Raw genomic sequence first — 57,671 nt, forward strand, 5'->3', positions numbered from 1 at the left:
ATACCGAAAAGCGGAAGGCGCCCGATTATCGGCGAAAAGCATAAGACAAGCCGGCTGGAAGGTTGCTCTTTAACCTTCTGGACGGAATGGCTTATGCCTCGAGCCGTATAAACTGGATCATCCACAAAAAAAGGAATGAACTTATTATCGAAGATCTGACCTTTAAAAAAGGGTGTTTTTGGTTGCATACAGCAACATCTTTAATCAATATAAAAATCCGGTTTCCTCAAGAGGAAACCGGATTAAAGGTTAAAAATAAAGTGCCGCGATTGCCGCATCATAAGATTATAGAGTTTTAAACCACCACTCCTACAAGTGGGTGTTTGCAAAAGGTTTCATATCTTCCTCTACGCAATGAAGGCTTGATATTCCATCTTCAATGTAAAACTCCCTATTTCAGCTTAAAGGTTAAAACTTTATAAAGGATGCGTACAGCGCAGCTTGTATTGTTATAATACTAAATTTACTAACTGAATGCAATAGAATTATTATCCAAAGTGACACTTTTTATAACTAGGTTAAAACGACAACATTTTTCGGTGTCCATTTTTCACACTGAGTATAAGGTTTTCACATGCGTTAGATAAATAATTCACTTATAGTTAATTGTTCTTTAACACTTTAATTAAGCTTATATTTTAGTATCTTCATTATTGATTCCGTTTGTTCTGTAATCCAATTTGCCGAGTGTTTAAATGCCTCATCTAACGAACAAGGTCCTGGAACAATCGAAAATGCGGATAATAATCCTAATCTATCCAAATCCGAATGTTCAAGGTCAATTCTTCCACAAAGAGCAATAACAGGAATACCTTTCTCCTTAGCCATTTGAGAAACCCCCTTAATAACTTTGCCCGATTTAGTCTGCTCATCTAGTTTTCCCTCACCGGTAATTATGAGATCAGCGTCTTCTATCTCTATATTAAATTTGATTTTTTCTAATATAACGTTAATACCTTTCTTTAGTTCAGAATTAAAAAAGGCCAATAAAGCAGCTCCCATTCCACCTGCCGCTCCTTCATCGGCTAATGGTAAAAGATGAATGTCTGCGTCTGGTAAAACACGAAGTATCCTTCCTTAACAGAATTACATACACCACTAGCAGAGATTGAACCTTTGAAAGAATCTGGAGCAACGATAATTTTCATATAGAACTCCTTCCTTCCAATGAATAGAAAACTTTATCCTTATGGCAAAATTCTATTTGTACATCTTCATCTAGTCCATAAAGCTTGCAATAATTACAAATTAATAAGCTGGCCAACCTTGCGAATCCCAATATAAATCATTTATTAATAATGTAGGCATTCCATTATTTTCAGCATCATATGCATGACGTACAATGACATTATTATTATAGACATCTTGATGTCCTGGTCCCCGCCAACGACTATTACCAGCATCCATAATTGTTCCTCCACCGTTCATCATACTGACTCCATTCTTATCTAGGTAGGGTCCGGTTATATTTTCCGATCGACCATAAGCCATTTTGTAAGTGCTATTAACACCTTGACAGCAGCTATCGAATGAGACAAATAAATAATAGTATCCATCTTTATAAGTAATACTAGGGGCTTCAATCGGATTGTTTGGTATATTAGGTCTTGAAGCAATTGAATAACTACTTCCTGTAGGTTTCATTGTGTTTTTGTCTAAACGAGTCAATTTAATTCCGCTCCAAAATGAACCATATGATAACCATGGATTTCCATCCTTATCAATAACCAAATCTCCATCTATTGCATTATAGTTATTTGAATTAGTAGATCGAACAACCAAACCATCATCTCTCCATTGTCCTGATGTAATACTTGGTGTAGATAATAATCCAATTATCGAGTTGTTTGACCCAAAACTAGATACCGAATAGTAAAGCCAATATCTACCGTTATAATATTGAATGTCTGGTGCCCATTGATTTGTTTCGTGATTAGGTACATACGATTTCCACCATGTTGGTGCAATAGGAAAAATAACAGGAGTTGTATACCAATTCGAACCATTATCTGATCGTAGTACACGTATTCCGTTTTTACCAGCTTCTCCAGTTCCAAATACATACCATGAGTTTCCTTCTTTAATTATTGAAGGATCATGTATCATTTTTTCTCCTGATACATTCCAAAAAGCAGCACTTGCTGATATTGGACTGCAAAAAATAACTGCTACCACCAAAACCATAATCATTTTTTTAATCTGTTTCATAAATTTTCTCCTCCTATAAATTATTATTTACTTATTAAAACTAGCTTAGTTCACCTCCTAACAGCCATGAAAGCGCTTAAAAATCCTTTAGAAAAAATAAGACATACGAATATAAACAAGCTAAATAGCAAGTAAATAAACGTATATCTTATGTATTAACTGAGGTGTATGAATGTGTTCATTTTTGTAAGTGCATAATTACCACCTTGCCCCACTTGGATTGGGGCAAGATTTACTAGTGAATTTCGTTCTGTATTCCACAAGACAGCCACTATGAGAGCATGTCGTTCCATACATTAGTGATGGACATGATTTGCAAGTGTCCATTCTTTCCATGTACAATTCATTTGAAACGGTCTTACTAACGTGAACCTTATTTTTTGAGAGGATATGATCTATTTCTTCCTTCTTTATGATGACGTTTCTCGTACATCCTTTACATATATTTGTAGCCATCAAAATACCGCATCCCTTAAAATTTACTCAATCGTTAACAAAACAACAGACATAGGTGGTAATGTAACATTTAATTGATGGTCTTCAATTGAAGCTTTAGTAAACTCAGTTGGTTTTACTTCTTCTGGTTGCTCAAATGTGTTATGGGCATCAATTGTATCTGCAGAAAGAATTGTACCTGTTAAGTTTTTGATTTGCTCTTTAATACCACGAAGTTGAATTGACAAAGAAGCAGATTCCTTATGGTCAATATTACATAAAGAGATATTGACTTTTCCCTCTTTGTCTTTAGATGCAGACACAGTTACTTGTTCAACTTCTTGTTCATCATATTTATAGCAATCAACCGTTGCATCAACAGCTAATAATGTAGCATCCTGATGAACCTTATACATATCAAACACATGGTATGTCGGTGTAAGAATCATCTTATCTCCTTCGGTTAATACCATTGCTTGCAGTACATTTACAGTTTGTGCAATATTTGTCATCTGTACACGATCACAATGGTTTTGGAAGATATGAAAATGAACTGCAGCTACTAATGCATCACGGATCGTATTTTGTTGATAAAGGAACCCAGGGTTTGTTCCAGGTTCTACATCAAACCAGGTACCCCACTCATCAATGATCATTCCAACACGTTTTTCTGGATCATATTTATCCATTATCGTACCGTGCTTTGTAATTAACTCGTCCATATGAAGCGCTTTCTGCATGGTAATAAACCATTCAGCTTCAGGGAAATCTGTAGCAGAGCCCTTCCCTGTCCAGAAGTCGCCTGGAATTGTATAATAATGAAGACTTAAACCATCCATCATGCGACCTGCTTCACGCATTAAAACTTCTGTCCAATTGTAATCATCTACATTTGCTCCACCAGCTATTTTGTAGAGTTTATTGTCCCCATAATTTCTTACATAAGTTTGGTAGCGTCGATACAGATCCGCGTAATATTCAGGACGCATATTTCCACCGCAACCCCAGTTTTCATTACCTACTCCAAAATACTTTACATTCCACGGTTCTTGTCTCCCATTTTCCCCGCGCCAATTTGCCATTGGTGATTCCCCATCAAATGTCATGTATTCAACCCATTCTGACATTTCTTGAACCGTTCCACTACCAACATTTCCACAAATATAAGGCTCACAATCTAGTAATTCACAAAGTAACATGAACTCATGAGTTCCAAAGTGGTTATTTTCAACAACACCGCCCCAGTGAGTGTTTACCATACGTTTACGCTCACTTCTAGGTCCAATTCCATCTTTCCAATGATATTCATCTGCAAAACAGCCACCTGGCCAACGAAGAACTGGAATGTTGATTTGTTTTAACGCAGCTAATACGTCATTACGAATTCCTTTTGTATTTGGAATAGGTGAATCTTCTCCGACCCAAATACCTTCATAAATACAACGTCCTAAATGTTCAGCAAAATGACCGTAAATATTTTTATTAATTGTTCCTTTTTCAACATCAGTATTGATTACGACGGTATTCTTCATATGATAATCCCTACCTTTTCGTGGTTTAGACACTAATAGATAGAGGTAGAGTAATTGTATAAAAACCACCAACTAATCTACCTCTATATTATTCAAAATCTATTAATACTTTACTTATAAATAACGTCATTCCAACGTAATTCATTGATAAATGCATGTTTATTTGTATCGTTATTAATTAGTACACATTCAATTCCTACTAATTCAGCCCAGTCTCTTAATTGTTCTGTGGTTACTTTATAAGAGAATACTGTATGATGCGCACCACCAGCAATAATCCAATCTTCTGCACCCTCACTTAATGAAGGTTGTGGAGACCACAATACACGTGCAACTGGTAAGTTAGGCATGTCAATCTCTGGTTGAACAGCATCTACTTGGTTAACAATTAAACGGAAACGGTGTCCAATATCAATGATTGAAGCGTTAAGCGCTGCTCCACTTTTCCCGTCGAAAATTAGACGTGCAGGATCTTCTTTGTCACCAATTGATAAAGGGTGAACATCGATTTTAGGCTTTGTAGCTGATATTGTTGGACAAACCTCTAGCATATGAGATCCCAATACTAGTTCATTACCTGGTTCAAAGTGGTATGTGTAGTCTTCCATAAATGATGTATCCTCACCATTTGCAATGATTTTTAGGATACGTAAAAGAGCAGCTGTTTTCCAGTCACCTTCACCAGCAAAACCATATCCTTGTGCCATTAATCGTTGAACAGCAAGTCCTGGTAATTGCTTCAAGCCGTGTAAGTCTTCGAAAGTAGTAGTAAATGCAGTGTAGTTACCTTCTTCTAAGAATGATTTCATTCCCAATTCAAGTCGAGCTTGATAACGGATGGATTCACGTATTGGACCATTCGCTTGCCCTTCAGGTGCAATGTCATACTCCTGTGCGTATACATCCATTAGCTGATCTACTTCTTGTTCTGAAACGTCATTTACTCTTTGAACAAGGTCACCAACACCGTATCCATTTACTGTCCAACCAAGCTTAATCTGAGCTTCAACTTTGTCTCCCTCAGTAACTGCTACTCTACGCATATTATCTCCGAAACGAGCTACTTTAAGGTTTTTCCCTTCAGAAAATGCTGCAGCAGTTTGCATCCAGCTTCCAATCTTGCTTCTAACGTCACTATTTTCCCAATGTCCAACAACAACTTTTCTCTTCACATTTAATCTGCTTCCAATAAAACCAAATTCACGGTCACCATGTGCAGATTGATTTGTATTCATGAAATCCATATCAATGCTATCCCAAGGGATATCACGGTTAAATTGTGTGTGTAAGTGAAGCATTGGTTTTTGTAAAGCTGACAAACCAGCAATCCACATTTTTGCAGGTGAGAATGTGTGCATCCATGTGATAATACCAGCACAGTTTTCATCCGCGTTAGCTTCAAGGCATAATCGACGAATTGAATCAGCATCTTTCAATAGAGATTTAAATACTAATTTATAGGTAACAGATGGGTCACGATCTAAAGCTTCTGTTATCACCTTAGAATTAGCTTCAACCTCAATAAGAGTTTCATCTCCGTATAAATCTTGACTACCTGTTACAAACCAGAACTCATATGGCTTATTTGTTAACATTTTTAGTTCCCCCTCGATTATCTTCATTCATTTGTAAGTAAGCTAACTTTGTCGCTTACTCTCTATTAATTTTATAAAAGATCTATCTCTGTACTATGAAACGATGTTACCCTAACGTTTTTGTTTCCTGCTTTTTTTGACCATAATACGCATTTGCACCATGCTTACGAAGATAGTGTTTATCTAGTAAGAATTGGTCAATTGGATTGATTGTAGGATTTAATTGATACGTATGCAGGGCCATTTTAGCTACTTCTTCTAAAACAACTGCATTGTGTACGGCTTGGATTGGATCTTTCCCCCAACAAAATGGAGCATGATTTGCTACAAGTACACCAGGCATAGCAATTGGATCAATTCCACCAGTTTCAAAGGTTTCAATAATCACATTACCTGTTTCAAGTTCATATCCACTTGTTATTTCATCTTGAGTTAATGTTCGAGTACAAGGTATTTCTCCATAATAATAATCAGCATGTGTCGTACCTAGTGCTGGAATTGAACGACCAGCCTGTGCCCAGCTTGTAGCCCAAGGTGAATGTGTATGCACAACTCCTCCGATTGTAGGAAAAGCTTTATAAAGGACTAAATGTGTTGCTGTATCAGAAGATGGACGCATACCACCTTCTATTATTTCGCCATCAAGATTGACAACAACTAAATCTTCTACTTTAAGGTCCTCGTAAGGAACACCACTTGGTTTAATCACGACAAGACCCTTGTCACGATCTATCCCACTCACATTTCCCCACGTAAACGTTACCATTTCGTATTTTGGTAATTGTAGGTTCGCCTCAAGTACTTGTTGCTTTAATTTTTCAAGCATTTTATTTCTCCTCTCTTCAAGAAGTGTGGAGCAAAACATATGCTATCATAATCTTTAGCTCCACCACATTTATTTAGGATAGTTCATCGATTTTAATAGATGATCATTAGCGTGTTACAGCTTGACCTTTTGCAACACTTGCCTTTTTAATTCTCTTTAGTGTTTTCATTACATTATTTTCTCCACGACCAAAGTAGTCATATAGACGAGAGTACTCAGAAAATAGTTGATCATAAACTTCTGAACTAGTTTGTTTCGGTTGATAGATTGAATCTTTTAATCTAGCCATTTCTTTTGCTGCATCTTTAATATCATCGTATCCGCCTCGTTCTTTACCAGCTGCTACAGCTCCAAACATTGCAGAACCTAATGCTGGAGTTTGAGAAGATGCTGAAATACGGATGTCCATATTTAACACATCTGAGTATATTTGCATCATTAGTTCGTTTTTCTCTGCAATTCCACCACATGCATAGACTTCATGTATCGGTACTCCATTATTTCTGAACGCTTCTACGATTGTCCGTGTACCATATGCAGTTGCTTCAATAAGTGCTCTGTACATTTCCTCTGGCTTAGTTAACAATGTTGCACCTAATATCACACCAGTTAAATCTGCATCAACAAGTGTTGAGCGGTTACCATTCCACCAGTCAAGAGCGATTAAACCGCTTTCACCTACTTGTAACTTGGCTGCCTTTTCAGTTAGAAGTTGATGGATGTCCACACCCTTTTCGGCTGCTTCTTCGTAATAACTTCCAGGAACGCAATTTTCCGTAAACCATTCAAAATGATCTCCTACACAAGATTGGCCTGCTTCATATCCCATTAATCCTGGAATAACACCATCTTCAACAACCCCACACATACCAGGTACAACCTTTTCTTCATCACCTAATAAAATATGACATGTAGACGTTCCCATGATCATTAACAGCTTTCCTGGTTCAGTAATTCCAACAGCAGGTACTGCAACATGTGCATCAACGTTTGCGATTGCAACAGCTGTTCCAGGATTTAAACCAATTAATTTAGCAGCTTGATCCGTTAATTCTCCAGCTTTAGCACCTATTGGGAAAATATCATTTGATAATTTTTCTTCAACAACATTCTCTAAACGTTCATCTAGTGCTTTGAAAAATTCCTTTGCTGGGTATCCATCTTGTTTATGCCAGATTGCTTTGTATCCAGCTGTACAACTATTTCTTTTTAGGTCACCAGTTAATTGGTATGTAACCCAATCTGTGGCTTCAACAAATTGATCGGTTGCATCGTAAATCTCAGGTGCTTCATTTAAAATTTGCCAAAGCTTAGGAACTAACCACTCAGAAGAAATTTTCCCACCATATCTTTGTAAGAACTTCTCACCTCTAGCTTCTGCAATCTCGTTTAAACGATTTGCCTCATCCTGTGCTGCATGATGCTTCCAAAGCTTTACGAAACTATGTGGATGGTTCTTAAATTCCTCTGTCAAGCATAATGGAGTTCCAAATTCATTTATCGGTAATACTGTACATGCTGTAAAATCAATTCCAATACCAATTACATCATCAGCAGATATCTTTGCTTGTTCTAATACATTTGGAATCGTTGTTTCTAATACTTCCATATAATCAGTAGGATGTTGTAGAGCCCAATCATTTTCAAGTTTTGTTACACCATTTGGCAATACCTCATCCATTACTCCGTGAGAGTAAGGTTTAACTGCAGTAGCAATTTCTTTTCCAGTTCCTATTTCTACCAGAACAGCTCTACCTGATTGTGTCCCATAATCTACACCAATTGAATATTTAGTCACTTATATCACCCCAACCTTTCTCTGGTAACCCTCTGTTAATCAATTAATATTTTTATAAGAATAACAAGTTCATTTTTCGTCATACGTACAAGTTTCGACAAATAGATCCAGTTATTGCATTTTTTATCTAAAATTAGACATGTCTTACTTGTTTTTATAACTCATACGGATAACCTTAAGTAAATTTTAGCACTTATCGAATATTTTTCAATACAATTTTACGAATTTTTTTAGATTTTCTTTAAAATTTGTTGTTTTTTTATTTCTAACATCAATAACTTATACTTACAAGTTATCAATTTTTGTGAAAAACAACTCTTTTTATCTCTTTTTCACCTGTTTACCGATTATAACCTGTCCTTTTTTATTTTTACCAGTTAATACAAGCGTCGGATTCCAGCGACTCCAATCCCATGCAGTCAATACAATAATATTCCAAGTTATCTCTTCACCGTGCAAACATAGTTCAAATAAGTTATTTTTTTCATGCTTCCAGTAACCATCTTTTTCATTCGTTATGATTCCATTTGAAGCTAATTCAAAAGATTGTGATGGAATTTGATTATTTATATGTTTATCAAGAACAATCATTTCCCACGTACCCATTAACGCATGAGGATCAATAGCTTGTTCAATCTCACCAGCAAATCTTTCTGGAGAAACAAGAGGCCAACCATCCTCTGTCCAGACAAGTTTACGAATATGCAACGCATGATGTTTTTTGGTTCTCTCCCCTCTAGCGTGATGGCAAATGAAATAATGATCTCCATCGCGAAGAACTGAGTTATGACCAGGTCCAATCCAGCCTTCAGTTTGACCAAATTTATAACCACCAAGTATTTTCATCCCTGTTTCATTTGGATCAATCTCAATATCTGTCATATCATTTCCATTTATGTCTAAGTATGGACCTTCAATATGATCGGCTCGTGCAACTCGGATATGATAATTTGTAAACAGTGAATCATATGAAACGAACAAATAATACTTTTTAAGTTCGGGATGATAAACAATATATGGGCCTTCAACTGCAGCTTCGACGCTTTTTGGACGTCTCGCAATTAATTTCCCTTTATTTTGTTTGACTAACTTACCTGTTGTTGGATCTACTTCACAAAGATATATTCCTCCGAAAAAAGAGCCATAGACCATCCAAGGAGTTCCATCTTCATCAAAGGTAATATTCGGATCAATTGCATTTGGTGTTTCTACCCCATGCTCAGTCTTAAAGACCTCTCCTTGATCTATCCATGGACCCTCGATATGTTTGCTTGTTGCGACACCAATAAATGATTGTGTCTTTCCGAACTGTGATGCAGCATAATACAAATAATAGGTGTCACCATATTTAGCTACATCTGGTGCCCATAACCCTTTTGCACCTGTCCATTCATAAGCTTCTTCAGGTATACGATCAAACGCATGCCCAACCCATTCCCACTTAATTAAATCCTTAGACTTTCGTATTTGAATACCTCCAGTTGGATGACCTCCAACTTTTGCATCAGTCGAGAAAACATAGTATGTGTCACCATCTTTTACAAGTGCTGGATCATGTACGTTATGGATCGTCCACAGCTTCTCATTATTAGCAACATCTACATCATATAAGTCATACTTTATAGGTTCTTTCGGAAAAATCATTTTTATTTATCCTCCTCATTTTGTCGCTTTTTCCCCCATACTGCAGTACCATCGTGATTTAATCCTGTTACGACTAGTGTTGATTGCCAATTTTCCCAATCCCACTGTGTTAGTACTGTTAAGGTTTCCTTTAAATACTCATCATTATCTGATTCATACCAGTATAGCGTTAATGTACTACCTTTTAGTTCCCAGTAATCCTCTGATTTTGCGTTATCTATTTTTCCACTTTCTAATAGACGTAAATTCGTTGATGTTGCTATTCCATCATCAAATCTACTCAAAACAATTTTTTCCCAATCACCAATCAAATCTTTCGCCTTAATATCTACTGACTTTTCTGGTTTTCCTGCATAACGCTCTGGAGAAACAACAGGCCAGCCATCTTCTGTCCAAATGATTTCGCGAACATGTAGATGAGACCAATAGAAATCGTCACCCACTCTAGCATTATGAGTTAAATAGAAATCATCCCCATCTTTCAACAATCCATTATGACCTGTCCCAAGCCAGCCAGTATCATTATCAAATGCATAGGAACTAACAATTTTAGTACCTGTGTCAAAGGATTCTTCTGAGAGATCAATCATATTGTTGCCATTGTAGTCTGTATATGGGCCTTGAATATTTTTTGATCTTGCAACCCTAACATTATAGGTATCTTCTAACCAACCATATGAAACAGTTAAATAATACATATCAGTGTCCGAATTATACATAATGGCAGGTCCCTCAATGCCATAGTCCATATTTTTTCGGCCAGCAATTAATTTTCCTTCTTTATCTGGATGTATGAGCAAACCAGTTTGTTCATTTAGCTCTGCGATAAAAACCCCACCGAAATAAGACCCATACGCCATCCATGGTTTTCCTTCCTTATCAAAAATAATACCTGGATCTATTGCATTTACTGTGAATTGGTCACCTTCTTCCGTCTTAACTACAGCACCTTGATCCTCCCAAGGACCTTCGATTGATGCACTAGTCGCTAAGCCGACATACGAATTGCGTGTTCCTATTTCAGAAACAGAGTAATATAGATAAAATATGCCATTCATTTCTACTACATCAGGTGCCCAAAATAATCCGCTTCCATTTGTCCATTCACTCGCTTCGGCAGACACCTGATCAAAAACACGACCCACATATGACCAATTAACCATATCTTTAGATTTCCTAATTTGTATGCCTGGAATAGCGGTACCGGCCACCATGTAGTCTGTTGAAAATGTATAATACCATTCATTCACTTTTATGATTTCTGCATCATGTGTATTATTTGTCGTCCATTTTGATTCATCGTTAATAATGTCAGCATTTGTTTTTTCAAACGGTGTTTCTGCTGGCGGAGAAGGAAAATGGATTTCTTCCAGCCCTGTTATATTTTTGTTGTGATGATTAATAAGGATAATTCCTACTAGCACGATACCGAGCATACTTAAATTTGTGACCAATCTGGTCTTTGATTTCCCCATTATTTTCTGACCTCTTTCTACTACTTTAAAGAAAATATAAGAGACAACTTTAGCAAAAGAGACTGATTATGTAATCAGCCTCTTTATTGGTAATTATTTATTTTGCAGCAATTTACACTTTAAGCAAGATGCCCTTACTTATTAGTTACATTGAATCCGGAACCGGTACACCAAAGTTAGGAGTTCCATCTTCATTCCACTGAATTAGTTGGACTCGTGTGTGTCGATTTGGATCGTACAACGGATCACCTACTATTTCTTTATAGTTTCTACCATGATAGACAAGGACATCATGTAAACCATCTTCTGTTACAGTAAAGCTATTGTGGCCTGGTCCAAATTGACCTGTCTCTTCTGATGTTGTGAAGACTGGTTCTGAACTTTTCAACCAAGAGGTAGGATCTAATAAATCACTGTTCTCATCTGCAGTTAATAAACCCATACAATAATTAAAATCTGTTGCACTTGCAGAAAACGATATAAAAATACGGCCATTTCGTTTAAGTACAGCTGCACCTTCATTAACTAGGAAACCAATTTTTTCCCAATCATATTCAGGAGTTGAAATACAAACTTGCTCACCTTTAAGTGTCCATGCATTTTCCATTTCAGAAATATAGAGGTTTGAGTTTCCAGGTATGTTGGGATCTTTTTGCGCCCAAACATAATACCTTATTCCCTTATGCTCAAAACTTGTAGCATCTAAGGCAAATGACTCCCATTTTGTTTTCACTTGGCCCTTTTCAACCCATTCACCTTCTAATGGATTTTCCGAAGTATTTTCAAGTGCGAACATTCGATGATCAAATAGTCCATCTTTTGTTTCAGATGTTCTTGCTGCTGCAAAGTAGATATACCATTTCTCATCAATAAAATGAATCTCAGGTGCCCAAATATTTGCACTCATCTTTCCTGTTTCATACTTAACCCAAATTGTTTTGGTCTCAGCTTCTGTTAATCCTTGAATCGTCTTCGCTCGACGAAGTTCAATCCTGTCATATTCAGGTACAGATGCTGTGAAATAATAATAGCCATCAGTGTGCTTATACATCCATGGATCGGCACGTTGTTCAATTAGTGGGTTATTAATTTTAAATTCAGTCATGATAACAACTCCTGTTAAAAAATTTTCCTATACGACTACTATCAATATAGATATCTAATAATCTTTACTGTGTCATGCCATACGTATGTTAGTAAACATTGTCGTACCTACTTTAAGCTTCACATTGAAGTCGAATCATGTTCCATGACATTCTAGGTAAAGTAATTTCTAAACTCTCTGCTATTTTAGTTGTACTATCAATGGTTCTAGGTTTAATATTTTCTGGATTCTCAAAACTATTTACTGCATCGAGATTAGGACCATCCATGACAACATGTTCAATAACTTGGACTGACCCGAAAGAACGGAATCGTGCATCTAATAATAGATCTTCATCCTCTGAACAATTCAAAGCAAAGATACTTAGTGTATTGTCACTAGCATTATATGTAGTTGATGATTGAACCATTGGAATTGAACCATGCTTGTTTGTTTCGAGCTTAGGAGCATCCACTAAAGTATTTAAGACTTCTCCTCGACCAAAGTTAGATACTTGATAAAATGGATAGAAGATTGCTTGTTTGATTGCTGGTCCACCTTTTTGGGTAAAGATTGGTGCGATAACATTAACTAATTGAGCTAATGAAGCCATTTTTACTCTGTCAACATGTTGCAGTAGAGTACACATAAGTCCACCAAACACTAATGCATCTAGTAAAGAATAAATATCCTCTAGAATTGGTGGTGCCACTTCCCAATCTTTTAATTCAACTTTCTTTTGGTACCAGACATTCCATTCATCAAAGGAAATATACATTTTCTTTTTACTTCTATGTTTTGCCTGCACATAATCAGCCGTACTAGCTATTGTTTTTATGAAATTATCCATATCTGCAAAAGATCCTAAAAAATCATTGGCATCTCCTAAATTTTCGTAATAGCGATGACATGATATATAATCAACATGTTCATATAAGTGTTCTAATACCACACGATCCCACTCTGGAAATGTTGGCATTTCCGCAGATGAACTACCACAAGCGACTAATTTAATGGAGGGATCTACCCACTTCATGATTTTAGCAGTCTCTTTTGCTTTCTTACCATAATCTTCTGCACTTAGCTGTCCGATTTGCCATGGTCCATCCATTTCATTTCCTAAACACCATACTTTGACATTGTATGGGTCTTTATATCCATTCTTTATTCGTAAGTCACTCCAGTATGTTTTCCCTGGATGATTACAATATTCAACAAAGTAGCCTGCTTCTTTCGGAGTACCTGTTCCTAGATTAACAGCTAGCATTGGCTCAATATTCGACTTGTTTGCCCATTTCATAAACTCATCGATGCCAACTTCATTTGGTTCAGTTGTTCGCCAAGCAAGATCAAGTCGAACTGGCCGATCTTCTATGGGACCGATTCCATCTGTCCAATCATAACCAGATAAGAAGTTCCCACCAGGATAACGGACAATTGGTACATTCAACTCTTTTACTAAATCCATGACATCTGTACGAAATCCATCCTTATCAGCAAGTGGATGACCTGGTTCATAAATACCTGTATAAACAGCACGTCCTAAATGCTCGATAAAAGAACCAAACAAGTTGGGATCTACCTTACCTATTTTATAATTCTTGTCCGCAAAATAGCTTACTCGTTTCATGGTTAGTTCTCCTCCTAGTTTAAGAGTAATGCCTCTGTTTCTATATAAAACTTTTACTACCGGATTATTAAAAAGGAGCGGCGAAATTAGGTAAACTAGCAAGCCCAATCTAGTTTTGCGTATAAATGTAACGAGGTCATTTTCTTTGAACAGCTTATTCATTTACAGAACTATTTATTATAGAAAGACTGTTTTCGCAAAGAATGTTGTTTTTCAGCACTTCTTTACGTACTTAGCTAGTTTGGTAGCAACTAACTTTAGAAAAGAGCCTATAGAAAAGACAAGGGTAGAACTAGAATTTTTTCTTTGTCCCCCCTTATTCTAAATAGGGCTTGTAGTCTCACAGAGTGTTTCTTTACTATTTGAAAGTGGCATTTGAATACACAGTGTTTTTAAGTAGATTAGACTTGCTAATTTACCTTTTACCGCCACCTGATTTGTTATCCTTTTACACCAGAGATTGCTACAGATTCGATAATTTGTTTTTGGAAGAATATAAACACAATTAACATTGGAAGCAATGATACAACAGAAGCCGCCATAATTAACGGATAATCACTTTGTATTGCATAAGTCGAGTTAAAGTTAGCAATAACAAGTTGTAACGTCTGTTTCTCGGGTGAGTTCAAGTATAAGATTGGTCCTAAATAATCGTTCCAGATTGTCATAAACCATAAAATTAATTGTGCTGCAACAGCCGGTCTAACTAGCGGAAAGATAATTTTATAGAATATTTTAAAGTACGAACAACCATCTATTTTTGCTGCTTCTATAATAGAGTTTGGTATGCTTGTCAAATACTGTCTTAGGAAGAATATCATAATGATATTTCCAAACAGTCCTGGAACAATAAGTGGTAATAAGGTATCCACCCATCCAATTTGTGTAAAAATCATAAATTGTGGAATCATGACAACTGGATAAGGAACCATCATTGCTGTCAGTAACAATAAAAACAATTGATTTTTGTAAGGAAAATTCATTTTACCAAAAGCAAAAGCCGCTAAACTTGATGTAAATGTTCCGATTACAGTCACAGATACTGCAACAATTAAACTATTGGTAATACCACTTAACAATGGCCCTTTTTGCCAAATTTCAATATATTTTATCGGATTAAATGACTCAGGTATCCAAACTGGTGGTAGTGCATAAACTTCTTCAATTTCCTTGAATGATGTTGCAACCATCCATAAAAGCGGTGCGACCATAAAAATTGCACCTATTGTCAACATTATGAAAACAATGACATTCGTTAGTTTTTGAGTCGTTTTATCAGATCTATATTTTGTCTCAGGCTGTGGCTTTTTTTCTAATACTGTGTCCATTACTTCCACTCCTTTCTACTGCAAAAGCAATAACTATTCAAGCTCATAAGATGATTTTTCGTTCATTTTAAATTGAATCAATGTAACGATGAAAATAAACAAACCAAGCACAATGGCCATTGCTGATCCATAACCCATTTCAAAGTTTCCAAAGGCTTTCTGCCAAATATAAAACACTACAGTTGCAGATGAAAACTCAGGTCCACCAGTTGGTGTCATCACGTTAATCTCTGTGAATACCTGTGCACCACCGATAATGTTTGTAACAACGATAAAGAATGTTACCGGCTTAACCATTGGTAATGTAATATTTTTAAATACTTGGAAAGCGTTGGCTCCATCTAGCTTAGCTGCTTCATAATATGTTTTTGGTACACTTTGGAGCGCAGCTAAGTATAATAGCATGCTATAACCTAATCCCTTCCAAACGGTCATAAGAATTAAGGCAGGTTTTACTGTGTTTTTATCCATTAACCAGTTAGGACCTTCTATTCCAAAAAAGGCTAAGAACTGATTAACTAATCCAAAATCTCCATTATAAGCCCATTGCCAAAGGATAGAGATCGCAGCAATTGATGAGATAACCGGAACATAATAAATGACTCGAAAAACTTGTGTTCCAATTATTGCTCGATTCAACCCTACTGCTAGCAATAGAGCTAAAACTAATCCAATTGGAATACCTAGCATCATAAACAGTGTATTGTATAGTGTCTTATGGAATGACTCATCACTTAAGAGGTCAATATAGTTAGACAAACCAATAAAATTCATTTGACCTAGCCCATCCCAGTTTGTAAATGAACCATATAGAGAGTATAGAGTCGGAGCTAATACAAATATTAAAAATCCAATAACAGGAGCTGCAACAAATGCATATGCATTTCTTCGCTCGCTTTGATAAAGCTTTGAAGTAGTTTTCATTTTTTCTCCCCATTTCTCTTTGAAAGATTACATGATAAACCTTAATCTACCATTAGAGAGTTTAATAAGTTAATATGGTGCTAGCCGATAACTCTAGCACCATATCTTGACTCTTATTTTTTCGCTTGTTCTTCTTGTTTAATTGATTTGTCTAATAATTTTTGCATTTTCGGTTGTGCTTCTTTTACATACTCTTCTGCAGTCTTTTTACCATCAATAACCGGTTGAATATTCTTAAAGAATTCATCATACCATTCGCCTGTGTAAGTAAAGTTGGTTGGTAGATCACGACCGTATTCTTTGATGATTTCTAAATATTCTACTTTGTTAGCTGGTTTGATTGAAGTATCAGCAGCCCATTTATCAGCTACATCTGTATTATTTGGTAATTGCACTTGTTGATCAACTAAAGCTTGTTGACCTTCTTCATCAGCTGATAAATACAACGCTAGTTCAGCTGCTAGTTCTGCATGTTTTGTTTTTTCAGAAACACCAATTCCAAGTGAACCGATCCAAGCCTTTGTTTCTCCAGTTGAACCTGCTGGCCATGGAATGACATCATAATCAAATTTCAAATCTTTAAATGCTGCTAAATCCCAAGGTGCAATTGGGAAGAAAGCAATTTGACTTTGCATAAATCTTTGATACGTATCAAGAGTTTGACCTTCAGCAACTGAAGGAGTTACCTTGTGTACATTTTGTAAATCTGCAAAGTATTGAAACGCTTCAATGAATGCAGGATCATCAACTGTTACTTTTGTATTCGTTTCATCTAACCAATCCGCTCCATTACTCCATACAAATGGTTGTAATGACCAGTTTACATTAAGACCTGTTCCCCATTGGTCAAGTTTCCCATCGCCATCTTTATCTTTTGTTAGTTTCTTACTTACATCAACGAATTCTTCAAATGTATATGGTTTGTCTGGATCTGGTAAAGGAATCCCAGCTTCTTCAAACATTGTTTTGTTATAACCAAATCCGAAAGGACCTAAATCTTTTGGTACTCCGTAGATAGCACCTTGTCCAGCATTTTCTCCATCATAACGATATTTGTTAATACCAGATTCCCAAATTTTCGTTAAATCAACACCTTCAGCATTTTCAACTAAATCTGTAATATCCTTTAATACTCCAGCATTTACATATGCTTTTAAGTTACCAGGATTGTAGAAGAATACATCCGGAACACTTTTTCCGGCAATCGCAGCTTGTAATTTCGTATCATACTGGTCACCAGCTGTTACTGTAACCTTAACTTTTACATTAGGATTTGCTTCTTCAAACTTTTTCACTACATTTTTGTAAGCTGTTTGCTCAGCAGGTTGTCCACTAAACATAAATGATAGATTCACAGTACCATCTTTACTGTCGCCACCTGTGCTATCTCCACCACTACAAGCTCCAAGAACTCCAGTTACAACTACAACCATCATAGCCATTAATAACATCTTACCAAGCTTCTGTTTTGATTTCTTAAACAAATGAATCCCCCCAAAATTATTTGTATGATAAGGAGACTTACGTATCAAATCTACGATAGTCCTATTTAACTAAAATAGATTTAAGTTTTATGTAAGCGCTTCTTAAAAACAATATTATTACACCTGTTCGTACATGTCAACGATTATTTTAAAAAAATAAGTACATGTAAAATAAACGGAGATTATATGTACGTACATCTGGTCTCGCAATTGTATATATATTCCTGAATTTCTAATAGGTACCTGGAAGACTTTTTCTTTAAGGCCCTTTTTCTAAAAGTTTGTTGCTCTAGTACTAATAAAAATCGGCTTTTGGATTTTTATTGTGTATATTGAAGCGATCTCCAAAGGAATATCAGAGTAATTTAACGAAAAGAGCACGAAGATAGGCTGAATTCGTAAAGATTTCCATATTACGAAAAACAACAATCCTTACAAAACAGTCTTCTTTAACAAATAAAAAGAGCCAGAATATAACTGGCTCTCTCTACTTTATAAAAGTCTGCTTGCCTTCTAGGTTAAATTAATTTATGAATCCTGTACTTTTTTCACTTTTATATACTTTCCGTAATAACTAGTAAAAACAAGAAAAGCTATTGCTGATACCATAAGAAAAGGAATTAAAAAAGTAAACTTTATTATACACATATATAGAATAATAACATTTATCAAACCTATAATTACACTGTTGATTGGATTTATTATCATAAATAAAATAGCTTGTTTTAATCCTTTTAAAAGTTTTATGTCATGATGGACGATAACAGCAAAAAAATAAGTTGTTACTATAAATAAAAACCAGAGAATCATCATCAACACTAGACTTAGAACAAAACTTTTTTTTATGAGAAAAAAAGTATCTACGATTCCAATCACCCAAAGCGGAACTAAAATTAATCCACCAGCTAAACTTTTAAGATAGTTTTCTTTGTAATTCCTCCAGTAGGTAGGAATTATTGATATGTCGCTTTCGTTTAGAACCCATTGTCTAACAACACTATAAAGGGCTGTTGTTGCTGGAAAAAAAACAAATGGAGCTAAGATAGCAACCAGAATCCAAGTGGACAGTATAAAACCTTTGTCATCCGTTATAGCAATGGTCAACAGTAGAAAACTAATTGGTAAATTGAACAGTACCCAAAGTAGATTTGCTAGAGAAAACCGTGTGAACCAATCTAAAACCTTAAATATTCCTCCAAAAACTGAAGTTGTATGCATAGTAACACCTTCTTACCCATAAATTTTTTGAGATCATTTATCAAATCTATTTTAGGATAAAATTGTCGTAGGTTTTAATCGTCTCATTAGGGATATGATTTGATTCAGGTTCTCGGTTCCGATGATTGAACCAAATGCATCTCCACCCTGCTTCAATCGACGGTACAATATCATTTTCCCAAGTATCACCAATATAACAGCATTTATCTGAATCGATATTTATACGTTTTTGAACATACTCAAACACCCTCTTATCAGGCTTGGTAATCCCGATTCCATCAGAGATAAATATGTTATCTAATGGGATAACTTGATCAATTTTAAGGGCTTTTATTTTATTCATTTGATGGTTTACTGGACCGTTTGTAATAATACCAACAACCGGTTTAGATACCATCAGATCCTGGATCATCGAAAGTACACCAGGAAAAGCATGTATCCTCTTTTGCTCATTTTCATAACAATCCTGAATTTCTTTCGCTTGTACTGATGAAAGAGAAATACCAAAATCTTTAAATGCACATCTAACTCGTTCTACTCTTACTAACTCTAAATCTATTTCCCCTTTAGTGTACACCTTCCAAAGAACATCACTATAGTAACGGACCCTTTTAAATAGCTCTGTTACCTTTTCTGTAGCAAGTGGCACTTTACACTGTACAACAGCTAATTGAAACGGTTTTAACTGATCATAGATTGTATCATCAAGGTCAAAAAAAACAGCTTTTACATCTGCTAAATTATACATAGTGATGAATACCTACATTTTCATTCCAAAATTTTAGCATGGTATAGCGATTTCTTAAGGTATGTGCTTCATTCAAACTGTTTCGGACAAGTTCAGAATCGATCCCCAATTCAATTGGTTTTGTAGGTCCACCCAGTTTTTTCATTAGTAATGATAGAGTAGCAGAATCAGGTATTGATGCTATAATAGCCTTTATTTCCTCTTGTTTTTCGATAACCTGCTGTCGTTTTTCTATTGAATGACCAGTTAAATCTATTAATTTATCTTTGTTCGATATTAGTGTTAAAAAGTCATTTTTATATAAATCTAAGATAAGCTGTACCGTTACACCTACCTTAGCTCCGTGAAGGACTTGTGCCTTCCCTTGCTTGATAAATTCCATTTCCCAAAAATGAGATACATGGTGTTCTCCTCCAGAAGCTGGTGAAGAATGACCCACCATGAGCATGGCAAAGCCAGATTGAATAAGGGCCTCGATTAAAACCTTCATTCCTTCCTCATCTGCATCAGAAATTAGCTCTACATTTTTAATACAATTATCAAGTGCTTCTTGTGTTAAACGAGCTGATAATGGACAAAAGTTCTCCCCCGCTATAAGATGTGAAAATTTCCAATCGGCTAGTGACGTGTACTTAGCGATCATATCACCGAAACCAGCAGCTATCATTTCTTTTGGTGCCGCTTGTAAAATAGCTAGGTCTGCAAATAATGCAATAGGTGATTGCATTTGATAGGTGGTTTTTACTCCTTTTATTACGACAGGTGCACCCATTGAATTAAAACCATCAACAGATGGAGCCGTTGGAACCGAAATAAATGGTTTCCCCATCTTATAACTTGAAAATCTTGTAATATCGTGGATCGTCCCTGAACCTACAGCAATGATAACATCGCTTTCCTGAGATATACCCAACATTGCTTCTATTAAAGATTTTTCATCAGCAATCACATCATCTAGTTCATTCGTTTGAATAATGACAATTTCATGATCTATATTCGCTTCATTAAAGAGACTAGTAAGACTTTCCCCTGCAACCTTATAAGTTGTTTGGTCAGCAATTATCGTTGTTTTTTTAAAGGATTTTCGGTTTATATATGGTACAACTTCATTTAAAGCAGCTTCACTAATGACTATTTTATCCATCGTAATCTCATAATGAGCGTTACCACAAGTACATGTTTTTGACAGGTTCGAAAGTTCGTTTAATGCGATCATTTTATTTTCCCCCTAATCAGTAGTTACTATTTCTATCACAAAGCATTGTTTATAGAAAGTAACTCGTATGCAGATTTTTAGAATCTAAACGATAAACGTTTAAATTATTATTAAATCGTAGACACTTAGTCTAACACTTGTTATATGACATTTTTGTTACCGCTTAGCTGTTTTGTTGCTACACTAGTTGAATTTCTAATAACAATCTCAGGTTCATAAACTATCTCATCTGTTTCTCTGGCTCTATTTTCCACAGCTGCGACGATCCACTTTGCTGCTTCAATCCCCATATCCATTTTAGGATGGGTAATAGACGTTATTTTTGTCTCAGATGCTTCAGCTAAATTTGAGTCATCATAACCCACTATTGATAGTTCCTCTGGTACTTTGATTTCTAACTCTCTTAATACATTTAACACATTTATTGCTATTTCATCGTTGTAACAAATAATACCTGTTGGACGCTTTTCTTCGGACATAAGTATATCCCTAAGCCTTTGGAGAAGTGTTGTTTCTCTTTCATCGGTAGTAAAAGTTAGAATCATTTCAGAAAAAAATGGAATACCATTTTCTCTAAATGCGCGAATAAATCCTTGCATACGATTTAATCCTTGAATATCATCACTTTTAAACAAGCCAATTACCTTTTCATGACCTAATTTTATGAGATGATCTGTAGCGATGAAGCCACCTTTTTCATCATTTAAAATAATATTAGGGGGATTTAATTGTGGATAGTATTGGTTGATCATTAGGTATGGTGTATTATTCTGTTCCATTTCCAAATAATAATGGAGATTTGGATTATAACTGCTACTTCTTGTTGGCTCGACGATTAACCCATCAATGTTGCGGTTTATCATTGCCTCTAAGCATTGCTTTTCCTTTTCAGGATCATTATCCGTACAAGCAAATGTTAACGAGTAACCATGTGCTGATAAATATGATTCAATTCCTTTTATGATTGAAGGAAAAATGTAATCAGATATATACGTTGTAATGACACCTATATTTTTACCTGTTGTACTAACTGGTTGAATTTGTGATTGCGCACTTCGGTTTGATACAAATGTACCAGCCCCCTGTTCTCTATACAACCATCCTTCATGAACAAGGTCTCCAACGGCTTGACGAACAGTATGTCTACTAACTTCGAACATTTTTACTAATTCATTTTCAGAATATATTTTGTCCCCAGGTAAAACTGTTCCTTCTAAAACCCATTCTTTTATTTTCTGTTTTACCATGCTGGCTTTTGTTTGTTGAGCCATTATGTCACCACTTTCAGCTTGTATGTTACCGCACTAACTTATTCGTACAACTAAAATAATTATACACTATCACCATACATATTTAAAATGATCTTTCCTATTTTATTGAAAAACAACCTGAAACGTCTGTTTATTAGACTATTTTCTAATATTATCACTTCATATGAGAACACTACCTCTAAGGAGGTAGTAAACATGACACGAAAAAACAAATTACTTGTTCCAGAAGCTAGAAGAGAGATCGATCAATTAAAAGCAAATATTGCAAAAACTAAGGAACCCGAGAATGCTAAATTTGAAACTGCCAAGGAATTAGGCATTCCATTAAAGAATGGTTACAACGGGAACTTATCGTCGCACCAAGCTGGTAAAATAGGGGGCAAACTTGGTGGGAATATGGTTCGGGAAATGGTAAAACTTGCAGAACAAAGCTTGAAAAAGTAAACGCTAATTGTACCTTATAGTTTTTCTGTTCATTACGTGTTTAGCATATCTTCGGGTTTGATAGCAACAAAATTTTAGAAAAGAGCCTATTGTAAAGAGATCTTTATATGGTCTCTTTATCATCATGTCATTCCTATATTAAAAATTACTTTATGCGTAACAATTCTCTATTAAACTTAACTTCCCTTCTAACTAGTTCAATTTATATTTCTTCTAAGAAAAAAGACTGACAATCAGTATGCCAGTCCAATTCATGAGAAAAACTTTATGATGCTTTATTTTTATTATAAATATCAAATGCAACTGCAGCTAATAATACTAACCCTTTGATACCTTGTTGCCAATCGATTCCTAATCCCATCAAAGACATACCGTTGTTCATGATACCCATTACTAATCCACCTATAATCGCACCAGGAACTGTACCAATTCCTCCATAAGCAGATGCTCCACCAATGAAACAGGCTGCAATTGCATCTAATTCAAATAGATTACCTGCCTTTGGTGTTGCTGCATTTAATCTTGCAGCAAAGAGAAGTCCTGAAAGTGCAGATAATGCACCCATATTTACAAATACCCAAAATGTCATTCGCTTTGTTTTAATACCAGAAAGTTGTGCAGCTTTTTCATTCCCACCAATAGCATAGACATGTCGACCTGCCTTCGTCTTATTAGTTACAAATGTATAAATTACAATAAGTATCGCTAGTATGATTAATATATTTGGAATTCCTTCATAAGCAGCAAGCACATAAGAAAATACATTAAGCAAAGCTACCATTCCAATAAGTTTTAATAAAAACATTCCTTTAGACTGTACTTCAAAATTGTATTTTAATTGTGTTCTTCTATTCTTTATCTGAATAAAAATAGTGATGATTGATAGCACAATTCCTATAATGATCGTTAAGGAATGTAATGAACCACCAGAAATATCAGGTATAAATCCTGAACTTATTTTTTGGAAACCCTCTGGGAAAGGAGCGATTGATTTTCCTTCCAAGACGATCATTGTTAACCCTCTAAATAAAAGCATTCCCGCTAAAGTAACGATAAACGCAGGTATCTTAACATATGCAATCCAAAAGCCCTGCCATGCTCCGATAATCGCACCGACTACTAATGATATGATAACAGCAAGAAACGTTGGAATTTCATAGTTAACCATCAAGATTGCCGATATTGCTCCCACAAAAGCTGCAATTGACCCTACTGATAAGTCAATATGGCCAGTTATGATAACTAACACCATCCCAATTGCTAAAACTAATATATAACTATTTTGTAAAATTAAATTCGTAATATTTAAAGGCTTTAACAAAAGGCCATCTGTTAGAATTTGAAACAGTACCATAATAAAGACAAGCGCTATAATCATGCTATACTGTCGCATATTGTTTTTGACAAATGATCTAAGTGCAGAATCGTTATTTAGTTTAGTTGAATTTTTTTGTACCTCTGTTTGCATAATAAACTACCCCCTTACTTTACTTTTTGTCATGTATGTCATTAACTTTTCTTGATTAGCATCTTCTCTGCTAACTTCTCCAGTTATACTACCTTCATTTAGACAGTAGATTCTATCGCACATCCCTAATAGCTCCGGAAGTTCTGAAGAAATAATAATGATCCCCTTACCTTGCATTGCTAAATCATTGATAATAGAGTAAATTTCATACTTTGCACCTACATCAATTCCACGTGTTGGTTCATCCAAAATTAAAACATCTGGTTCAGAATATATCCATTTACTTAAGACGATTTTTTGTTGATTACCGCCACTTAAATTCCCTGCTTTTTGAAAGATACTTGGTGTTTTAATTCTCAGTTTCTTTCGATACTCTTCACCTACGATCATTTCCTTGTTTTTATCTAAAATTGTCCCTTTAGATATTTTATCCAGACTTGCTAGCGTAATATTTTGTTTAATATCTTCCATTAAAATGAGTCCGTTCCCTTTGCGATCCTCTGAAACATACGCCAACCCTTGTTTTATCGCAGAAGTAACATCATTAAATTGAACTTCTTTTCCATCTTTCTTAATCATGCCAGTAATTTTTTTTCCGTACGATTTTCCGAAGATACTCATCGCCAATTCTGTTCGACCTGCCCCCATCAATCCGGCAATTCCAACAATTTCACCTTTACGTAAAGATAGATTTACATTATTAATCACTTGTCGATCTGAATGTAATGGATGAAAAACATTCCAATTACTTACTTCTAATATTGTATGACCAATCTTAGGAATTCTTTCAGGATAGCGATTCGTTAGATCTCTGCCAACCATGCCTTTAATGATTCGATCTTCTGTCACTTTGTCAGTTTTCATATTCAGTGTTTCAATTGTTTGTCCATCTCTTAAGATCGTTACCGAATCAGCAACCTTCTCGATTTCATTTAATTTATGTGAGATGATAATGGCAGACATCCCTTGTTTTTTTAACTCAACTAATAAATTTAATAGATTCTCACTATCGTCTTCATTTAAGGAAGCTGTAGGCTCGTCCAATATTAATAGCTTCACTTCTTTGGATAACGCTTTCGCAATTTCGACTAGTTGCTGTTTCCCTACACCAATATTGTCGACCTTTGTATTAGGTGATTCGGTTAAACCAACACTCTCTAATAATGCTTTTGTCTTCATTGTTGTTATATTCCAGTTAATCACACCATTCTTGGCTATTTCATTACCAAGAAAAATATTCTCTGAAATCGATAATTCTGGAACTAAAGCTAATTCCTGATGAATAATGACAATCCCTAACTCTTCACTTTGTTTAATATTTTTAAATTGACAGACTTGATTTTCAAACATAATATCGCCTGTATATGTCCCATGTGGATACACTCCACTTAATACCTTCATTAAAGTAGATTTTCCAGCTCCATTTTCTCCACATAGGGCATGAATTTCTCCCTTTTCTACCTTTAAATTTACATGTTCAAGTGCTTTAACACCTGGGAATTCCTTTGTTATGTTTCGCATTTCTAGTATTATGTTAGACATTTAAACCACCTACTTCGTCATTATTCACTAGAATTCTAGAGTTTACTTTTTTATAGACCTAGCTGTTCCTTCGTATAATATCCACTCTCGACGAGTACAGATTCATAATTTGTAATATCTACAGAAACTGGGTTTAATAAGTAAGCAGGGACAATCTTTTTGCCATTATCATACGTCTTTGTATCATTTACTTCAGCCTGCTTATCATTTAGTAGCCCATCTGCCATTTCAACAGCCTTTTTGGCTAATTCTCTTGTATCTTTAAAGACTGTTTGAGTTTGCCTTTCATTAATAATCGATTTGATTGATGCAAGCTCAGCATCTTGACCTGTAATGACTGGCATTGGGTTATCTTCACTACCATATCCGACACCCCTTAATGAAGAGATTACCCCGATACTAATTCCATCATATGGTGAAAGTACAGCATCGACTCTCTCCGAAGAATAATAAGCACTTAATAGATTATCCATTCGTGATTGAGCTAATGCCCCATCCCAACGTAATGTTGCACCTTGAGTAAATTTCATTTGATTGCTTCTGACCACCAACTTGCCTGATTCAATATAAGGCTCAAGAATAGACATTGCACCATCAAAGAAGAAGTAAGCATTATTGTCATCTGGTGAACCAGCAAATATTTCAATATTAAATGGACCATCCGCTTCTTTTAAGCCTAATTTTTCTTCTATATATGTCCCTTGTAATTCACCTACTTTGAAGTTATCAAAGGTTGCATAATAATCAATGTGCTCACTGTGTTGTATCAGTCGATCATATGAAATAACCTTTATTCCTCGTTTATGTGCCCTCTCGAGAACACTTGTTAACCCTGAACGGTCATCAATTGGTGCAATGACAAGAACATCGACACCTTTTGTTATCATATTTTCTATTTGAGCTGTTTGATTTTCGATAATATCCTCAGCATATTGTAAATCTGTTTCATATCCTAAATCTTCAAATTGTTGTTTCATATTTTCACCGTCATTAACCCATCTCTCTGAAGACTTGGTCGGCATCGATATCCCGATAAATCCTTTTGTTTCACCACCTGTTTCTTTAACTCCACAGCCTGATATAGCAAATACCATAACGATCAAAAGAAGTATTGTAAGCGATTTCTTTTTCATGTGGACTTCCCCCTTTCCTATCAACTATTCGTTATATATATTGCATTAGGTTTATTAATTACCAAAAATATACCACCTATTTAACTCATGGTCTTTTTAATTAAATAACTATTTTTATAAAAATTTAACTTTAATTAAACCGCTTTCATAGTCTGTTTCGTATTTCTCTCACTTCTTAGTAATTTAATTTGGATTACTTTTTCACTGCAGACGAGAGTAGAACCATTCCACATCCAATTATTCTTCAAATAAAAACCACACCTCTAAAAAAGAGATGTGGTTTATTATGAATAGTCAGTAATTATTCTGAAGAAATATCCTCGACTAGCATCGAGTTTTTCCGATACTTAATTGGTGAAACACCTATTACCTTTTTAAAAGAAGTACTAAAGTAATGTTGTGTATCATAGCCAATTTGTTCTGCGATTTCAACAATTGGCAGCTCTGTCGTATTTAACAACTGGATTGCTCGTTTCATTCGCAGATTTGTAACTAGACTTACGAAGGACGTCCCCAACTCTTGTTTGATTATTCTACTTAAATAAACAGGTGACACTTGCAAGTCCTTGGCAACTAATTCAAGTGCAATAGTCGGTTCTGTGAAATGTGTTTCTATATATAGTTTTGCTCGCTTTACTACTGGAGAAACGTTTGATTCCTTATGTACTAACTGTTTGCATTGTTTATAACCATTTCCTATAGCATTCATACAATCAGCAAGTGGTTCTATTGCTATATTTATTGTGATCTTCAAATGATCCTTCACACTATTTTTTATCTTATCCATTGTCTCTCCAGGTACACAATCCCAGAAAATGATTATAAAAAAATCTGCATCATCACGAAAGATTAGATGAATAAATGGTTTCAACTCATCAGAAATAATCGTTTCAATTGAAAACATAAATACCTGCTTATCTTTCTCGTTCATTAATGGCTTATTTGCATAGTAATCAGGACATTGTATGACGGTTAGAAGCTTTGGACTTCTTACAGGTAGTTCTAAGAATTCTAACTGTTCTTTAATTTCGTTATCAGATAAATGCCCCTCTATCCAATCGCGACAAAATCCCTCTCGTAACAACTTATAATTTTTCGTTATTTGATTGGCTGCAATCTCTAAATATTGTTCCTGCTTTACATTCGTTTCTATTTCTTTTCGGACATCTACTAGCACTTTTTTTAATGAACTAGGGTCCACAGGTTTTAAAATATAATCTGTTACACTTAGTCTTAATGCTTCCTGCGCATATTTGAACTCATCATGACCAGTTATAATAATTATTTTACAATTAGATAGCTGTTTGCGAATCTGTTTAATAAGGGTCATTCCATTCATAATCGGCATATTTAAATCTACCAAAAGAATATCGATAGAATTCTCTAAAGCTAACTCTAAGGCCTCTTCACCGTCTTCTGCTTCAGCGATCACTTCCATCTGAAGGGATGACCATTCTACTGACTCTCTAATACCTTCGCGAATAATTGGTTCATCATCTGCGATTAAAACTTTCCAAAAGTCTGTATTCACAAGTTACCCTCCCTCATGATCTGTCAAATTGCATTTTTCTTAATTGGAAGATTTATTGTTACAATGCATCCTTTATTTTCCTCACTATTAATGACTATTCCATATTCGTCTCCATATGTTAACTTAATTCTTGCTTGAACATTCATCATTCCATAACCAAAATCAACCGGTTTCTCTTTTTTCTCTTTCATACTATCGATCGTATCCAACTGCACTCTTAATTCTTCTAACCTTTCTTCTGGAATTCCTTTTCCATCATCCTTAACGATGATCAAAATCTGTTCTTCATTTTCCTTTGCAGTAATACTTATGTGTCCTGGACCTTTTCTCTCTTTGATTCCATGGTATATCGCATTTTCAACAATTGGTTGAAGAACAAGCTTTAGAATCATAACGTGTTCTAATTGTGGATCATAGTCAATTGTATAGTTAAGTTTCTCGCGATACCTCGCTTTTTGAATGCTTAAGTAACTGTGAATATGGGTGATTTCTTCTGAGAATAAAATGATATCATTCCCTTTACTTAGGCCTATTCTAAATAATCTTGATAAGGACGTAACAACATCTGCAACGTCATCCGCTTTTCTTTTTCGTGCCATCCAACTAATTGTATCTAAAGTGTTATAAAGAAAGTGTGGTTTAATATGGGCCTGGAGACTACGCAGCTCTGCTTCCCTCTTTTGCTTTTCTTGGCGTTCCGTAAGAGAAAGTAAATGATTCATTTTAATAATCATCTTATTAAAACTTTTACCTAACATTCCAATTTCATCTTTGCGATCACCCTTATATCGCACGGAAAGCTGACCTGATTCAACTTTTCTCATGTCCGACATTAATTGAATGATAGGCTTTGACATCGAATTTGAGAGATAGTAGGAAGCTGTCACACCAAACAGACAAACAAAAAACACAAACCATATAACGTACAAATGGATTGTTCTTGCCTCTTCAATTGTTTCCTTAGTTGAGAAAATCCCAACAGTAGTCCAATTCGTAAACGGTTGCATTTGATAGATAAACTGAAGTTTGTTGCCATCTATCTTTTCAGAATGGAATCCAGAATCGTTATTCAAAAGATCTTTAGGTATTTCATTAATTAAAGGATCCTCAGGAGTATAAATTTCTTCTCCAGTTTCATCGATTACCATCAAATATCCAGACTTACCAAGCTTAACATTTTTTGTAGCTTCAGCAATCACTCTTAGTTTCAAGTCAATCAGAACAACACCCATTACCTTCTGAGTTTCAGGTTCTAATATAGCTCGAACAAACGTAACTACTTCACGATCCATATAATTTACGTGACTAGAAATACTCCGATTATCAGGATGTCCAATGATTTTAAATATGCCATCATTTTTCACAGCTTCTTTATACCAAGATTCTTTTGTTAAGTTAACTTCCATACGAGAATATAATTCGTTACTTATGTAGTCCCCTTGATTATTCACAACCAATATACCAGCAATTTCAGGGTATAGTGTTGAAAGCCCTTGCATGAATTTTCTAATTGAATATTGCTCTTTTTCTGTATGAACACCATCTTGGGCGAAAAATTTATCTATTTCAGTATCCATTGATAACAAATAACTAACATTTTGCATATTGCCAGCATAGGATTCTAGTGTATTGTTGACCTGTTCAATTAATTGTAACGTATGTTTAGTTGCTTGTTTATCAAGGATATTATTTGTCGTTAATCCTGTTAAGAGTCCTAAACAAATTGATGGTAGAATACTAATCACCAGAAGTAAGGCAATTATTTTATGTCTAATTTTAAAATTATTTAGTTTTATAGTTCCAATTTCCATAAAAACTCAACTCACGATTTCATTTTTATTTAGTTATTTATTACCGGATAAATTACCAATGCCCCATACCTCATAGATTAATATTTTAGTTTGCATAGTACTTTTCGACATTTTCCTTCGTTACGATTGATATGCCGGTATCAACATACCCGTTCAAGACTTCTTGAGTAATTCCGCTTGTTTGCTTGGATCGTGTATAGTTTTTATGGTTTCGTTGAAAAAGGTTTAGCAAAGACCAGTATCCCATATTCCAAGTACCTTGAGCTAACGAAGCAGAAATTTCTCCATTTTTAATTTTATCAAGAGTTCGTTTATCTGTATCAAAACTAATGATCGTAATGTCTTCCTTTAATACCTGGATGGCATCAGCAATTCCCACTCCTCCATTAGCTTCTGATGCAAAGATACCTTGGATATCTGGATTGTCATTTATCATATTTATCGTTGCTTGTTCGGACTGAATTTGATCACCTTTCCCATCAATGATTGATACTATTTCTATTTTAGGGTAATCACGCTTAATCGTATCGACAAAACCCTCTTTTCTCTGTTTATGATTTAGTTGATTTGGTAATGTAATCACCCCAACTTTCCCTTTAGACCCTATCAACTCAGCCATTTTATGGGCCCCAGTAACACCAGCTGTGTAATTATTTGTTCCTAAATATAACTGCGCCTTACTATCTGGGGCATCTGAGTCAAACAGTACGACTGGGATTCCTGCATCAATGGCCTTATTAATCGTTGTGTTTAGTTGATCGGGATTTATCGCTGAGATAGCGATACCTGCTGGTTTTTTTGCTATAACTTGCTCTAAAACAGTTATTTGTTCGTGGGCATCATACTGAGTCGCCCCTCTATATTCAACGGAAACGTTTAGTTCATTTGCAGCATCCTCAAAGCCTTTAATCGCACTTTTCCAGTAATCAATTCCAGACTGAAAGGTTACCATTACATATTTTTCGGTCATTTCACCTGGTGACTTTTTCTCCTCTTGACTCGTAGGAGCCGATTCCTTTAAGTGAAAGTTATACAAGTATAAAAAAAGGGTGAAAAATAATACGACATAAACAATTAAAAGTTTTTTCACTTGTAGAAACACTCCTCAAACTGAAACATGGTTACTTTAGCATTTTCATATAAGAATCAGAATATTTATCGTTTATATTTAAACCGATATTTTGACTATTAAATATAGGATATCAAAATATGATCAGAAGCAGTAGATGTTATAGATGAATTTCAATAACCTGGTATCATAATCATTTTAGTTGAAACATTTCATATCAGTCAATCATACCAATATTGATTTTAAATAGCTAAAAAGGACAGAATCCAAAGAAAACAATGAGGATTCTGCCTGATTAAGTTAGTCGATTCTTGAATTTCCGTGTATTTTAGGTTATTTTCCTCAACCTAGAAAATATTAGTACACTTAAGAATTCCTGTCTTTGCTTATGGCAACACAACTTATAGCATACTGAAAACCCGTATAGTACCTATATCAACAACTACATGGGCTAATCCTATGAAAGGTTCTACAACAACTTTGTTTTACATGACAACAACATTGATGCTTTTGACATGAATGGCATAGGTTACGATTAAGATTTTGTTCTCTCATATTTATCTGTTCTTTGTGTTTTTGACAACCACACTCGTGTTTTTTTACTTTTCTTTGCATGATTCCACCTCCTCTTTACTAGAATATGAATAAATAGAGAAAACGAGATGATTAATAAATACATTCTTTTAAAAATGGTTCTATTAAAAGCTGAAAAGCACAAATTGATGTAAAAAAAGAGATGCTAATTAGTATCGCATCTCCTAGTTACAGTTTAAATGTATAACTATTAGTAATATCCATTTAAGATTATTTAGTCATAGTCTTCTTATAACTGGAAGTTTTCTTTTATCATGTTAGCAACTCCTTTTGCAGACAACTCCGTATTATTTATTCTAATATAATGATCCTTTTTAATTTCACCGACGTTAGAATTCAACCGATACATTTTCATTGAATCTTGTAATTCTTGTTCAGACCAAGCAATGTCTCTTTTGGTAGCCTTGTGTTCAAGTCTATGTGGACTCTTATTTCTATTTAATCTTTCTTCGACATTGGCCTCAAGTTCAACAAAATATACTTCGGCACCCTTCGACTCAAAGATCTCACAAATTACATCGACATAATTCCAATCCTCTTGTTGGTCAAATGCCCATACATAAGTGAATATCATTCCGTACAATTGACTCTTGGACACTTCATTAAATATTTCTTGCCGAAATAAATTCACTAATCTATTTCCTTGCTCTGAACCATATTCAAAAAATGGATGAACCAATTCAATCGTCATATGATTATGAAAAAGCTTCAAATCTGTTATCTTTTCTAGTTCTTGTCCAATTGTCATCTTGCCTACAGCTTGGGGGCCAAATAATAAAATAAATTTCATAATTCCTCCTTATGTAATAATTTTTTGTACTTTTACAATCATTTGATCTTATAGGTTTGATAAATTCGCGTTCACACTCTAATTCTCCTCTTTTCTGAAATACTTAGAAATAAGCAATAGAAAAAGGCTCGAACCATCGTCCGAACCTTTTTCTACTCCTCATTAAATTAGCCCGGGAATTTCTACTATCGAAACCGCTGCTTCTTATTTGATACGACTTTATTTCTGACGTATCCTTACTTTGCTAACCGGATGACATTCCATGAAAGCTTTGAGAAATTGGCTGCTAACTGGCCATTATCAACACTTGCATCCCCTTTAGTATGAGGTGTAACATTTGATCGATTTTGTTGATTTGTAGCTTTTACATCATTGTTTTCAAGAACAATGTGTTCCACAACTTTGTACCCTTCAAAGCTTCTCACATCACAAGCAAGGCTTAGAGTATCCGTTTGATGACGATTAACTGCGAAAATTGTTAACGTTTCATTGTCATCATCATGTACAGAAACTGTATCTAGATAGGGAACATCTGTGAAATCCTTACTATCATATTTAGGAGAGGATACAATTGAATGTAATGCAGTCCCTCTTCCGAAGACAGAGGCATGCATGTATGGATAGAAAATTGTTTGTTTCCAAGCTTCCCCGCCCTTTTCAGTCATTATTGGTGCGATAACATTTACTAGCTGTGCGAGACAGGCAATCTTCACCCGGTCTGCACGCTTTAACATGGATATTAGCAAACTACCAACTAACAATGCATCTTCAAAATTATAGATATCCTCAAGTTGTGGTGGAGCAACAGACCATGGATCAATCTTCTTATCTGCATCATTCGAATGATACCAAACATTCCATTCATCAAAAGAGAGATTAATTGTTTTATTGCTACGCTTTTTTGCTTTAATGTAATCTGCAGTCGAGATAACAGAATAAATAAATTGATCCATATCCAATGATTGTGCGAGGTAGTTCCCTAAATCGTTATCGCGATTTCCGTAATATGTATGTAACGAAATATAATCAACATGGTCATACGTATGATCTAAAACCGTTGCTTCCCATTCAGCAAATGTCGGCATATGCCGATTTGAACTACCACAAGCTACTAATTCAATTGTTGGATCTACCCACTTCATTGCTTTCGCAGTTTCAACCGCAACACGCCCGTATTCATGAGCAGTTCGATGACCTATTTGCCAAGGTCCATCCATTTCATTGCCTAAACACCATGTTTTGATATTATGTGGATCCTTATATCCGTGTGAGATACGAAGGTCACTCCAATAAGACCCTGATGGATGATTACAGTATTCAACTAGATTACGAGCAGCATCAATACCACGTGTACCTAAATTTACAGCCATATTTACATCAGCATTGATTTTTTTCGCCCAATCCATAAATTCATTTGTCCCGATTTGATTCGTCTCTGTTGTTCTCCACGCTAAGTCTAATTTACGTGGACGTTCTGCTACAGGACCTACTCCATCTTCCCAGTTATAGCCTGACACGAAGTTCCCACCTGGATATCTCACTAACGGAACTCGTAATTGTTTCACTAGCTCAATCACATCGGTTCGAAAGCCTTGTTCATCCGCAGCAGGGTGATCTGGTTCATAAATCCCCTCATATACTGCTCTTCCTAAATGCTCGATAAATGAACCATAAATTCTTTCATCTATTTGACCAATTCTATACTCTTTATCAATTGTCATTTTTGCTTGAACTGTCATTATTATCTTCCTCTCTTTGAATTAAGTATTTGATATAACTAAGCATAAACTTCTACAGATTTTTCCTTCGTTACTTTTCTATCAATCCTTCTAAATGAACGGATAACAAGCCACATTTGAATCACAGATAGAATGCTCCCAAGAAAAAACACCGCAGAACTAGGATATGAAAACATTAAATAGACAAACGCTGATTGACTTATGAGTATGGCAAGTGAGAAATGCATATTCACCAATCCAATAATAAATGCGTTACGAATACATGAAATCACTGGAACTCGATAATGCACGTATACTGGTAAAACATGTGAAGCTGTAACTAAGTAAAAAAACAAAAACAGATAAAAGGCAGAGACCGCGAAAATATTTATCTGACCTGTGTTTGCCTGTAAAACTAGAAAGTTAAGATATAATAGAATTCCTACCGCTGTGAATATCCAGCCAATCATATTCGATGGTAGGAACGCAGATTTATAGGAATTCCTGAATGTTTTAAGTAGAGGTATGTCCCTTTCTCCATTTAACCACTTTCTACAAATCTCTAACATTGCCACTGTTGCTGGAAAAAAACCGATTACAATGAAACCGATTAAACTAAATAACAGCCAAAGTGCATTTAAATAGGCTAATTTCGTTACCCACGAAAATAAGGAATTGATTTTATTTATAAACAAATTTCCCTCCATTGTTAATCCTCCTGGCCATAGATTAGTAGAAAGAATTTAGTGGAATAATCTTTTATCCCTTTACACCACCAACTGCTAAACCTGAAATAAAGTAACGCTGGAAGAACAAGAACAGGATAATGATTGGCAATATTGTCATAATTGAACCAGCAATTAAAATATCATAATTATTCCCATATGGTGTTAGCAATGTAGATAAACCAACGGGTAATGTAAACATTGTATTGGAACGCAGAACCACTAATGGCCACAGAAAATTGTTCCAGCTCCCTAACCCTTGAAGAATAGCCATTGCTGCAAAAGAAGGTAGCATTAATGGGGCCATCACCTTGAAAAAGATTCCATACTCCGTACAACCATCCATACGAGCTGATTCCATTAATTCTTTCGGTAAACCAACCGCATACTGTCTAAAAAAGAAAATCGCGACTGGTGCAACAATCATCGGTAAAATAACAGCAAGATAATTATCAATCATCCCAAGAGTTGTCATTAAACGATAAAGCGGTAACATGAGAATCTCAAAAGGCACCATGAGAATTAAAAGGACCAACATAAAAATAAATTGTTGACCTTTAAATTTATAAACAGCCAATGCATAACCAACCATCGATGAAAAAAATAATGATAGAACAATGGCAAGTCCTGAAATGAGCAAACTATTTATATACCAAGTCCAATAATTCCCTGAATTTTTAAACATATTGATATAGTTGGTAAAAATTAGTTCATTCCATGGTATTGATAAAGTAATTCCATTCCTAATTAACTCCGCTGATGGTCGTAATGATGAAATCAATAGGCTTAATAAAGGTGAGATAGCAAGAAAGGCAATGAATGCTACAACAATGATCAGGATCCATGATAGTAATTTTTCTTTTTTAGTCAATTTCTTACCCCTCCCTTTTCAGTGCACCGAAGAATGTAAGTTGGATGATACTAATGACAAAAATGATAACCATAAGGACTACACCAATTGCTGATCCATATCCCATATTATTCATTTGGAACCCCTGTTGATAAATATAACCTACAACTGAAAGGCCAATATTTCCTGGTGAACCATTTTCCCAAAATACAAAGCTTTCTTCATACATTCTAAAGCCATTGATAACTGTTAACGTCGCTACATAAAGTGTCACTGGCTTTAATAATGGCAATGTAATTCGGAAGAACTTTTGAAATGCTCCAGCACCATCTATTTCCGCTGCTTCATATAATTCTTTCTGAATGTTTGTTAAACCTGCCATAAAATAGATGATATTAACTCCGATCCAACGCCATGAAGCCAATAAAACCATTAAGAACATTCCTGTACCAGCACCATATCTCCATTTTACAGGTTCCATTCCAAAAATCCCCAGAAGAGCATTTGCTAAGCCTGTTTCTGTTTCGCCAAACATTAAGCGGAAAATAACACCTGCAACAATGACTGACGTTAAGGAAGGAATAAAAAGAGCTGCTCGAAAGATACTGGCAAATCTGAAAATTTTCGAATTTAATATTGTTGCCAAGACCATTGGCACTGCTACCAGAATAATTGTTGTTAAAATCACATAAATGGTCGTATTATAAAGTGCTTGATAAAAAGTAGAATTAAAGATCTTCGTGTAATTACTTAGACCAACAAATGTTATTTGACCTGGTAATATACTTTGAAAACTCATTAAGATCCCATTTAATAATGGATAAAGAAATAAGACTAAAAACGAAATAATGAAAGGGGCAACAAAAATATATGGTGCAACTTTCTGAGAAAAAAGAAAATTAGACTTCTTAGCAGGTTTCACATGTTTTGTCTCGGTAGACACCACTGGTTCCATGCAATCTACTCCTTTTAATTCCATCATTTAGGGGGACAGACACTAATAACATCCTAAAAAGGTGTTGTTAGTATTTCACCCCCTATTATTAGTCAGCTATTTTCTTACTTTTAACTTTCCCTACTTTCTAATTATTCCTAATCTCCTCAGCTGCTTGTTGTAGAGCCTCTTCAGGTGTCTGTGATTGTTGCCTTATAACATTATTAAAGACATTTGTACCTAGTTGCTGTTGAACAAGCGGTGTTTTTTCTGTAATATTTATAGCATTTATTTCATCTTTAACCTCGAGAAGAACTTCAAAAATATTGTCCCCGAAATATTGATAAAATTTATTATCCTCTTTTATTGCTGGACTTTCCCAAACATCCCAACGTGGTGGATCAAACCCTAACAGCTTCCATAAGGCAATATTCCCCTCTTCTGAAAGTTTTGTATAGGCTAAAAACTCTTTTGCAAGTTCCGCATGCTTAGATTGATTTGTTACAACAGTACCAGTACCACCCATACCAGCAGAACGATTGCCGCCTTCTTCCCATGCTGGTAAAGGACGAATCGCTATTTTACCTTTTAAGTCTTCCATGTAATCTGTGAATCTACCCATGTACCACATTGGCATGGCAATTGAAGCAGCTCCACCCTCATTCATAAACTTATAATATTCTTCAGCATGGCTCTCACCACCTGGGGTCATCTCAGCAATTTTACTCCCATGGACCATATCACTTAGGAATTCTACTGTTTTAATATTGGTTTCATTATCAAGAGTCACCTCACCGTTTTCATCAAAGAAATCTGAACCTTGTTGTGAAACCATTGACCAAAATGTCATAAATCCTCCAGTTTCAACTGTTGTCATGAAAGCGTCTGTATTCTCAACGACCTTTTTACCTGCCTCAACATAATCATCCCATGTTTTGATTGAATCAATGTCTACACCAGCTGCATCCATTATTTCTGTGTTATAGTACATAACTGTTGCTCCAACATGAGTTGGAATACCATAATAATTTCCATCTTTCGCATAAATATCAAAACGTGATTCTACGAATTTATCCTTTACAGGGTCTATATGATCGTTCATTGATTCTAATTGTGGTTCTCCTTGTAAATAGTTTGGAAACCGAGCAATTTCAATATCAGCAATGTCAGGGGCTCCTTTTCCAGATTGAAGAGCCAATAATAAATTGTTATGCATGTTATCATATGGATACGTTTCTGCTACTAGCTTTATTTTTTTATCAGGGAACTCTTTATTCCAACGCTCAACTGAATCTTTAAAAAGATCAGTATGTAGCTCCACAAAGGTCCAGAACTTTAATTCTGTCGCATCTTCATCATCACCTATGACAACTGTATCTGTTGCCTCATCTCCTGAGGCTTCATCATTATTACAAGCTATTAATAACAAAGACAGCAATCCAAAAAGCAAAACTAAAAACCTTCTTTTCCCCATCATTGAACCCCCGTTAACCGTATTTTGAAGCGCTTACATTTAACGTTTGAGTCATCAAATTCATTAACTGTGCTTACCACCCCCTAAAAAAATTCAGATGTTTTTGTAGGTTATTTTCGGATAAAATAATATAAATTGTTAATTAACCGCATCGTGTACGTACACGATGACGGTCAAATAAAAAATAAACCGTCAAAGGATTCGTTTTGTGTGGTTCATGGTGGATTTTGTAGTAGTTTGTAGGATTAAATTAATCCGTGTACGTGCACGAAATATTCTAAGTAGTGGGTTGTTGTTTTTAATATCTGAATAGTAACATCGATAACTAAAAGTCGTCAATCCCTTTTTTAAAACTTTTCAGAACCTTCTCTATTCAGATGGATTCACCTTTAATAATTTCATATTCTAATAACTTTGTAGGTAAATAGTCTCCTGTATTAATCTTATTGACTAAACTCTCAGTGGCTTTAATACCAATTTCAGATATCGGATATTTCACAGTCGAAAGTCTTGGTGATACATATTTCAACATATCAATGTCATCAAATCCCATTACACCTACATCATTGGGAATTTCATAATCTTTAGCTTTTAAATAATTCATTACTTCAAGGGCATACAAATCACAAGAACAGATAATCGCTGTTTTCTCCCCATTAAATGGATACGTTTCTAAAACTTTTATATACTCATTGTCTTTAATGATCAAAGGAACGGACGTCATCTTACTTTCAGACAGACCTTCTAAAAACCCATACAATCTTTCTTCTTGTGTATAAATATTGGACTTTCCAGCATAAGCGAGTGGAGGAGAAATATATATAAATTTCTTAAAGTTCTCACTTACGATGTACTCGACCCCCTCTTTCATTGCATCTCGTTCCTGAATTCCAACATACTCCCATTCCTCTGATACATAATTAAAAATTGTCAATATTGGGATATTTAAACCCCGTAAATAGGTATCAAAGTCTTTTCCTTTATTGACAGAAAGTAAAATGATGCCATCTACCCGTCGATTAACTAAATAATCAATACATTGTAACTCATTATCTGGATCTTTATCTGTTAATGTAATATATATAAAATATCCAAGTTGGCGCGCTTTTAGTTCGATTGCGTTTAATAATTGCGCAAAAGAGCGATTGTATAAGTCAAATAGAACTACACCAATTGTCATCGTTTTTCCAATTACGAGGCTTCTGGCCATAAAATCAGGTTTGTAATTCATTTCTTCGGCAACTTGCAGAACCTTTTTCCTCGTTTTTTCACTGATCCCTTTTCGATTGTTTAACGCTCGATCTACTGTACCCAACGATACTCCACAAATTGTAGCTATATCTTTTATGGTAATCTTCATTTTACACACACCGATCCTCTACTAACGACCCATACTAGGTGCATCACTAATTATATAAATAGGATAATCGTCGACCTACTCCTTAAGTAAGTATGATTGTTAGAACAATTTATATAGAAACTAAGTAAGCAAACTTTGGTATTCACATGTTTATTTATGGTAAATAAATCTTTCACCCTGAACCATCATATGGAATTTCTGTGTTGGGTATGTATGAAAGAGATAGTCGACAAAATAAGCCGGATTTTCTCTATTTGTAGGAAATATGTCGTAATGAATAGGAACGATTAAATCGACTCCTACCGCTACAGAGAAATCAGCCACCTCTCTGAAAGTCATATTTCCAATTACACCTCGAGCAGTTCGAAAAAAGTCTCCTCCATTTATTGGTAGGAAGGCAACATGCGGTTTAAACGCTTTCACTTTTTCAATAAGTGCAGCTGTAATCACAGTATCTCCACTATGATAGAGTCGGACACCATTTACTTCAATGAAATATCCTAAATAAACATCGTTCCCATCATCATCAACTTCGTATTCTGTATGTGCTGCTGCAATTGGTGTCAATTTAAATCCCTTAATAAAAAATGGATTATCCGCTTTAGCAATTAGCGTCTCCTGACCTAACTCACCTAGTAAAACTTTACTTGCTGCGGGTACAACAAAAAGTGTATTTTCTGAAGCCTTAGCAATTGTATTTATTGTTTCTAAATCAAGATGATCATCATGATGATGTGTTGCTACTACTCCATCAATATTTTTTAACATGGATGGTTCTATAACAGGAGGTGAAACTCGTTTAAACTCTGTATCTGGATTTACCATTTCGATACTATTTGTTAAATATGGATCAATACTAATCCAACCGTCTTCTTGATCTCCTTTTAGGATAATACCTGATTGCCCTAAACTCCAAAATGCAATAGAATCTGATGTCACCTTTGTTTTATCAATTTCTCTCTGTAAGTCAGCACCACTTTTATACGCTTTATACACGCTAGTTCACTACCTCCGAATAGAATAAATTTTTGATAGTCAAAACCCACACTAGGACGTTTTACTTATTTATTTCCTTTAACAAAGTGATAGATTAGAACTATTTGATTGAATCCTATGAAGCTCCGGATAAAAAACAACTTTGTCTTCATTTATTATATAATGATTTTACTATTTCTTACTATAATAATGAACTTTAATTTAATTGTAACTTTAACTTGCTCAATTTTTTCAGCTCATATAGCAACAAACTTAAAGTAAAGAACTAATATAAAAGGCTATTTTCGCTTTAATTGTTGTTTTTATACAAGATCGGAATCTTACCACCATTAAAATAATGCACGGTTTGAAAACACAATCTCAAAAACAACAATTTGTACGAAAATAGCCTGACAATCTTTACGCCTGTAATTGTTTAAGTTTATAAAATTCACCTTTTTGTTTCATTAGCTCATCGAAAGTTCCCTCTTCGACACATGTACCATTATCCATGACAATAATTCGATCTGCATCACGAATTGTCGAAAGTCGATGTGCAACAATAAAGGTTGTTCGTCCTTTTATTAATTTTTGTATCGCTTGTTGAACCCGAAACTCAGAAACATTGTCTAGTGCTGAAGTTGCTTCATCTAACAGGATAATTTGTGGATCTCGAATAATAGCTCGTGCAATAGCGATCCTCTGTCTTTGACCACCAGATAGCTTTCCACCATGTTCGCCTATCATTGTATCTAATCCATTAGGCATGTCTGCTATAACATCCTGAAGATTTGCCATTTCGATTACTTCTAATAGACGTTCATCAGAAACACTTGTTATTCCATATGTTATATTATCACGAATTGATCCTGAAAAAAGGATCGTATTTTGAGGTACAACAGCTAACTTGCGACGATAGGACTGCATTTGTACTTCATCTAACGGAACATCATCAACTGAAATTTTCCCCTCATTTGGTTTGTAAAATCCTAAAAGCATACTAAGTACAGTTGATTTACCAGCACCAGAAGCACCTACAAGTGCTACACATTCTCCTGCTTTTACCTCTAGATTTAAATCCTGTAATACATGTTTTTCTGAATCAGCATAATGAAAATTCACATTATCAAAGGATATTTTTCCAGCAATTTCGGACAATTTCCTTTTCCCTTGATATTCAACAGTTTGTGTCGAAAACAGCACCTCTGAAACGGAGATAATGGATTCGTAACCCTTCGCTAATTGGGGATAAACATTAATAATTTGATTTATCGACATTAGTATTGTTGTAAAGAAACCTTGGTACATCACAACGTCACCAACGGTAATCTGTCCATTGTAAGCAAGAATCGATGTGAAAATCAGGCAAAACATTTGAAATAGTTGGAACACTACCCAACCTGTTGCCCCAAAGTATGCTTCAGAGATATCAAGTTTATAACCCTTTCCCTTTAGGTTATTTAAAGTAGAGTCTGTCTTTTCAATCTCCAAATCTTCTAATCCATGTGCTCGCGTGACAGGAATCATTGTTAACGTTTCAGCTACCTGCCCTGACATTGTTTCAATCTGCTTGCGAAATTCATTATTCTTTTTTTGTAAGTTACGCTTGAAAAAGTATACAAGCAAAATAGCGACAGGGATCACTAACACAAAAAACATCGCAACTAGTACATTTTTACTAGCTGTTACCCCTATTGCTACAACTACACTTGTTAGCGCTGCAGAAAAAGTATACATGATTTGCTTTGATAGAAATTCTATACTTTCGACATCACGTAATACTTTTGATTGAAGCTTTCCAGATCGAAGCTCACTATGATATGAAATCGATAAATGCTGGAGCTTTCTTACTAATGTACTTCGTAGTCCTGCTTCAACATGTCGGGAGGCTTTACTTAAAAAACTCATATGCAGCATTTGAGAAGGTATATTTTGAATAATAACAAATGCCACTACAGCCAAATTAATCCAAAGCTCATTGATACTATGCTCACTAGGATTACTTGCGATATCAATCATATTCGCAGTAACAATTGGAATAATCCATACTGGTGAGTGTTTAAATAGAAAAAAGAAAAATGATAATCCAATATTGCGAAATTGACCTTTATATAACGTATAAAGTGTCTTAAATGCACCTTCCACTTTACCCGGTCCATTTTTAAATCGTTGTTCAAAATCAAACGATTCTAGCTTCTGCTTTTTAGGCACCTTGATGTCCTCCTTACACATTATATGAAAAGCGCAAGCGCCTTGGTCGGGGCTAGGCGCTTGCGCTAGACACAAAACTAAGTACAAAACTTATCTTTTAAAATAAGCAATAAAATCTCCATGCCAATTGCAGGCGTCTTGAAACATTTATAAAATAATTTAATTCTGGGTCCTTCATTATAAAACTCACATTATTAAGTTATCGATAAGTTTATTATTATTCTATTATGTTATCGTTTCCAAGTCAATTTGTAATCGAAATTATTAATGATTCTATTCGTAATAACCTGCATCTTAGTATGACCAAATTCCTAATACCTCTCTTTAGAGTATTGATAAATGATTATTTCCAGACAATAAACTAGTTTTGTCCAAAAAAAAATCTGAACTTATTTGTTCAGATCTTCGACAGTTAAAAATGCAACACTTATCGGTGTGTAGTACTTATCCTATTCAATTCTCAGTGGCAGCAACATTCATTTTCGACAGAAATACTTTATCTCATTTTTCCTATATCTTTATATGTGGTAGTCCTTTATGTTTATGGACCTTCTTCATTAACATATTTCTTATTAATTTTCAAAAGAATATGCCTTGAAAAAGGACATAATAAAAAAATAAGACTAATCATGTTTAACATTAAATCAACATAGGGTATTTACTATAGGATCTAAAATACTTCATAGATTATCGAATTCGTGATATTATTTCATTTGGTCCATTCTTCTATAGCCTGTTAATGAGATTTATTACATACATTTGGGACCCAACATCTGAATCAAAGCCGTTTTTCACTTTTATCATGCCATTACAACAAAAAGAGGTGCATTTTTTGGAAAAAACTGTGCAAAAACAAAATTCAACATATCGAACTAAGGATTATCTCAAATTTATTATTCCTTCATTAATAGGGATACTTTTATTTGTGATTCCAATTACAATAAATGGTGAGTTCACAATTCCAATAGCTATTTTAGCAAATTTTGTTGAAAGTAGCTTATCAGGATCCTTACCTTATATTGCGACGGTTATCATGGTAGTTGCTGGAGTTTTTACGCTCATTACTAAATTATATCAACCAGCTGTTATCCTTCGCTCACCGTTTTTAAATAAACTTTTTCAGGTGTCATGGATATGGCTAGTAGCTAGACTATTAGGGATGATATTCTCCATTTTAACCTTATTTAATATTGGACCTATAGCAGTTTGGTCTGAGAATACTGGTGGAACATTGCTGTTTGACCTATTACCACTATTAATTTCCGTTTTCCTTTTTGCTGGATTATTTTTACCATTGCTCCTTAATTTCGGACTTCTAGAATTATGTGGTGCTTTATTAACAAAAATCATGAGGCCGTTATTTAAGTTGCCTGGTCGTTCTTCAATCGATTGTTTAGCCTCTTGGCTCGGAGATGGAACAATCGGTGTTCTTTTAACGAATAAACAGTATGAAGACGGTTATTATACAAAGCGTGAAGCTGCTATCATTGGCACAACATTTTCTGTTGTTTCAATTACATTCACTATTGTCATCATTCAGTATTTAAAACTTGAACAATACTTTGTTCCTTTTTATTTTACAATTGTATTAGCGGGCCTGGCTTGTGCATTAATTTGCCCGAGAATTCCTCCGCTTTCACGAAAATCTGATACGTATATTGGTCATACAGAACATGATGAAACAATTCCTCACAACGTCTCTCCATTTAATTGGGGTTTAAATATGGCTGTTCGACAAGCTAAAAAAAATAGTAACTATTGGAAAATCTTAAAAGATGGGTTTCAAAACGTTCTTGATATGTGGCTAGGTGTACTTCCCATTGTTATGGCGATTGGAACAATCGCATTAATTATCGCCGAATATACACCTGTTTTCAAAATTGTAGGAATGCCGTTTGTGCCAGTTTTAGATCTGATGCAAATACCAGAAGCGGGTGAAGCTGCTCAAACAATGGTTGTTGGATTTGCAGACATGTTTTTACCAGCAATCATCGGGAGTGGTATTGAAAGTGAACTAACACGATTTGTCATTGGATGTATATCAATCACACAATTGATCTATATGTCAGAGGTTGGTGGTTTATTATTAGGTTCCAAGTTGCCAGTCTCTTTTATTGATTTAGTAGTAATTTTTCTACAACGGACCATTATTTCTTTGCCAATTGTTGTCTTGATGGCACATTTGATTTTTTAATCTTTACAGATGTCTATTTTCGTATTTATAGTAACTAAAAAGTATGAGGGCTTAGGAATATTCCTAAGCCCTCATACCATTATATAGCTATTTTAATACTCGATTAATTCTTTCAAACGCCCAATCTAACTCTTCTATCGTAATCACAAGCGGTGGTGCAAATCGGATAACTGTATTATGGGTTTCCTTGCATAACAACCCATGTTTCATTAACTCCTCGCAATATGGTCTTGCATCTACTGTTAATTCTACGCCGATAAACAACCCGCTACCACGTACTTCTTTAATTATTGGATTCTTTATTTTCTTTAATTGTTTTATAAAATACTCCCCTAATTGTAGAGATCGCTCAACCAATTTCTCTTCCTCAATTACTTCGAGCGATGCTAAAGACACAGCGCAAGCTAATGGGTTTCCCCCAAATGTAGAACCATGTGAACCCGGGTTAAAAACATCCAGTATGTTATGATTTGCTACAACACACGAGATTGGAAATACTCCACCACCAAGTGCCTTACCTAATATGTACATATCAGGAATAAGGTTATCCCAATCACACGCAAACATTTTACCAGAACGACCAAGACCTGCTTGTATTTCATCTGCAACGAAAAGAATATTTTCACTTCTACAAAGATCAAAAGCCAATTTTAAATAGCCTTTTGGCGGAATGACGATCCCTGCTTCTCCTTGAATAGGTTCAAAAATAAATCCGGCCGTTTGCGGTGTAATTGCAGACTTTAACGCATCTAGATCACCGTAAGGAACCAATTTTATTCCTGGTAGCAATGGACCAAAGTCTTTTCGATACTCAATATCTGAGGAAAGTGAAACAGCAGTCATTGTCCGTCCATGAAAATTTCCTATACATGCAATAATCTCTGCTCGATCTTCTACAATCCCCTTTTTTTGATAGCCCCAACGGCGAATAGCTTTGATTGCTGTTTCAACCGCTTCTGCACCTGTATTCATTGGCAACGCCATATCCTTATTTGTTAGCTGAGCTATTTTTTTATACCAAGGACCTAATTGATCGTTATGAAACGCACGCGATGTTAAGGTGACACGATCAGCTTGATCTTTTAATGCCTGGATGATTTTAGGATGACAATGTCCTTGATTAACAGCTGAATAAGCGCTTAACATATCTAAATACTTATTGCCTTCTGGATCCTCTACCCACACTCCTTCAGCTTTTGAAATGACGATTGGAAGAGGATGATAATTATTTGCTCCGTACTTCTCAGTAAGGTCAATAACTGTTTCTGTTTTAGAATTCATCTTTCAACCTCCTAATATTGGCTATAAATCAACTCTTATTCTATATATGCGGAGAATAACGGACTAATCAATTAGTTAATCGGCATTTGGATTATTCCTTGAAAAAGATAAGGAAGAATGAATATCAGTACTAGGATTTCTACTTGTAAAACCAATCTGTCTTCACAGAAAATGACAATATTGTCATAGATAATAGTTGAAGGTATGCTCCAATACATTATGATAGGCTTTTGATATTCCGCAATCTTTGAGAAAGAATCGATTCACAATAATTTTTCTCCAAATAATGATCCCATTAATTCAACTGCAACGGTTGCTGTCTTATTTCTTTCATCTAGTATAGGATTAACCTCAACGAATTCTGCAGATGTGATAATATTTGATTCTTCTAAAATTTCCATAGCTAAGTGACTTTCACGATAAGTAATTCCACCTAGTACAGGTGTCCCTACACCTGGAGCATCACTAGGATCAAGCCCATCTAGATCAAGTGAGAGGTGAACACCATCTGTTTTTTCTTTTAAATATGCAATGGCCTCTTCCATAACTTTTGTCATTCCAAGACGGTCGATTTCATGCATTGAATAGACTTTAATCTTCTTTTCACGTATTAATCGCCTTTCTCCATCATCTAAGGAACGTGCACCAATTATGACAATATTCTCTGGTTTCACTTTAGGTGAATAATTTGCAATGTTCGTTAATGCTGGATGTCCAATTCCTAAACTAACCGCTAGTGGCATCCCATGAATGTTGCCAGAAGGTGATGTCTCACTGCTGTTCAAGTCACCATGTGCATCATACCAAATGACTCCCAGATTTTTATAATGCTTTGACACACCTGCAAGTGTTCCAATTGCAATACTATGATCTCCGCCCAGGATAAGTGGAAATGACCCTGATTCTACTACTCTTGTAATTGCTGATGCAAGTTCGTTACTGGCCTCAGTAACCGCTTCCAAGTATTTTAAATTACCATCAGATAACTCTTGATCCTTACCCGGTCTGCCTATCTTAATATCTCCTTTATCATGAATGATATAATCCAACTGTTCTAATCTTTCAACAACTCCAGCATACCGAATCGCACTCGGCCCCATATCCACCCCACGCCTTGACTGTCCTAAATCCATCGGTACACCAATAATTGAAATATGTCTTTTCATCAAAATTGCCTCCCCTTTGTCCTATACCCACTGTCCATCTTCGTAATCATTGTTCGTTTTTTCTATCACAGTCTTTACATAAGTGATTTCCTTATCATTCAAGACATAATAGAGGAAATTCCCACCATTTAAATCTCTATTCAATTGTATCTTATGATATGTAAGTGACTCAACCTAACAAATATATGTATAAACATTCACATTTTCCAAAAGTAGTAAACTAACACTTCATCAAACTATCTGAGTACATATGTTATGAACAATTTTTCCCATTCATTCTGTAATAGCAAGAGTGACCATAATTACTGTTGTTTTACTTTTTCGTTAAATAATAATTTAATAAAACTATATTACAAGTTTCTCAATTTTTAAACTAGTTCTACTTTACGTTTTATCCAACATTATAGTACTTGTTTTGTTTCTTTGTTTTTTTTATCAGGTTAAGCAAAGTATCAGTATGTGTACTTTAGCTATTATATTTGTATCAAATCCTCTCCTGATAATATTATGATTGTAGGTGTAATCATCTGTAACATTTGGGAACTTAATAGGTGGGGCGTGTTGATGGAGTGGATGGATTACTTTTGTAAAAAATTGCGATCTAACTAGAAAAAGACAAAAAAACTCATCAATTAAGACTGAGTTTTTTTGTACGTTATTTTAACGATTATTATCTACTAGCAAGTAACGAGAGTACTGTTTACTTCAGAACTGTCAGAAAAAAGGGGCATGATCATGTCCCTTCCTTTTCTAATTACGTAAACCTTCATTTTTCTTTACATTCATTTATCTTTGATATTGTACTCGATGTAAATTTGCAAAAATCCCATCTTTTTCAATTAATTCTTCATGACTCCCTTCTTCAGCAATACCATCTTCTGTTACAACGACAATTCGATCAGCATTACGGATAGTTGCCAATCTATGTGCGATGATAAGAGTTGTGCGATTTTTTGCAAGCTCTGTTAGCGCTTGTTGAATGATTAGTTCTGTTTCTGTATCAAGAGCAGAGGTTGCTTCATCCAGTATTAAAATTGGCGGGTTTTTCAAAAACATTCTTGCGATTGCAATTCGCTGCTTTTGCCCCCCTGAAAGTTTTAATCCCCTCTCTCCGATTTGCGTATCATACCCAAATGGCAACGAGTCTATAAAACTTTCTAAATGTGCTCTTTTGGCTGCTTCTTCAATTTCTAATTGTGTTGCATTCAATTTTCCGTAGGCTATATTATCTCTAAGTGTACCTGTGAAAAGAAACACATCTTGTTGAACAATACCAATATTGGAACGCAGAGATTGCTTAGTCATATCCCGAATATCAATTCCATCAATTTTAATAGAGCCACTATCAATATCATAAAATCTTGGAATGAGTGAACAGATTGTTGTTTTCCCTGCACCAGAAGTACCTACAAAAGCGATCGTATTCCCAGCTGAAATTGTTAAATCAACCTCATTTAAAACACGTTTATGCTCATCGTAACCAAATGATACATCATTAAAAACAATGTTGCCTCGGAGTGATTCTACTTGGACTGCGTCTTTTCTATCCACCACATCTGGAGCAGTATCAATCAATTCAGTAAATCTCTTAAACCCAGCCATTCCTTTTGGATATAGTTCCATTAAAGCACTTATTTTATCAACTGGTTTAAATAGAACATTAATATATAGAACAAACCCAACTAGTTCTCCATATGTAAGCTGATTGGTATAACTTAACCATGCTCCAAATACAAGGACTGCAAGGGTAACAAAACGTGTCATCATATAAATACCCGATAAACTAAATGACATAATCTTATATCCACCGAGTTTCGCTTTACGGAATTTCTTGTTATTCGTTGAGAAACGACTGTTTTCATAGTTCTCATTTGTAAACGATTGAACAACACGAACACCAGAAACACTATCCTCTACCCGAGAGTTGACATCTGCAATTTCAACAAACATTTTTTTCCATGCCTTATTCATCTTTAAATTACTAACAACAATGAGCCATGCAAGGAATGGTAAAATAACTAATGCAACTAATGCAAGTTTGGCATTAATACTAAACATTATCCAAAAAGCTCCGAAGAATGTCATCACAGAAATAAATAAATCTTCTGGACCATGGTGTGCAAGCTCACCTATATCCATTAAATCGTTGGTTATTCGACTCATAAGATTACCGGTTTTAGTATTATCAAAAAATCGAAATGATTGCTTCTGAACATGTTGGAATAACTGTTTTCGCATGTCAGTTTCAATATTAATTCCTAGTTTATGTCCCCAATAATTGACAACAAATTGTAAAAATGTACTAACAATATAGAGAAACAATAGTCCTATACTAACAGATACAATGGCTGACCAATCTTCACTAGGCAACAAAGAATCAATAAACCATTGAACAGCAAGCGGAAATGCTAGCTCAAGTAATCCTGCAATAATTGCACAGCTAAAATCTATAATGAAAAGTCTCTTATGCGGGATATAATATGAATAAAAACGCCTTAACATGATCTTTTGCTCCTTTGTCTTTTTTTCTAAATACTATTATAGTAGCATTAATTATAAAATAGTTATATCAAAATGTTGTTGATGAACTTAAACAAACGATATAATGAAGGTAGTAAAGGAAAGAAGGGAGCAAAAATCTTGTCAACATTCTCAGGTTATATTGGTACTTATACAAAAGGTGCTAGCAAAGGTATTTATCGTTTCACATTAGATACTGAAACAGCAAAACTTGGTGAGGTTAAAGCTGTTGCTGAATTGGATAACCCTACTTATGTAACGGTTAGTAACGATAACAAAACACTATATGCTGTCGTCAAAGAAGGTAGTGATGGTGGGGTCGCATCCTATGAAATCAACAATCAAACAGGTGAACTGACTGCAGTAAATCGTCAACTAATTGAAGGTGCATCACCTTGTCATGTAAGTATTGATCATCAAAACCGTCAAGTAGTGACCGCGAATTATCATAAAGGAACTATTGAATCTTTTCTAGTAAATGAGGATGGTACTATTGATCCGGTCGTTTCTATCAAGGAACATAAAGGCAAAGGTCCACATGAGAGACAAGAAAAACCTCACACTCATTTTTCTGGATTTACACCAGATGAAAAGTATGTTGTGGCCATTGATTTAGGGATTGATAAACTGATTACATATAAGACAGAAGATGGTAAGTTAGAAGAAGCTCACACTTTGCTAGTTAAAGCTGGCAGTGGTCCAAGGCACATTACTTTCCATCCAAATGGGAAATTTGCTTATGTGATGACAGAGCTTAGCAATGAAGTGATTGTTTTAAGTTATAATTCTGAAAGTGGTATTTTCACCGAACTACAGTACATTTCTACTATTCCTGATGACTTCAAAGAAAATAGTCAAGGAAGTGGAATCCACATCTCTTCAGATGGTCGTTTTGTTTATGCAGGAAACCGTGGACATGACAGTATTGCTGTTTTCAGTGTTAATCAAGACAATGGTGAATTAACATTGCTGGAATACACAGCAACAGAAGGTAACTGGCCTCGTGATTTCGTTCTAGATCCAACAGAAAAATTCATTGTTGCCTCGAATCAAGAAAGCAGTAATCTTGTTTTGTTTGCAAGAGATTCAGAAACAGGTAAGTTAACCTTAGTACAGTCAGATGTATCAGTACCAGACCCTGTTTGTGTGAAGTTCCTAAACGTATAGCTTATTAAAAGGCTTTTTTCGCAAAGATTGTTGATTTTCGTAAAAAGCACGACTATACGTTTTCAGCTTAATTATTTTGTCATTTTCTTTTAACATAGCTCCAATGCATACAGTAAAAACCCAAAATTCAATATTTACCATACAGGAGCAACAAACTTATAGAAAAGAACCTATTACAACAGAAAGGATGAGCTACGAATGTGCTCATCCTTTCAAACCATTATAATTACCACTCATTTTTATGTCTCCAAACAGGATTGTGCCAATTATGTCCTGCATTAGCAAGTTTCCTATGATGTTCTTCATCAATTTCAATACCTAATTTAGTTCCGCTTGAATTTTAACATAGCCATCTATATATTCAATACGTCTTTTTTGAGAATATTAAATCTACACCACATGTTGGCAATAGTGGAGGTTGCTGAAGAGGAAAAAGTATATCACTATATAGATATGAAGTTTCTTATTTCATTCTCATCAATATTCATAGGTTGTAAAAAATGCAGCAGGATGGTGCGATAATGTAGGATAGATATCCTTAGGTAGGAAAGTTAATAATAAATAAAAGACGATTAGTGAACTTACTAATTGTCAATAACTTTCCTCTTAGGCATAAGACCTGCATAACTAATTAGTGCACTAATAGCTAACCATAACCAATACAATAGTTTTCCAAGAACGAACGACAAGGGAACAATAAACAGTGAAAAAGTACCAAATAAAAGAATAGCTACGACGTATTCATCCGACACTCCTCTTACAATGTAAGCGAGGATTCCACCTACTATAAATGTTCCAGCTACAAGAAATGTTTGCACAATGATTTTCTTCCAAGGGAAACCTGCTCTAAAATAAAAAAAGATGATTAATACGATAGGATAACTTACATTCACCCAGAGCTTATGGATAGTTACAAACTCACCCTCCACGAGATCCCAAGATGGCATCACAAAAATAGTAGATAGGAAAATAACCAATACCACAAGGTTAAAAACGTATTTTCCTATTTTATTAAGTTTATTGTAAAGTTCATTTCTTCCTTCCTTATCTTCACTAGATTGCCATCTAGGAAGAGGTTTCATTTTGAAGACACATATTTCAAAAGGTAAATTCAAGGGTTCTGTTCTTTTTACTTCAACTGACTCTGTATTTGATAAAATAATAGAAAGAAAATGATCAGGAATTAAATTCATTCCATATTCTATCGATTTTAAAGGGATATCAACTGGAAATTGCTCAAGCAACTTCAAAAAATGCTCTCTTTCTTCAATAACGACTGATCGATAATGCTTTTGCCCATTTTCTTCCCACTCCCAAAAAAGCCTGGGTTTCACATAGAAATTATTTGAGTTTTGATTCCCTGCCATTATCATTGATTCTCTAGCTATGTATAAGGTTTTAATTTTTTGAAAAGGAAAGAACTTATTTTCCTCTGTTTGTTTATCAACATTTTTAAAAGAATCATAGATTCCTTCTGGAGTAACCCGTATGGAAAGCTCAATTCGCTGTTGTTTGCTAACATCTCTTATAATACCAATCGCTAGCAAAACAGTAATAAATGACGCAAATATAGGTATGAGACCAATAAATGGGTCTGGTAAAGTAAACATCCAAATTCCAAGAATTAACGAGATGATACCAATTGGCATGAGTGTGTAACCTACCGTATACAAACATCCTTTTGACGTATTTGTAATTTTCGTTCCATAAGTGAATTTAGTTTCTGCATCATCAATAATATAATTCTTACTCCTTTCTTAATAAAAAGCAAAGGCATCCGTTTATCAGCGAAAAGTATAGGACGTGCCGGCTGGAGGTTACTCTTTAACCTTCTGGACGGATTGGCTTATGCCATAGGAAAATAGTGTTTAGTTTTTCCCTCGTGCTAGAAAACATTCTATTTACAAAGCACTTATAAATACTGCTTCGATCATTAAGAACTTCTCTCACACGTTAACATATATCTAGTATTTCAGGTAGTAAGAGTTTATTTTTATTTTGATCTTTAAAAACAATCAAAAAAAGGCTAACCAGTAAATAAATTCTACTGGATTAGCTCTCTTTACTCTTTATTGCATTCCTTTTTTAACCCATTCTGCGACTTTAACTGTTCGTTTTGCTTGATGTTTGACCGCTGCTTGAACATCTTCAACCATCTTTCCATCTTGGTCGACTGTTACACTTGTACCATATGGATTTCCACCAGCTCCATAAAGAACTGGATCAGTATAACCTGGTGATGCTACGATTGACCCCCAATGATACATGGTAGTATAAAGTGATAAAATCGTTGCTTCTTGTCCACCATGTGGATTTTGTGCGGATGACATCGCACTTACTACTTTATTTACTAATTTTCCGTTAAACCATAAACCACCTGTGGTATCTAGAAAAGCCTTCATTTGTGATGGCATATTACCAAATCTAGTTGGTACGCTAAAAATGATCGCATCTGCCCACTCAAGGTCATCTAAGTTTACCTCTGGTACAGCACTTGTTGCATCAACATGTGCTTTCCATACCGGATTAGAATCAATCGCTGATTGTGGAGCTGTTTCTGGTACCTTCAAAACCTTTACTTCAGCACCTGCTTCTTTTGCGCCTTCTTCTGCCCAACCAGACAATTTATAGTTTGTTCCAGAGGAACTATAATAAATTACCGCTAATTTAATGTTTGTCATTTCCTTCAGCTCCTTATTATTTTCAATTGATTTACTTCCAAATAATCTATCTAAAAAACCTATCTCATTCACCTCCACTCATACCCATTTCATAACAATAAATCTAGTTTGCCTATTAGATATTAATCTCATTCTGTTATCAATAATAACGAAACTTATTTAGGTCTTCATTCTTATAGTAAAGATTTCACAACCATTGCATATTGATTATCTGCTTGTCGATAAACTGCCGTTAAATAATATTGTCACTATCCACCGAATTAGATTGAAGGTTCGAGTACACACACCATTCGGAATTTCGCTTCTTTATATCAAATACAGATAAATTTGTACTCTTAACCCCTTGTTAGGTCTGCTATCTTGGTCTCAATTTATGAATATCAAATTCTTTCGTATCATAGATATTTCAGCTGTATCCTTCTTCTTCTTCCCTCCCTGATTTGGTATATCTATGGAATAAGACCTACTTTAATCTATTACCCTAAAAGACATTTTTAATTCAATAGAAAGAATAAATTTAGCTTTTGATCTACTTTCCAACCTTATCTACCAAATAATTATGTCTTAAATGAAAATGGATATCTGGATAGATAAAACCAGGATTCCATAGAGAATGAATCCTGGTTTTGAGTCAAACGTTTTATGATGAGATTAGCACATTTTCAATTTCACTTTTTAGTAAAGATAGTGTATCCCTATTCAATGATGATTCCATATTTCTTCTAATATCATCACTCTGTCTTTGAACGATTTCCAAGTATTCGACCAATGAATCAGGGGTTAGTCCTTCTTCCGCTAATGTAACAGAATACCCATTATTCTCGAATGAATTGGCATTTAAAATTTGATCTCCTCTACTTTGGTGTAAAGGTAGAGGTATAATAAGCATCGGTATTTTTAATGCCTTAAATTCAAAAATGGAATTCGAACCACCTCTCGTGACAACAAGGTTAGTCGCTGCTAAAATGTCTGCTAATTCCTCATAAACATATTCAAATTGTTGATAACCTGAAACACCTAATAAGTGAGGATCGATTTGATTTTTTCCACATATATGAACAATCTGATACTTTATAGTTAATTCCTTCAATGATTTTCTAACAGCTTCATTAATTTTCTTAGCACCTAAGCTCCCACCCATTATGGTTAATATCGGACGTGAGTCATCAAATCCTAGAAGCCTATATCCTCTCGATGCTGTACCACTCATTATTTCTTTCCTTATAGGAGAACCAATAACCATAGTCTTTTTTACAGGAAAGTATTTTTTTGTTTCTTCAAACGAGGTAAATATCTTTGATGCAAATCTTTGGGATATTTTATTAGCAAGCCCAGGAGTGATATCACTTTCATGAATAAAGATAGGGATTTTTAATGAACTTGCTGCAACAATAACAGGTACTGATACAAACCCTCCTTTTGAAAATACTAAATCTGGTTTTACCTTTTTCAAGATTCTCCTAGCTTCCGAACAGCCCTTTATCACTCTAAATAAATCAAATATATTCTCAAGGTCTATATACCTTCTCATTTTCCCACTACTTATCCCATAATAGGGTATTTTGATTTGATCTATTAATTCCTTTTCAATTCCCTGTGTTGATCCGATATAGTGTATATCCCAATCATCGACATCAATCTCACTGATTAATGCCAAATTTGGCGTTACATGGCCTGCAGAACCACCACCAGTAAATACAATCGATTTATATGCCATATTTCCTCCTAATAATACGAGCTTTTTCTTTGTTTTCAAGGCTCTTTTCTAGTTCTCCAAGTAGATGTAATAAATAAATTCATCATATTAATATTTTTCTGAAAGTTATGAAATCAGTTTTCTTTGATGTTAAAACACTATGTTCTCAACACTATATTTTGGTCAAATAACATGTCCTTCCATATATTTTACTCTCAATTCTAGCACCCTCAGGATTAGTAGCGCTTAATTTTACATCAGGATGTATTTACATTTCATAATGATATCCCTTTTCCTGGACTAAACCCTTTATGATAGAATCTAGCAGCTTTTTTAATGTTATTTCTAGTAGTAATTTATTTATTATTCTCAAGAACTTCTTCATGTCCCTTAGCAAACTCCTCAGGTGTTATCGCTCCACCAAATAGTGCTTGAATCTGATTCAGATGTTCCTCAGCAACAGAGGCACCCATTTGTACATCTGCATATAAGGTTATGTTACTTGCATTATTCAATTGATTTAATACATCAATATACATTTGTGGTAATTCTAAATTGGTCGTATCAACCTTTGTCGCTGGAATCACACCTGCATCTGTAACAGATCTTTCTCCCCACTTTTCAACAAAGAACTGTACGAACCTTTTCGCTTCTTCTTTCACAAGTGAATTTTCCGATACAAACAAGCCTACCCCAGGCCCACCAACAAAACTATTAATATCTCCTTTTCCACCTTCAATAGTAGGAAATTTAAAGAAGCCCACTGAATTGCGAAAATCCTCTACGATATCCTCATTTGTCGTGAAGTTTGGCAGTTCCCATGTGGCCATTAAGTACATTGCAGCCTGTTCATTCGTAAACAAACTTTTCGCTTCCTCATTTGATAAACCATTAAAATCCTTTACAAAAGCATTCATACCGACCAAGTTCTGAATTTCAGTTGCTGCTTGAACTAAGGCGGGGTCTTTAAACGTGCCAGTACGATTAATTGCCTTTGTAACTGTTTCTGTCCCGCTAATCCGATCGGCTAAATACATATACCAAAGCGAGCCTGACCAACGATCTTTGTTCCCTAAAGTGATAGGCGTTACACCATTTTCATTTAATTTACTTATTATATTAATAAATTCCTTATAGGTTTCAGGGATTTTTAAATTATATTCCTCAAATATTTTCTTATTATAAAAGACTGGTACAATATTCAATTCAAGTGGTAAACCGTATGTTTTTCCGCGAACAGCATATGCTCTTGGCGCTCCGGAAATAAACGAATCCCCGAGTTCTCCTTCTAATAAATCATCGAGGGTTGCAAATTTATTTCCTTTTACATAAGGATCTAAGAATCCAGCAGCCCAGGTCATCCCTACGTCAGGGAGTTCATTAGATGCTGATAATATTTTTAACTTTTCTTTATATTGTTCATTACTTATCATTTCTTGTTCAATTTCCACATTGGGATTTATCTTTTCATACTCGGCAACTATGTCATTTACAATCAAATTATGTTGTTTAGAACTTCTAGCTGGCCATAAATGCATTAATTTCACAGTTACTATTTCTGTCGATTTCGATCCCCCTTTGTTACTCGTTATTGTTAAACTAGAACATCCTACTATCACTGACCCTACTATTAATACTAGTATACCCAGCATTGAAGCCGTTTTCCCCTTCATATACAAAATCCCCTTTATTTGATTGTTGTATATTCACAAATTCATTAGTCCTTTGTAAAAGATCTACTTTTTTCAATTTTCATGAATGGTTGAACTTTTTCGATATTTACTTGGGGTTTGCCCCTCATATTCTTTAAAGAGTTTAATAAAATACTTTGCGGTACTATAGCCTACATTTTCAGCAATTTCACCCACAGAAAGATTAGAAACAATTAATAAATTCTTCGCTTTTTGCAACCGGCTCCTAG

General features: G+C 35.0%; 47 protein-coding genes (1 of these 47 running past the window's edge). 3 read left to right on the top strand and 44 right to left on the bottom strand.

Annotation, left to right across the window (positions count from 1 at the left end; all coding sequences use genetic code 11):
• The 20 genes from AC6CHR_RS16315 to AC6CHR_RS16410 form a co-directional block, all read right to left on the bottom strand.
• The coding region (locus AC6CHR_RS16315) for a hypothetical protein (RefSeq protein ID WP_498250063.1) at positions 1 to 188 on the bottom strand (188 nt) is incomplete at its 3' end.
• 433 nt (positions 189 to 621) lie between these two features.
• Positions 622 to 1,071: a glycerate kinase gene (locus tag AC6CHR_RS16320; RefSeq protein WP_498250220.1), complete on the bottom strand. Its 450-nt coding sequence runs from the start codon at positions 1,069 to 1,071 to the stop codon at positions 622 to 624.
• Complete coding sequence (locus AC6CHR_RS16325) at positions 1,026 to 1,148, bottom strand: glycerate kinase (protein ID WP_498250064.1); 123 nt, start codon at positions 1,146 to 1,148, stop codon at positions 1,026 to 1,028. The genes AC6CHR_RS16320 and AC6CHR_RS16325 overlap by 46 nt, the downstream gene beginning before the upstream one ends.
• Positions 1,149 to 1,248: 100 nt before the next feature.
• Positions 1,249 to 2,190 (bottom strand): arabinan endo-1,5-alpha-L-arabinosidase AbnA, encoded by a 942-nt coding sequence (abnA, locus tag AC6CHR_RS16330; protein WP_498250221.1) that lies wholly within the window; start codon positions 2,188 to 2,190, stop codon positions 1,249 to 1,251.
• Positions 2,191 to 2,406: 216 nt separating this feature from the next.
• Complete coding sequence (locus AC6CHR_RS16335; RefSeq protein ID WP_498250065.1) at positions 2,407 to 2,664, bottom strand: DUF6171 family protein; 258 nt, start codon at positions 2,662 to 2,664, stop codon at positions 2,407 to 2,409.
• A gap of 23 nt (positions 2,665 to 2,687) precedes the next feature.
• Complete coding sequence (locus AC6CHR_RS16340; RefSeq protein ID WP_498250066.1) at positions 2,688 to 4,175, bottom strand: alpha-N-arabinofuranosidase; 1,488 nt, start codon at positions 4,173 to 4,175, stop codon at positions 2,688 to 2,690.
• Positions 4,176 to 4,285: 110 nt separating this feature from the next.
• Positions 4,286 to 5,770 carry an L-arabinose isomerase gene (gene araA / locus AC6CHR_RS16345; RefSeq protein ID WP_498250067.1) on the bottom strand — a complete coding sequence of 495 codons (1,485 nt, stop codon included), beginning with the start codon at positions 5,768 to 5,770 and terminating at the stop codon, positions 4,286 to 4,288.
• A gap of 106 nt (positions 5,771 to 5,876) precedes the next feature.
• Positions 5,877 to 6,596, bottom strand: a complete 720-nt coding sequence (gene araD / locus AC6CHR_RS16350) for an L-ribulose-5-phosphate 4-epimerase (protein WP_498250068.1) — start codon at positions 6,594 to 6,596, stop codon at positions 5,877 to 5,879.
• Positions 6,597 to 6,702: 106 nt separating this feature from the next.
• On the bottom strand, positions 6,703 to 8,394 hold the full coding sequence (gene araB, locus AC6CHR_RS16355; protein ID WP_498250069.1) for a ribulokinase: 1,692 nt from the start codon (positions 8,392 to 8,394) through the stop codon (positions 6,703 to 6,705).
• Between the two features lie 321 nt (positions 8,395 to 8,715).
• Positions 8,716 to 10,038: an arabinan endo-1,5-alpha-L-arabinosidase gene (locus AC6CHR_RS16360; RefSeq protein WP_498250070.1), complete on the bottom strand. Its 1,323-nt coding sequence runs from the start codon at positions 10,036 to 10,038 to the stop codon at positions 8,716 to 8,718.
• 2 nt (positions 10,039 to 10,040) lie between these two features.
• Positions 10,041 to 11,513 carry an arabinan endo-1,5-alpha-L-arabinosidase gene (locus tag AC6CHR_RS16365; RefSeq protein WP_498250071.1) on the bottom strand — a complete coding sequence of 491 codons (1,473 nt, stop codon included), beginning with the start codon at positions 11,511 to 11,513 and terminating at the stop codon, positions 10,041 to 10,043.
• Positions 11,514 to 11,658: 145 nt separating this feature from the next.
• Positions 11,659 to 12,618 (bottom strand): glycoside hydrolase family 43 protein, encoded by a 960-nt coding sequence (locus tag AC6CHR_RS16370; protein ID WP_498250072.1) that lies wholly within the window; start codon positions 12,616 to 12,618, stop codon positions 11,659 to 11,661.
• Positions 12,619 to 12,730: 112 nt separating this feature from the next.
• A complete protein-coding gene (arfA, locus tag AC6CHR_RS16375; RefSeq protein WP_498250073.1) occupies positions 12,731 to 14,227 on the bottom strand; it encodes an arabinosylfuranosidase ArfA in 1,497 nt (498 codons plus the stop codon).
• A gap of 440 nt (positions 14,228 to 14,667) precedes the next feature.
• On the bottom strand, positions 14,668 to 15,462 hold the full coding sequence (locus AC6CHR_RS16380) for a carbohydrate ABC transporter permease (RefSeq protein ID WP_498250222.1): 795 nt from the start codon (positions 15,460 to 15,462) through the stop codon (positions 14,668 to 14,670).
• 126 nt (positions 15,463 to 15,588) lie between these two features.
• Complete coding sequence (locus AC6CHR_RS16385) at positions 15,589 to 16,479, bottom strand: carbohydrate ABC transporter permease (protein ID WP_498250074.1); 891 nt, start codon at positions 16,477 to 16,479, stop codon at positions 15,589 to 15,591.
• A gap of 113 nt (positions 16,480 to 16,592) precedes the next feature.
• On the bottom strand, positions 16,593 to 17,930 hold the full coding sequence (locus AC6CHR_RS16390) for an ABC transporter substrate-binding protein (protein WP_498250223.1): 1,338 nt from the start codon (positions 17,928 to 17,930) through the stop codon (positions 16,593 to 16,595).
• 561 nt (positions 17,931 to 18,491) lie between these two features.
• Complete coding sequence (locus AC6CHR_RS16395) at positions 18,492 to 19,181, bottom strand: YesL family protein (protein ID WP_498250075.1); 690 nt, start codon at positions 19,179 to 19,181, stop codon at positions 18,492 to 18,494.
• A gap of 46 nt (positions 19,182 to 19,227) precedes the next feature.
• Entirely contained in the window at positions 19,228 to 19,929 is a 702-nt protein-coding gene (locus tag AC6CHR_RS16400) for an HAD family hydrolase (RefSeq protein ID WP_498250076.1), read from the bottom strand.
• The gene (locus AC6CHR_RS16405; protein ID WP_498250077.1) at positions 19,922 to 21,145 is read right to left on the bottom strand and encodes a sn-glycerol-1-phosphate dehydrogenase; all 1,224 of its coding nucleotides are present in this window, start codon (positions 21,143 to 21,145) and stop codon (positions 19,922 to 19,924) included. Before AC6CHR_RS16405 ends, AC6CHR_RS16400 begins: the two co-directional genes overlap by 8 nt.
• Before the next feature lie 140 nt (positions 21,146 to 21,285).
• The gene (locus AC6CHR_RS16410; protein ID WP_498250078.1) at positions 21,286 to 22,416 is read right to left on the bottom strand and encodes a GntR family transcriptional regulator; all 1,131 of its coding nucleotides are present in this window, start codon (positions 22,414 to 22,416) and stop codon (positions 21,286 to 21,288) included.
• 195 nt (positions 22,417 to 22,611) lie between these two features.
• Here AC6CHR_RS16410 and AC6CHR_RS16415 point away from each other — a divergent pair, with 195 nt between their 5' ends.
• The gene (locus AC6CHR_RS16415) at positions 22,612 to 22,860 is read left to right on the top strand and encodes an alpha/beta-type small acid-soluble spore protein (protein WP_498250079.1); all 249 of its coding nucleotides are present in this window, start codon (positions 22,612 to 22,614) and stop codon (positions 22,858 to 22,860) included.
• Between the two features lie 265 nt (positions 22,861 to 23,125).
• On the opposite strand, the gene mmsB is transcribed toward AC6CHR_RS16415, so the two are convergent.
• The 15 genes from mmsB to AC6CHR_RS16490 form a co-directional block, all read right to left on the bottom strand.
• The gene (mmsB, locus tag AC6CHR_RS16420) at positions 23,126 to 24,328 is read right to left on the bottom strand and encodes a multiple monosaccharide ABC transporter permease (protein WP_498250080.1); all 1,203 of its coding nucleotides are present in this window, start codon (positions 24,326 to 24,328) and stop codon (positions 23,126 to 23,128) included.
• Between the two features lie 6 nt (positions 24,329 to 24,334).
• The gene (gene mmsA, locus AC6CHR_RS16425; RefSeq protein ID WP_498250081.1) at positions 24,335 to 25,870 is read right to left on the bottom strand and encodes a multiple monosaccharide ABC transporter ATP-binding protein; all 1,536 of its coding nucleotides are present in this window, start codon (positions 25,868 to 25,870) and stop codon (positions 24,335 to 24,337) included.
• Between the two features lie 50 nt (positions 25,871 to 25,920).
• Positions 25,921 to 27,003, bottom strand: a complete 1,083-nt coding sequence (gene chvE / locus AC6CHR_RS16430; protein ID WP_498250082.1) for a multiple monosaccharide ABC transporter substrate-binding protein — start codon at positions 27,001 to 27,003, stop codon at positions 25,921 to 25,923.
• A 301-nt stretch (positions 27,004 to 27,304) separates the two neighbouring features.
• Positions 27,305 to 28,534 (bottom strand): response regulator transcription factor, encoded by a 1,230-nt coding sequence (locus AC6CHR_RS16435; RefSeq protein ID WP_498250083.1) that lies wholly within the window; start codon positions 28,532 to 28,534, stop codon positions 27,305 to 27,307.
• Positions 28,535 to 28,557: 23 nt separating this feature from the next.
• Positions 28,558 to 30,345 (bottom strand): cache domain-containing sensor histidine kinase, encoded by a 1,788-nt coding sequence (locus AC6CHR_RS16440; RefSeq protein WP_498250084.1) that lies wholly within the window; start codon positions 30,343 to 30,345, stop codon positions 28,558 to 28,560.
• A gap of 85 nt (positions 30,346 to 30,430) precedes the next feature.
• Positions 30,431 to 31,435, bottom strand: coding sequence for a substrate-binding domain-containing protein (locus AC6CHR_RS16445; protein ID WP_498250085.1), 1,005 nt, complete (start codon positions 31,433 to 31,435; stop codon positions 30,431 to 30,433).
• Between the two features lie 802 nt (positions 31,436 to 32,237).
• A complete protein-coding gene (locus tag AC6CHR_RS16450) occupies positions 32,238 to 32,798 on the bottom strand; it encodes a DEAD/DEAH box helicase family protein (RefSeq protein WP_498250086.1) in 561 nt (186 codons plus the stop codon).
• 236 nt (positions 32,799 to 33,034) lie between these two features.
• A complete protein-coding gene (gene arfA, locus AC6CHR_RS16455; RefSeq protein ID WP_498250087.1) occupies positions 33,035 to 34,537 on the bottom strand; it encodes an arabinosylfuranosidase ArfA in 1,503 nt (500 codons plus the stop codon).
• A gap of 38 nt (positions 34,538 to 34,575) precedes the next feature.
• Positions 34,576 to 35,223, bottom strand: a complete 648-nt coding sequence (locus tag AC6CHR_RS16460) for a YesL family protein (RefSeq protein WP_498250088.1) — start codon at positions 35,221 to 35,223, stop codon at positions 34,576 to 34,578.
• A 52-nt stretch (positions 35,224 to 35,275) separates the two neighbouring features.
• A complete protein-coding gene (locus AC6CHR_RS16465; RefSeq protein ID WP_498250089.1) occupies positions 35,276 to 36,112 on the bottom strand; it encodes a carbohydrate ABC transporter permease in 837 nt (278 codons plus the stop codon).
• 4 nt (positions 36,113 to 36,116) lie between these two features.
• Positions 36,117 to 37,046: a carbohydrate ABC transporter permease gene (locus AC6CHR_RS16470; protein ID WP_498250090.1), complete on the bottom strand. Its 930-nt coding sequence runs from the start codon at positions 37,044 to 37,046 to the stop codon at positions 36,117 to 36,119.
• A 127-nt stretch (positions 37,047 to 37,173) separates the two neighbouring features.
• A complete protein-coding gene (locus tag AC6CHR_RS16475; RefSeq protein ID WP_498250091.1) occupies positions 37,174 to 38,499 on the bottom strand; it encodes an ABC transporter substrate-binding protein in 1,326 nt (441 codons plus the stop codon).
• Between the two features lie 373 nt (positions 38,500 to 38,872).
• Entirely contained in the window at positions 38,873 to 39,859 is a 987-nt protein-coding gene (locus AC6CHR_RS16480; RefSeq protein WP_498250092.1) for a LacI family DNA-binding transcriptional regulator, read from the bottom strand.
• 150 nt (positions 39,860 to 40,009) lie between these two features.
• Positions 40,010 to 40,855, bottom strand: coding sequence for an MBL fold metallo-hydrolase (locus AC6CHR_RS16485; RefSeq protein WP_498250093.1), 846 nt, complete (start codon positions 40,853 to 40,855; stop codon positions 40,010 to 40,012).
• A gap of 399 nt (positions 40,856 to 41,254) precedes the next feature.
• Positions 41,255 to 43,045: an ABC transporter ATP-binding protein gene (locus AC6CHR_RS16490; RefSeq protein WP_498250094.1), complete on the bottom strand. Its 1,791-nt coding sequence runs from the start codon at positions 43,043 to 43,045 to the stop codon at positions 41,255 to 41,257.
• An 832-nt stretch (positions 43,046 to 43,877) separates the two neighbouring features.
• Here AC6CHR_RS16490 and AC6CHR_RS16495 point away from each other — a divergent pair.
• Positions 43,878 to 45,239, top strand: coding sequence for a YjiH family protein (locus AC6CHR_RS16495; RefSeq protein WP_498250095.1), 1,362 nt, complete (start codon positions 43,878 to 43,880; stop codon positions 45,237 to 45,239).
• 87 nt (positions 45,240 to 45,326) lie between these two features.
• Here the strand turns inward: AC6CHR_RS16495 and AC6CHR_RS16500 are convergent, their stop codons facing one another.
• The 4 genes from AC6CHR_RS16500 to AC6CHR_RS16515 all read right to left on the bottom strand — a co-directional run bounded on the left by AC6CHR_RS16500 (position 45,327) and on the right by AC6CHR_RS16515 (position 50,188).
• Positions 45,327 to 46,520, bottom strand: coding sequence for an ornithine--oxo-acid transaminase (locus tag AC6CHR_RS16500; protein WP_498250096.1), 1,194 nt, complete (start codon positions 46,518 to 46,520; stop codon positions 45,327 to 45,329).
• 263 nt (positions 46,521 to 46,783) lie between these two features.
• A complete protein-coding gene (gene rocF / locus AC6CHR_RS16505; protein ID WP_498250097.1) occupies positions 46,784 to 47,686 on the bottom strand; it encodes an arginase in 903 nt (300 codons plus the stop codon).
• 21 nt (positions 47,687 to 47,707) lie between these two features.
• Positions 47,708 to 47,830, bottom strand: coding sequence for a hypothetical protein (locus AC6CHR_RS16510; protein ID WP_498250098.1), 123 nt, complete (start codon positions 47,828 to 47,830; stop codon positions 47,708 to 47,710).
• Positions 47,831 to 48,472: 642 nt separating this feature from the next.
• The gene (locus AC6CHR_RS16515) at positions 48,473 to 50,188 is read right to left on the bottom strand and encodes an ABC transporter ATP-binding protein (RefSeq protein WP_498250099.1); all 1,716 of its coding nucleotides are present in this window, start codon (positions 50,186 to 50,188) and stop codon (positions 48,473 to 48,475) included.
• 81 nt (positions 50,189 to 50,269) lie between these two features.
• On the opposite strand from AC6CHR_RS16515, the gene AC6CHR_RS16520 reads away from it, so the two are divergent.
• Positions 50,270 to 51,373 (top strand): lactonase family protein, encoded by a 1,104-nt coding sequence (locus tag AC6CHR_RS16520; RefSeq protein ID WP_498250100.1) that lies wholly within the window; start codon positions 50,270 to 50,272, stop codon positions 51,371 to 51,373.
• 584 nt (positions 51,374 to 51,957) lie between these two features.
• On the opposite strand, the gene AC6CHR_RS16525 is transcribed toward AC6CHR_RS16520, so the two are convergent.
• The 5 genes from AC6CHR_RS16525 to AC6CHR_RS16545 all read right to left on the bottom strand — a co-directional run.
• Positions 51,958 to 53,022: a hypothetical protein gene (locus tag AC6CHR_RS16525; protein ID WP_498250101.1), complete on the bottom strand. Its 1,065-nt coding sequence runs from the start codon at positions 53,020 to 53,022 to the stop codon at positions 51,958 to 51,960.
• A gap of 420 nt (positions 53,023 to 53,442) precedes the next feature.
• Entirely contained in the window at positions 53,443 to 54,117 is a 675-nt protein-coding gene (gene wrbA, locus AC6CHR_RS16530) for an NAD(P)H:quinone oxidoreductase (RefSeq protein ID WP_498250224.1), read from the bottom strand.
• A gap of 577 nt (positions 54,118 to 54,694) precedes the next feature.
• The gene (gene murG / locus AC6CHR_RS16535) at positions 54,695 to 55,771 is read right to left on the bottom strand and encodes an undecaprenyldiphospho-muramoylpentapeptide beta-N-acetylglucosaminyltransferase (RefSeq protein WP_498250102.1); all 1,077 of its coding nucleotides are present in this window, start codon (positions 55,769 to 55,771) and stop codon (positions 54,695 to 54,697) included.
• 335 nt (positions 55,772 to 56,106) lie between these two features.
• A complete protein-coding gene (locus tag AC6CHR_RS16540; RefSeq protein WP_498250103.1) occupies positions 56,107 to 57,423 on the bottom strand; it encodes an extracellular solute-binding protein in 1,317 nt (438 codons plus the stop codon).
• Positions 57,424 to 57,495: 72 nt separating this feature from the next.
• A protein-coding gene (locus tag AC6CHR_RS16545) for a response regulator transcription factor (RefSeq protein WP_498250104.1) crosses the window boundary here: on the bottom strand, positions 57,496 to 57,671 show its end. 610 nt of this gene lie beyond the right edge of the window; only the last 176 of its 786 coding nucleotides appear in the window; the start codon falls outside the window, past its right edge; it ends in the stop codon at positions 57,496 to 57,498.

This window comes from Metabacillus sp. GQ13, from assembly GCF_059758525.1.

Bases quoted from the DNA above. Each gene is read 5' to 3' on its own strand.
- AC6CHR_RS16365 (WP_498250071.1), bottom strand. From the start codon at position 11,513: ATGGGGAAATCAAAGACCAGATTGGTCACAAATTTAAGTATGCTCGGT.
- AC6CHR_RS16335 (WP_498250065.1), bottom strand. From the start codon at position 2,664: ATGGCTACAAATATATGTAAAGGATGTACGAGAAACGTCATCATAAAG.
- AC6CHR_RS16325 (WP_498250064.1), bottom strand. From the start codon at position 1,148: ATGAAAATTATCGTTGCTCCAGATTCTTTCAAAGGTTCAATCTCTGCT.
- chvE (WP_498250082.1), bottom strand. From the start codon at position 27,003: ATGAAAAAGAAATCGCTTACAATACTTCTTTTGATCGTTATGGTATTT.
- AC6CHR_RS16405 (WP_498250077.1), bottom strand. From the start codon at position 21,145: ATGATCGCATTAAACGAACTTTCGAACCTGTCAAAAACATGTACTTGT.
- AC6CHR_RS16395 (WP_498250075.1), bottom strand. From the start codon at position 19,181: ATGCATACAACTTCAGTTTTTGGAGGAATATTTAAGGTTTTAGATTGG.
- AC6CHR_RS16540 (WP_498250103.1), bottom strand. From the start codon at position 57,423: ATGAAGGGGAAAACGGCTTCAATGCTGGGTATACTAGTATTAATAGTA.
- arfA (WP_498250073.1), bottom strand. From the start codon at position 14,227: ATGAAACGAGTAAGCTATTTTGCGGACAAGAATTATAAAATAGGTAAG.
- AC6CHR_RS16460 (WP_498250088.1), bottom strand. From the start codon at position 35,223: ATGGAGGGAAATTTGTTTATAAATAAAATCAATTCCTTATTTTCGTGG.
- AC6CHR_RS16450 (WP_498250086.1), bottom strand. From the start codon at position 32,798: ATGAAATTTATTTTATTATTTGGCCCCCAAGCTGTAGGCAAGATGACA.
- AC6CHR_RS16370 (WP_498250072.1), bottom strand. From the start codon at position 12,618: ATGACTGAATTTAAAATTAATAACCCACTAATTGAACAACGTGCCGAT.
- AC6CHR_RS16385 (WP_498250074.1), bottom strand. From the start codon at position 16,479: ATGAAAACTACTTCAAAGCTTTATCAAAGCGAGCGAAGAAATGCATAT.
- AC6CHR_RS16520 (WP_498250100.1), top strand. From the start codon at position 50,270: ATGAACTTAAACAAACGATATAATGAAGGTAGTAAAGGAAAGAAGGGA.
- AC6CHR_RS16400 (WP_498250076.1), bottom strand. From the start codon at position 19,929: ATGTATAATTTAGCAGATGTAAAAGCTGTTTTTTTTGACCTTGATGAT.
- AC6CHR_RS16515 (WP_498250099.1), bottom strand. From the start codon at position 50,188: ATGTTAAGGCGTTTTTATTCATATTATATCCCGCATAAGAGACTTTTC.
- AC6CHR_RS16410 (WP_498250078.1), bottom strand. From the start codon at position 22,416: ATGGCTCAACAAACAAAAGCCAGCATGGTAAAACAGAAAATAAAAGAA.
- AC6CHR_RS16480 (WP_498250092.1), bottom strand. From the start codon at position 39,859: ATGAAGATTACCATAAAAGATATAGCTACAATTTGTGGAGTATCGTTG.
- AC6CHR_RS16415 (WP_498250079.1), top strand. From the start codon at position 22,612: ATGACACGAAAAAACAAATTACTTGTTCCAGAAGCTAGAAGAGAGATC.
- AC6CHR_RS16470 (WP_498250090.1), bottom strand. From the start codon at position 37,046: ATGGAACCAGTGGTGTCTACCGAGACAAAACATGTGAAACCTGCTAAG.
- mmsB (WP_498250080.1), bottom strand. From the start codon at position 24,328: ATGCAAACAGAGGTACAAAAAAATTCAACTAAACTAAATAACGATTCT.
- abnA (WP_498250221.1), bottom strand. From the start codon at position 2,190: ATGATTATGGTTTTGGTGGTAGCAGTTATTTTTTGCAGTCCAATATCA.
- araA (WP_498250067.1), bottom strand. From the start codon at position 5,770: ATGTTAACAAATAAGCCATATGAGTTCTGGTTTGTAACAGGTAGTCAA.
- araD (WP_498250068.1), bottom strand. From the start codon at position 6,596: ATGCTTGAAAAATTAAAGCAACAAGTACTTGAGGCGAACCTACAATTA.
- AC6CHR_RS16360 (WP_498250070.1), bottom strand. From the start codon at position 10,038: ATGATTTTTCCGAAAGAACCTATAAAGTATGACTTATATGATGTAGAT.
- murG (WP_498250102.1), bottom strand. From the start codon at position 55,771: ATGGCATATAAATCGATTGTATTTACTGGTGGTGGTTCTGCAGGCCAT.
- AC6CHR_RS16440 (WP_498250084.1), bottom strand. From the start codon at position 30,345: ATGGAAATTGGAACTATAAAACTAAATAATTTTAAAATTAGACATAAA.
- AC6CHR_RS16475 (WP_498250091.1), bottom strand. From the start codon at position 38,499: ATGGGGAAAAGAAGGTTTTTAGTTTTGCTTTTTGGATTGCTGTCTTTG.
- AC6CHR_RS16525 (WP_498250101.1), bottom strand. From the start codon at position 53,022: ATGCCAATTGGTATCATCTCGTTAATTCTTGGAATTTGGATGTTTACT.
- rocF (WP_498250097.1), bottom strand. From the start codon at position 47,686: ATGAAAAGACATATTTCAATTATTGGTGTACCGATGGATTTAGGACAG.
- AC6CHR_RS16380 (WP_498250222.1), bottom strand. From the start codon at position 15,462: ATGTTGACAATAGGTGCAATTTTTATGGTCGCACCGCTTTTATGGATG.
- AC6CHR_RS16500 (WP_498250096.1), bottom strand. From the start codon at position 46,520: ATGAATTCTAAAACAGAAACAGTTATTGACCTTACTGAGAAGTACGGA.
- AC6CHR_RS16340 (WP_498250066.1), bottom strand. From the start codon at position 4,175: ATGAAGAATACCGTCGTAATCAATACTGATGTTGAAAAAGGAACAATT.
- mmsA (WP_498250081.1), bottom strand. From the start codon at position 25,870: ATGTCTAACATAATACTAGAAATGCGAAACATAACAAAGGAATTCCCA.
- arfA (WP_498250087.1), bottom strand. From the start codon at position 34,537: ATGACAGTTCAAGCAAAAATGACAATTGATAAAGAGTATAGAATTGGT.
- AC6CHR_RS16390 (WP_498250223.1), bottom strand. From the start codon at position 17,930: ATGTTATTAATGGCTATGATGGTTGTAGTTGTAACTGGAGTTCTTGGA.